This is a genomic window from Amycolatopsis sp. NPDC104587 (assembly GCF_055583645.1).
Genome location: NZ_JBVJNO010000006.1, coordinates 302,145 through 357,322, shown reverse-complemented (window position 1 = coordinate 357,322; position 55,178 = coordinate 302,145). Strand labels below are relative to the sequence as shown.

General features: G+C 72.1%; 56 protein-coding genes (1 of these 56 only partly in view). 27 read left to right on the top strand and 29 right to left on the bottom strand.

Features of this window, described 5'->3' with window-relative positions; genetic code table 11:
* A protein-coding gene (locus ACZ61C_RS20555; protein WP_465308928.1) for a chitinase crosses the window boundary here: on the top strand, nt 1–577 show its 3' portion. 143 nt of this gene lie to the left of the window's left edge; the window shows 577 of its 720 coding nt (coding positions 144–720); its start codon lies beyond the left edge, outside the window; it ends in the stop codon at nt 575–577.
* 54 nt (nt 578–631) lie between these two features.
* Here ACZ61C_RS20555 and ACZ61C_RS20550 read toward each other — a convergent pair whose 3' ends face one another.
* Entirely contained in the window at nt 632–1,129 is a 498-nt protein-coding gene (locus tag ACZ61C_RS20550) for a MarR family winged helix-turn-helix transcriptional regulator (protein ID WP_465308926.1), read from the bottom strand.
* 65 nt (nt 1,130–1,194) lie between these two features.
* On the opposite strand from ACZ61C_RS20550, the gene ACZ61C_RS20545 reads away from it, so the two are divergent.
* Complete coding sequence (locus ACZ61C_RS20545; protein WP_465308924.1) at nt 1,195–1,668, top strand: cupin domain-containing protein; 474 nt, start codon at nt 1,195–1,197, stop codon at nt 1,666–1,668.
* On the opposite strand, the gene ACZ61C_RS20540 is transcribed toward ACZ61C_RS20545, so the two are convergent.
* Nucleotides 1,665–2,507: an exodeoxyribonuclease III gene (locus ACZ61C_RS20540; RefSeq protein WP_465308922.1), complete on the bottom strand. Its 843-nt coding sequence runs from the start codon at nt 2,505–2,507 to the stop codon at nt 1,665–1,667. The genes ACZ61C_RS20545 and ACZ61C_RS20540 overlap by 4 nt on opposite strands.
* On the opposite strand from ACZ61C_RS20540, the gene ACZ61C_RS20535 reads away from it, so the two are divergent.
* Both ACZ61C_RS20535 and ACZ61C_RS20530 read left to right on the top strand, forming a co-directional pair.
* Complete coding sequence (locus ACZ61C_RS20535) at nt 2,506–3,246, top strand: MBL fold metallo-hydrolase (protein ID WP_465308920.1); 741 nt, start codon at nt 2,506–2,508, stop codon at nt 3,244–3,246. The two genes, ACZ61C_RS20540 and ACZ61C_RS20535, sit on opposite strands and share 2 nt — an antisense overlap.
* Before the next feature lie 570 nt (nt 3,247–3,816).
* Nucleotides 3,817–4,014, top strand: coding sequence for a hypothetical protein (locus ACZ61C_RS20530; RefSeq protein WP_465308918.1), 198 nt, complete (start codon nt 3,817–3,819; stop codon nt 4,012–4,014).
* A 4-nt stretch (nt 4,015–4,018) separates the two neighbouring features.
* Here ACZ61C_RS20530 and ACZ61C_RS20525 read toward each other — a convergent pair whose 3' ends face one another.
* Together ACZ61C_RS20525 and ACZ61C_RS20520 are read right to left on the bottom strand one after the other, a co-directional pair.
* Complete coding sequence (locus ACZ61C_RS20525) at nt 4,019–4,315, bottom strand: SH3 domain-containing protein (protein WP_465308916.1); 297 nt, start codon at nt 4,313–4,315, stop codon at nt 4,019–4,021.
* A 171-nt stretch (nt 4,316–4,486) separates the two neighbouring features.
* Nucleotides 4,487–5,710: an NADP-dependent isocitrate dehydrogenase gene (locus ACZ61C_RS20520; protein ID WP_465308914.1), complete on the bottom strand. Its 1,224-nt coding sequence runs from the start codon at nt 5,708–5,710 to the stop codon at nt 4,487–4,489.
* A 257-nt stretch (nt 5,711–5,967) separates the two neighbouring features.
* Here ACZ61C_RS20520 and ACZ61C_RS20515 point away from each other — a divergent pair, with 257 nt between their 5' ends.
* From ACZ61C_RS20515 to ACZ61C_RS20500, 4 genes are read left to right on the top strand one after another with little or no spacing between them, the layout of a single operon-like run.
* The gene (locus ACZ61C_RS20515; RefSeq protein ID WP_465308912.1) at nt 5,968–6,480 is read left to right on the top strand and encodes a hypothetical protein; all 513 of its coding nucleotides are present in this window, start codon (nt 5,968–5,970) and stop codon (nt 6,478–6,480) included.
* A gap of 25 nt (nt 6,481–6,505) precedes the next feature.
* Nucleotides 6,506–6,886 carry a DUF2203 domain-containing protein gene (locus tag ACZ61C_RS20510; RefSeq protein ID WP_465308910.1) on the top strand — a complete coding sequence of 127 codons (381 nt, stop codon included), beginning with the start codon at nt 6,506–6,508 and terminating at the stop codon, nt 6,884–6,886.
* A 10-nt stretch (nt 6,887–6,896) separates the two neighbouring features.
* The gene (locus ACZ61C_RS20505; protein ID WP_465308908.1) at nt 6,897–7,514 is read left to right on the top strand and encodes a class I SAM-dependent methyltransferase; all 618 of its coding nucleotides are present in this window, start codon (nt 6,897–6,899) and stop codon (nt 7,512–7,514) included.
* A complete protein-coding gene (locus ACZ61C_RS20500; RefSeq protein ID WP_465308906.1) occupies nt 7,511–8,200 on the top strand; it encodes a hypothetical protein in 690 nt (229 codons plus the stop codon). Before ACZ61C_RS20505 ends, ACZ61C_RS20500 begins: the two co-directional genes overlap by 4 nt.
* Here ACZ61C_RS20500 and ACZ61C_RS20495 read toward each other — a convergent pair.
* The gene (locus ACZ61C_RS20495; RefSeq protein WP_465308904.1) at nt 8,190–8,678 is read right to left on the bottom strand and encodes a hypothetical protein; all 489 of its coding nucleotides are present in this window, start codon (nt 8,676–8,678) and stop codon (nt 8,190–8,192) included. The genes ACZ61C_RS20500 and ACZ61C_RS20495 overlap by 11 nt on opposite strands.
* A 129-nt stretch (nt 8,679–8,807) precedes the next feature.
* Entirely contained in the window at nt 8,808–9,221 is a 414-nt protein-coding gene (locus ACZ61C_RS20490) for a DUF2000 family protein (RefSeq protein WP_465308902.1), read from the bottom strand.
* Nucleotides 9,222–9,271: 50 nt separating this feature from the next.
* Between ACZ61C_RS20490 and ACZ61C_RS20485 the strand changes: the two genes are divergently transcribed.
* The 3 genes from ACZ61C_RS20485 (at nt 9,272) to ACZ61C_RS20475 (ending at nt 11,990) form a co-directional block, all read left to right on the top strand.
* Nucleotides 9,272–10,048, top strand: coding sequence for a helix-turn-helix transcriptional regulator (locus ACZ61C_RS20485; protein ID WP_465308900.1), 777 nt, complete (start codon nt 9,272–9,274; stop codon nt 10,046–10,048).
* A gap of 122 nt (nt 10,049–10,170) precedes the next feature.
* Nucleotides 10,171–11,403: a serine hydrolase domain-containing protein gene (locus ACZ61C_RS20480; protein WP_465308898.1), complete on the top strand. Its 1,233-nt coding sequence runs from the start codon at nt 10,171–10,173 to the stop codon at nt 11,401–11,403.
* Nucleotides 11,404–11,408: 5 nt separating this feature from the next.
* Nucleotides 11,409–11,990, top strand: a complete 582-nt coding sequence (locus ACZ61C_RS20475) for an HhH-GPD-type base excision DNA repair protein (RefSeq protein WP_465309427.1) — start codon at nt 11,409–11,411, stop codon at nt 11,988–11,990.
* Here the strand turns inward: ACZ61C_RS20475 and ACZ61C_RS20470 are convergent.
* From ACZ61C_RS20470 to ACZ61C_RS20460, 3 genes are all read right to left on the bottom strand, one after another.
* On the bottom strand, nt 11,987–12,541 hold the full coding sequence (locus ACZ61C_RS20470) for a hypothetical protein (protein ID WP_465308896.1): 555 nt from the start codon (nt 12,539–12,541) through the stop codon (nt 11,987–11,989). The genes ACZ61C_RS20475 and ACZ61C_RS20470 overlap by 4 nt on opposite strands.
* Nucleotides 12,542–12,552: 11 nt before the next feature.
* Complete coding sequence (locus ACZ61C_RS20465; protein ID WP_465308894.1) at nt 12,553–12,987, bottom strand: TrmH family RNA methyltransferase; 435 nt, start codon at nt 12,985–12,987, stop codon at nt 12,553–12,555.
* A 248-nt stretch (nt 12,988–13,235) separates the two neighbouring features.
* Complete coding sequence (locus tag ACZ61C_RS20460) at nt 13,236–14,402, bottom strand: MFS transporter (RefSeq protein ID WP_465308892.1); 1,167 nt, start codon at nt 14,400–14,402, stop codon at nt 13,236–13,238.
* Between the two features lie 108 nt (nt 14,403–14,510).
* On the opposite strand from ACZ61C_RS20460, the gene ACZ61C_RS20455 reads away from it, so the two are divergent.
* Both ACZ61C_RS20455 and ACZ61C_RS20450 read left to right on the top strand, forming a co-directional pair.
* Nucleotides 14,511–14,834, top strand: coding sequence for an ArsR/SmtB family transcription factor (locus ACZ61C_RS20455; protein ID WP_465308890.1), 324 nt, complete (start codon nt 14,511–14,513; stop codon nt 14,832–14,834).
* 194 nt (nt 14,835–15,028) lie between these two features.
* Nucleotides 15,029–16,210: an MFS transporter gene (locus ACZ61C_RS20450; protein WP_465308888.1), complete on the top strand. Its 1,182-nt coding sequence runs from the start codon at nt 15,029–15,031 to the stop codon at nt 16,208–16,210.
* 57 nt (nt 16,211–16,267) lie between these two features.
* Here the strand turns inward: ACZ61C_RS20450 and ACZ61C_RS20445 are convergent, their stop codons facing one another.
* Together ACZ61C_RS20445 and ACZ61C_RS20440 are read right to left on the bottom strand one after the other, a co-directional pair.
* Entirely contained in the window at nt 16,268–16,591 is a 324-nt protein-coding gene (locus tag ACZ61C_RS20445; protein WP_465308886.1) for a DUF3017 domain-containing protein, read from the bottom strand.
* Nucleotides 16,588–17,454 carry a bifunctional methylenetetrahydrofolate dehydrogenase/methenyltetrahydrofolate cyclohydrolase gene (locus tag ACZ61C_RS20440; protein WP_465308884.1) on the bottom strand — a complete coding sequence of 289 codons (867 nt, stop codon included), beginning with the start codon at nt 17,452–17,454 and terminating at the stop codon, nt 16,588–16,590. The genes ACZ61C_RS20445 and ACZ61C_RS20440 overlap by 4 nt, the downstream gene beginning before the upstream one ends.
* 188 nt (nt 17,455–17,642) lie before the next feature.
* On the opposite strand from ACZ61C_RS20440, the gene ACZ61C_RS20435 reads away from it, so the two are divergent.
* Nucleotides 17,643–20,327: a TNT domain-containing protein gene (locus ACZ61C_RS20435; RefSeq protein ID WP_465308882.1), complete on the top strand. Its 2,685-nt coding sequence runs from the start codon at nt 17,643–17,645 to the stop codon at nt 20,325–20,327.
* Nucleotides 20,328–20,369: 42 nt separating this feature from the next.
* Here ACZ61C_RS20435 and ACZ61C_RS20430 read toward each other — a convergent pair whose 3' ends face one another.
* On the bottom strand, nt 20,370–20,957 hold the full coding sequence (locus ACZ61C_RS20430) for a pentapeptide repeat-containing protein (RefSeq protein ID WP_465308880.1): 588 nt from the start codon (nt 20,955–20,957) through the stop codon (nt 20,370–20,372).
* Between the two features lie 25 nt (nt 20,958–20,982).
* On the bottom strand, nt 20,983–21,441 hold the full coding sequence (locus ACZ61C_RS20425; protein WP_465308878.1) for a VOC family protein: 459 nt from the start codon (nt 21,439–21,441) through the stop codon (nt 20,983–20,985).
* A 76-nt stretch (nt 21,442–21,517) separates the two neighbouring features.
* Here ACZ61C_RS20425 and ACZ61C_RS20420 point away from each other — a divergent pair, with 76 nt between their 5' ends.
* From ACZ61C_RS20420 to ACZ61C_RS20410, 3 genes are read left to right on the top strand one after another with little or no spacing between them, the layout of a single operon-like run.
* Nucleotides 21,518–22,330: a helix-turn-helix domain-containing protein gene (locus ACZ61C_RS20420; RefSeq protein WP_465308876.1), complete on the top strand. Its 813-nt coding sequence runs from the start codon at nt 21,518–21,520 to the stop codon at nt 22,328–22,330.
* Nucleotides 22,299–22,727, top strand: a complete 429-nt coding sequence (locus tag ACZ61C_RS20415; RefSeq protein ID WP_465308874.1) for an acyl-CoA thioesterase — start codon at nt 22,299–22,301, stop codon at nt 22,725–22,727. Before ACZ61C_RS20420 ends, ACZ61C_RS20415 begins: the two co-directional genes overlap by 32 nt.
* A gap of 32 nt (nt 22,728–22,759) precedes the next feature.
* Nucleotides 22,760–23,509: a class I SAM-dependent methyltransferase gene (locus ACZ61C_RS20410; RefSeq protein WP_465308872.1), complete on the top strand. Its 750-nt coding sequence runs from the start codon at nt 22,760–22,762 to the stop codon at nt 23,507–23,509.
* Here the strand turns inward: ACZ61C_RS20410 and ACZ61C_RS20405 are convergent.
* From ACZ61C_RS20405 to ACZ61C_RS20385, 5 genes are all read right to left on the bottom strand, one after another.
* On the bottom strand, nt 23,481–26,786 hold the full coding sequence (locus tag ACZ61C_RS20405; RefSeq protein ID WP_465308870.1) for an error-prone DNA polymerase: 3,306 nt from the start codon (nt 26,784–26,786) through the stop codon (nt 23,481–23,483). The genes ACZ61C_RS20410 and ACZ61C_RS20405 overlap by 29 nt on opposite strands.
* Complete coding sequence (locus ACZ61C_RS20400; RefSeq protein WP_465308868.1) at nt 26,787–27,098, bottom strand: hypothetical protein; 312 nt, start codon at nt 27,096–27,098, stop codon at nt 26,787–26,789.
* 2 nt (nt 27,099–27,100) lie between these two features.
* Entirely contained in the window at nt 27,101–28,660 is a 1,560-nt protein-coding gene (locus tag ACZ61C_RS20395; RefSeq protein ID WP_465309425.1) for a DNA polymerase Y family protein, read from the bottom strand.
* Between the two features lie 421 nt (nt 28,661–29,081).
* Nucleotides 29,082–29,795 carry a hypothetical protein gene (locus ACZ61C_RS20390; RefSeq protein WP_465308866.1) on the bottom strand — a complete coding sequence of 238 codons (714 nt, stop codon included), beginning with the start codon at nt 29,793–29,795 and terminating at the stop codon, nt 29,082–29,084.
* Nucleotides 29,796–29,947: 152 nt separating this feature from the next.
* Nucleotides 29,948–30,508, bottom strand: a complete 561-nt coding sequence (locus ACZ61C_RS20385) for an HD domain-containing protein (protein ID WP_465308864.1) — start codon at nt 30,506–30,508, stop codon at nt 29,948–29,950.
* Nucleotides 30,509–30,563: 55 nt separating this feature from the next.
* Between ACZ61C_RS20385 and ACZ61C_RS20380 the strand changes: the two genes are divergently transcribed.
* Both ACZ61C_RS20380 and ACZ61C_RS20375 read left to right on the top strand, forming a co-directional pair.
* A complete protein-coding gene (locus tag ACZ61C_RS20380; RefSeq protein ID WP_465308862.1) occupies nt 30,564–31,052 on the top strand; it encodes a GNAT family N-acetyltransferase in 489 nt (162 codons plus the stop codon).
* A 41-nt stretch (nt 31,053–31,093) separates the two neighbouring features.
* Nucleotides 31,094–31,855: a hypothetical protein gene (locus ACZ61C_RS20375; protein ID WP_465308860.1), complete on the top strand. Its 762-nt coding sequence runs from the start codon at nt 31,094–31,096 to the stop codon at nt 31,853–31,855.
* A 9-nt stretch (nt 31,856–31,864) separates the two neighbouring features.
* On the opposite strand, the gene ACZ61C_RS20370 is transcribed toward ACZ61C_RS20375, so the two are convergent.
* The 9 genes from ACZ61C_RS20370 to ACZ61C_RS20330 form a co-directional block, all read right to left on the bottom strand.
* Complete coding sequence (locus ACZ61C_RS20370; protein WP_465308858.1) at nt 31,865–32,644, bottom strand: hypothetical protein; 780 nt, start codon at nt 32,642–32,644, stop codon at nt 31,865–31,867.
* A 26-nt stretch (nt 32,645–32,670) separates the two neighbouring features.
* On the bottom strand, nt 32,671–34,239 hold the full coding sequence (purH, locus tag ACZ61C_RS20365; protein WP_465308856.1) for a bifunctional phosphoribosylaminoimidazolecarboxamide formyltransferase/IMP cyclohydrolase: 1,569 nt from the start codon (nt 34,237–34,239) through the stop codon (nt 32,671–32,673).
* Nucleotides 34,229–34,846, bottom strand: coding sequence for a phosphoribosylglycinamide formyltransferase (gene purN / locus ACZ61C_RS20360; protein ID WP_465309423.1), 618 nt, complete (start codon nt 34,844–34,846; stop codon nt 34,229–34,231). Before purN ends, purH begins: the two co-directional genes overlap by 11 nt.
* Nucleotides 34,847–34,924: 78 nt before the next feature.
* Nucleotides 34,925–36,397, bottom strand: coding sequence for a cell division protein PerM (locus ACZ61C_RS20355; protein WP_465308854.1), 1,473 nt, complete (start codon nt 36,395–36,397; stop codon nt 34,925–34,927).
* A gap of 143 nt (nt 36,398–36,540) precedes the next feature.
* Nucleotides 36,541–37,323: a DUF5336 domain-containing protein gene (locus ACZ61C_RS20350; RefSeq protein WP_465308852.1), complete on the bottom strand. Its 783-nt coding sequence runs from the start codon at nt 37,321–37,323 to the stop codon at nt 36,541–36,543.
* A 206-nt stretch (nt 37,324–37,529) separates the two neighbouring features.
* Complete coding sequence (gene sucD / locus ACZ61C_RS20345; protein WP_103353387.1) at nt 37,530–38,420, bottom strand: succinate--CoA ligase subunit alpha; 891 nt, start codon at nt 38,418–38,420, stop codon at nt 37,530–37,532.
* A gap of 2 nt (nt 38,421–38,422) precedes the next feature.
* Complete coding sequence (gene sucC, locus ACZ61C_RS20340; RefSeq protein ID WP_465308849.1) at nt 38,423–39,592, bottom strand: ADP-forming succinate--CoA ligase subunit beta; 1,170 nt, start codon at nt 39,590–39,592, stop codon at nt 38,423–38,425.
* A gap of 118 nt (nt 39,593–39,710) precedes the next feature.
* Nucleotides 39,711–40,043 carry a hypothetical protein gene (locus ACZ61C_RS20335; RefSeq protein ID WP_465308847.1) on the bottom strand — a complete coding sequence of 111 codons (333 nt, stop codon included), beginning with the start codon at nt 40,041–40,043 and terminating at the stop codon, nt 39,711–39,713.
* 168 nt (nt 40,044–40,211) lie between these two features.
* Nucleotides 40,212–42,140 (bottom strand): hypothetical protein, encoded by a 1,929-nt coding sequence (locus ACZ61C_RS20330; protein WP_465308845.1) that lies wholly within the window; start codon nt 42,138–42,140, stop codon nt 40,212–40,214.
* A gap of 1,171 nt (nt 42,141–43,311) precedes the next feature.
* On the opposite strand from ACZ61C_RS20330, the gene ACZ61C_RS20325 reads away from it, so the two are divergent.
* The gene (locus ACZ61C_RS20325) at nt 43,312–43,992 is read left to right on the top strand and encodes a M23 family metallopeptidase (protein WP_465308843.1); all 681 of its coding nucleotides are present in this window, start codon (nt 43,312–43,314) and stop codon (nt 43,990–43,992) included.
* Nucleotides 43,993–44,763: 771 nt separating this feature from the next.
* On the opposite strand, the gene pcrA is transcribed toward ACZ61C_RS20325, so the two are convergent.
* A complete protein-coding gene (pcrA, locus tag ACZ61C_RS20320; protein ID WP_465308841.1) occupies nt 44,764–47,178 on the bottom strand; it encodes a DNA helicase PcrA in 2,415 nt (804 codons plus the stop codon).
* A 108-nt stretch (nt 47,179–47,286) separates the two neighbouring features.
* Between pcrA and ACZ61C_RS20315 the strand changes: the two genes are divergently transcribed.
* From ACZ61C_RS20315 to ACZ61C_RS20285, 7 genes are all read left to right on the top strand, one after another.
* Complete coding sequence (locus ACZ61C_RS20315; RefSeq protein WP_465308839.1) at nt 47,287–47,712, top strand: DUF1707 SHOCT-like domain-containing protein; 426 nt, start codon at nt 47,287–47,289, stop codon at nt 47,710–47,712.
* A 161-nt stretch (nt 47,713–47,873) separates the two neighbouring features.
* Complete coding sequence (locus ACZ61C_RS20310; protein ID WP_328445366.1) at nt 47,874–48,170, top strand: chorismate mutase; 297 nt, start codon at nt 47,874–47,876, stop codon at nt 48,168–48,170.
* Between the two features lie 64 nt (nt 48,171–48,234).
* Nucleotides 48,235–48,549, top strand: coding sequence for a hypothetical protein (locus ACZ61C_RS20305; protein WP_465308837.1), 315 nt, complete (start codon nt 48,235–48,237; stop codon nt 48,547–48,549).
* 339 nt (nt 48,550–48,888) lie between these two features.
* Nucleotides 48,889–50,103, top strand: coding sequence for a hypothetical protein (locus ACZ61C_RS20300; RefSeq protein ID WP_465308835.1), 1,215 nt, complete (start codon nt 48,889–48,891; stop codon nt 50,101–50,103).
* A gap of 261 nt (nt 50,104–50,364) precedes the next feature.
* Nucleotides 50,365–51,228: a hypothetical protein gene (locus ACZ61C_RS20295; RefSeq protein ID WP_465308833.1), complete on the top strand. Its 864-nt coding sequence runs from the start codon at nt 50,365–50,367 to the stop codon at nt 51,226–51,228.
* 215 nt (nt 51,229–51,443) lie between these two features.
* Nucleotides 51,444–53,069 carry a serine/threonine-protein kinase gene (locus tag ACZ61C_RS20290; protein WP_465308831.1) on the top strand — a complete coding sequence of 542 codons (1,626 nt, stop codon included), beginning with the start codon at nt 51,444–51,446 and terminating at the stop codon, nt 53,067–53,069.
* Between the two features lie 16 nt (nt 53,070–53,085).
* Nucleotides 53,086–54,189, top strand: a complete 1,104-nt coding sequence (locus ACZ61C_RS20285) for a serine/threonine-protein kinase (protein ID WP_465308829.1) — start codon at nt 53,086–53,088, stop codon at nt 54,187–54,189.
* On the opposite strand, the gene ACZ61C_RS20280 is transcribed toward ACZ61C_RS20285, so the two are convergent.
* Nucleotides 54,186–55,088: a LysR family transcriptional regulator gene (locus ACZ61C_RS20280; protein WP_465308827.1), complete on the bottom strand. Its 903-nt coding sequence runs from the start codon at nt 55,086–55,088 to the stop codon at nt 54,186–54,188. The genes ACZ61C_RS20285 and ACZ61C_RS20280 overlap by 4 nt on opposite strands.
* Nucleotides 55,089–55,178 lie beyond the last annotated feature (90 nt).

The following is a 55,178-nucleotide window of genomic DNA, read 5'->3' as shown; positions in this document are numbered from 1 at the left end:
GAGCCGCAACAGCTTCTACAGCTACAGCGGGCTGACGGCGGCCCTCGACGCGTACCCCGGCTTCGCCAACACCGGCGACGACACCGTGAAGAAGCAGGAAGCGGCGGCGTTCCTGGCCAACGTCAACCACGAGACCGGCGGTCTCGTCTACATCGTCGAGCAGAACACCGCGAACTACCCGCACTACTGCGACGCGAGCCAGTCCTACGGCTGCCCGGCCGGCCAGGCCGCGTACTACGGGCGCGGGCCGATCCAGCTCAGCTGGAACTTCAACTACAAGGCCGCCGGCGACAACCTCGGCATCGACCTGCTCAACAACCCGTACCTGGTCGAGCAGGACTCGGCCGTCGCGTGGAAGACCGGGCTCTGGTACTGGAACACCCAGACCGGCCCGGGCACGATGACGCCGCACGACGCGATGGTGAACCAGCGCGGCTTCGGCGAGACCATCCGCAGCATCAACGGCTCCATCGAGTGCAACGGCGGCAACCCCGCCCAGGTGCAGAGCCGGATCGACAAGTACACGCAGATCACCGGGATCCTCGGGGTGCCGACGGGCGCCAACCTGTCCTGCTGAGCCAGACGCGGCGAGAAGGGCCTTCCCGGCTTCCGGGGAGGCCCTTCTTGCACCTCATGGCGTGTCGTACTCGCGGAGCAGCTTGCGCAGGACGTCGTCGAGCAGGCCGAGCTCCTTGGCGCGCAAGGAAGACAGCAGCTCGGTGACGTTCGCCGTGTGCTCGGTCATCGCCGCGTCGACCACCTCGAAACCCTGGTCCGTCAAGCGGATGTGGAAGCTGCGGCGGTCGTTCGGGTCGAGCGTGCGCTCGACGAACCCGGCGTTCTCCAGCCGGTCGAGACGGCTGGTCATGCCGGCGCGGGACATCATCAGCGTCGCCGACAGCTCGGACGGGATCAGCGTGTACGGCGGCCCCGAGCGGCGCAGCGCGGCCAGGACGTCGAACTCCCCGCGTTGCAGGCCGAACTTGCCGAAGACGCGCTCCTGGGCGGGCCCGAGCACCAGGCTCAGCCGCCCGAGCCGGCCGGCCACGCCGATGGCGGTCAGATCGAGGTCGGGGCGTTCACGGGCCCAGGCCGACACCACGGCGTCGACGGCGTCTTCGTCAGTCACCCCGGCAGTCTATTCGATGCCGGATAGTTTGACAGCGAACTATAAGCCGTGGAACCATCTCGGGCATGACCACTTTGCTGGTGCGCAACGACGAAGCCGAGCAGCTCGGCTCGACCCCCGACACGATGACCCTGCTCGCCGACGTCTCCCAGACCGGCGGCCACCTGAGCACGAACCGCGCCTGCCTGGGCCGCGGGCACGACGGTGCGACACCGCATTTCCACACGTCGTCGGCGGAGATGTTCTTCATGCTCGACGGCGAGCTGGACGTGCTGAACGGCGAGGAGATCGTGACGGTGAGAACCGGCGACATGCTGTTCGTGCCGCCGCACACGACCCACGCCTTCGGCGCGACGTCGCGGTCGGGCGCGGACGTGCTGATCGTGTTCACACCCGGCGTCGAGCGCTTCGAGTACTTCCGGATGATCGACCGGATCCGGCGCGGCGAGGCGTCGCCGGCGGAGATCCTGGCGACGCAGGACCGGTTCGACAACCACTTCGTGGACAGCGCGGCCTGGCGCGCCGCCCGCGCGGCCTAGATATCGTAGGTGGCGGTGACCGGCGCGTGGTCGGACCAGCGCTGGTCGTAGGCGGCGGCGCGCTCGACCACGACGTCGACGACCTTCTCGGCGAGGCCGGGGGTCGCGAGCTGGCAGTCGATGCGCCAGCCGGAGTCGTTGTCGAAGGCCTGACCGCGGTAGGACCACCAGGTGTAGGGGCCGGGGCCTTCGGGGTCGAGGCGGCGCTGGACGTCCGTGAAGCCCGCTTCGGTGTAGACGCGGCCGAGCCACTCGCGCTCTTCGGGCAGGAAGCCGGAGTTCTTGCGGTTGCCGCGCCAGTTCTTGAGGTCGGCGTTGTCGTAGGCGATGTTCCAGTCCCCGACCACGACGACCTCACGGCCGGCCGCGGCGGCCTTCGCCCGCAGCTCGACGAGGTAAGGCAGGAACGCGGCCATGAAGCGTTCCTTTTCGTCCTGCCGTTCGGTGCCGACGTCACCGCTGGGCAGGTAGAGGCTTGCCACGACGACGTTCGGCAGGTGGACTTCGAGGTAGCGCCCGCTGTCTTCGAACTCGGGCTCGCCGAAGCCGATCCGGACCTCTTCGGGCTCGACTCGGCTGTAGACGGCGACCCCGTTGCGGCCCTTGACGGCGCTCGGGGCGTGCACCGCGAACCAGCCTTCGGGAGCGACGACGTCGTCGGGAAGCTGCTCCGCCGTGGCGCGCACTTCCTGACAGCAGACGACGTCCGCCTTCGTGGCGGTGAGCCACTCGACGAAGCCCTTCTTGGCGGCGGCGCGGAGGCCGTTGACGTTCACGGTGGAGACGGTCAGCACGCGGGCCACGCTACCCGGTGGCCGCTCTGCCAGACTGCCGGGCATGGGTGAGCTGACGGTCCTCGGCAGTTGCGGCGCGTTCCCGGAGCCCGGGCGCGCGTGCGCCGGGTTCCTGTTGTCGCACAACGGGTTCCGCGTCGTCCTCGACCTCGGGTACGGCGCGGCGTCGCGCCTGTTCGCGCACGGGCTGCCCGACGCCGTGGTGGTGACGCACGAGCACCCCGACCACTGCGCGGACGTGAGCGCGCTCGGGCGCGCCTGGTACTACACGGTCCAGGAGCCCTCGCGCGACCGGCCGCGACTGCCGTTGCACTGCACGCCCGGCACCGTCCGGCGGCTGGCCGCGATGGAGCCGCGGCCGCACCCGACGGAGGTGTTCGAGGTGCACGACCTCGGCTCACCGGCCGACGTCGGGCCGTTCCGGCTCACGGCGTACTCGCTGCCGCACTTCGTGCCGAACTTCGGCGTGCGCCTGAGCGCGCCTGGGCTCACGGTGGCGTACACGGGCGACACCGGGCCATCCCCGGCACTGGCCGAGCTGGGCCGCGACGCCGACCTGGTCATCTGCGACGCCACCCTCCGCACCCCACCGGCGGAGGGCGAGCCGCGGTTCCTGATGACTGCCGCAGAGGCGGGCGAGTGGGCGGAGCGTGCCGGCGCGCGCCGGCTCGTGCTGACCCACTTCTGGCCGGGAACCGACCGGGCCGCGGCTGCCGCCGAGGCGCGTGCCGAGTTCGGCGGTGAGGTGCTGGTCGCGGAAGAGGACCTCACGGTCGCGCTCTGACGGCCGGGTGGTGCGGGTTGCAGCTGCCCTGGCACGGCATGCTCCCGCTCGGGCACCGCTGGGAAGCTCGCTCCCGCAGCCGACCTCGACCTGTCGGCTGCCGTGCGCGGCGTACCCGGTGCTCGACCAGGCCGTCAGCTCCTCGGCGACCGGCGGAACTTCGCAGCGCTGATGCCGAGCCCGCGCGCCGACGAGTCCCCTCGGCCGCGATGGTGCCGCCCGTACCCTGGCCAAGCGCCGAGAATCCCTCGGCTCGCCCGCCCGCTCTCCGGCAGACCGAAGGAATCTCGCCGCCGCGCTCCGACCCCCGTCCGAGCGCGGTCCCCGGGCTCCACTCCTCCGGCCGCCGCCAAGCCGCACACCCTCAGGCCCTCGCGCCCGCGGAACTCCCCCTGGAGACCCCGCGGACACTTCGCCTCAGCCCGTGCCGCATTCAGTTGTCGCCCACCCCAGGACGTCCACACACCTCCGCTCACCTGCGTTTTCCGACGCACCAAGTTCTATCAGCGACCACCGACAAAAAAGCCGCCTCGACGCCTCACCCTCGCCAAGGTCGCCGCACGCGCCGGAGTGGCCGCGCCGTCGCGGGCCACTGGCTCGGCCGAGAAGCTGCTCGGCCTCGTCGTGCACCGCGCCGACCTGCCGATCCTGCCCGGCAACGCGGGCGACCTGCCGACGTTCGGCTTCGGGCTCTGGCGGCTGCCCGACTGGCGCAAGGCCGCGGCGTTCGGCGTGGTCACGCTCGCGGCCGACCTCCTCGGCGTGTGACGGCTCAGCAGGTGGAGCCCGCGACGGGCTGGGTGAACGCGGCCGCCACCCACTTGTCGTCGGCGACCTTGCGGAAGCCGTTCTGGACACCCGGGAGCGCGTCGAACGAAGCGTCGCGCAGGTACTTGCCGACGACCTTCGCGTTGCCGTCGGCCGTCTCGCGGGCGTTGAGGACGTCCGCGGTCACGGTCACCTTGCAGCCGGTCGCCGAAGCTCCCGAAGCCTGCTTGTCCGTGTTCATCACGTAGACGATGACGACCAGGACGATGGCGCCCAAGATGAGCAGAGTCTTCTTCGACATGCCTTCCTCCAACCGCGTGGCCCCGTCCCGCTCCCAAGGGTAGGCAATCCTTTACCCGGTCGGACAGCGCCGGACGCCGCAACCACCCGGAGGCGCCAGTGCCATTACTCCCCGTGAGTACGCAAAAGCCCCCTCCCCGGCCATCCGGGAAGGGGGCTTTCGCGAGCCGGCTCAGCCCTGGGCGATCTTCTTCGCCAGGTTGTCGTCCAGCGTCGCGAGGAACTCCTCGGTCGTCTGGAACGGCTGGTCCTTGCTGATGAGCAGCGCGAGGTCCTTGGTCATCTGACCGGCCTCGACCGTCTCGACGACGACCTGCTCCAGCTTGTTCGCGAAGCCGATCAGCTCCTGGTTGCCGTCCAGCTTGCCGCGGTGCTCGAGGCCGCGGGTCCAGGCGTAGATCGACGCGATCGGGTTCGTCGACGTCGGCTTGCCCTGCTGGTGCTGGCGGTAGTGCCGGGTGACCGTGCCGTGCGCGGCCTCGGCCTCGACGGTCTTGCCGTCCGGCGTGCGCAGAACCGACGTCATCAGGCCGAGCGAGCCGAAGCCCTGCGCGACCGTGTCGGACTGGACGTCACCGTCGTAGTTCTTGCACGCCCAGACGTAGCCGCCCTCCCACTTCATCGCCGCGGCGACCATGTCGTCGATCAGGCGGTGCTCGTAGGAGATGCCCTTGGCGTCGAAGTCGGACTTGAACTCGTTCTGGAAGATCTCCTCGAAGACGTCCTTGAACTGGCCGTCGTAGGCCTTGAGGATCGTGTTCTTCGTGGAGAGGTAGACCGGCAGGCCGCGGTCGAGGCCGTACTGCAGCGAGGCGCGCGCGAAGTCCTCGATCGACTTCTTGAAGTTGTACATCCCCATCGCGACGCCGCCGCCCTCGGGGAACTTCGCGACCTCGAACTCCATCGGCTCGGAGCCGTCGTCCGGGGTGTAGCTGACGGTCAGCGTGCCCGGGCCGGGGACCTTGAAGTTGGTCGCCTTGTACTGGTCGCCGTGGGCGTGGCGGCCGATGATGATCGGCTTCGTCCACGTCGGCACCAGCCGCGGGATGTTCTGGATGACGATCGGCTCGCGGAAGATCACGCCGCCGAGGATGTTGCGGATCGTCCCGTTCGGGGACAGCCACATCTTCTTGAGGCCGAACTCTTCGACGCGCGCCTCGTCCGGGGTGATCGTGGCGCACTTGACGCCCACGCCGTGCCGCTTGATCGCGTTCGCGGAGTCGACCGTGACCTGGTCGTCGGTGCGGTCCCGCTCCTCGATACCCAGGTCGTAGTAGTCCAGGTTCACGTCCAGGTACGGGTGGATCAGCTTGTCCTTGATGAACTGCCAGATGATGCGGGTCATCTCATCGCCGTCGAGTTCGACGACGGTGCCCTGGACCTTGATCTTGGCCATGAGCAGCGGTGCTCCTTCCGCGGATCTTCGCGTTCTTCTTTTAAGTCTCGCCGGTAGCGGTACAAGCGTACTGCTTGACCGAGCTGGATGGTTCCAGTAGTGGCCGGTATCAAGTCTCCACCCGCCCGCTGTGGCGCGAATCACGGGGCATGACCCGCCGGTCAGCCGATCCGACCGCTCGCCGAGCGATCGTCGCGCTCGGCGGTGAACCAAGGCACGATGCCACCCGTGAACTCATCATGCGGGAGGTGACGGCCATGTCGACCCATCGGTACACCGAGTACGAAGACGACTACGAGGACTACGACGACACTGCTGACGTGCTCGACGAGCGGCCGCGGAGACGGGGCGCCGCGCACGTGGTCAGCGCGCTGGGCGGGCTGGTGCTCACCCCCGTCGCGCTGGGCCTGCTGAGCTGGGGCGGCCTGCGCCAGCAGCAGCTGATCCAGGCCACCCTCAGCACCAACCGCGACGCGCTGGGCATCGCGCTGCTGGCCGGCGGCGCGATCCTGCTGCTGGTGGTCGCCGCGCTCGGGGCGCTGTCGGCGGTCGGCCCGATCCTGGGCGGGCTGATCTACGGCGTGCTGCCGGGCGTCGCCGCGATGGCCATGCCGGAATGGGGCTTCCGGCTGGTGAACCTGATGCCGAAGAGCGACATCGCCTACGGCGTCATGGACTTCCTCTTCATCGGCGGGCTGCTCGGCGTGGGCTTCCTGCTGGTCGGCAGCGGCCTGGCCAACGCGCTGGTCCGGCGGCGGCGCGAGGCCTGAACCCCGCCGATGGGATCATCGGCGGATGGGACTGTTCACCGTCGCGGAAGCTCGTGACGAACTGGCGCGGCTGCGGCCGGTCCTGGCCGAGCTGGTGCGCGTCCGAGCCGACGCGGCCGAGCTCGCGGCGTCGCTCCGGCCGGGCGGCCGGGCCACCGAGCTGGGCGGGCTGCCCGAGTGGAAGGCCGTCCAGGCCCGGCTCGACGACCTGATGACGACGGTCCAGCGCACCGACGCCGAGCTCAAGGGGTTCGCGCCGCTGCTCGTCGACTTCCCGGCCGAGCTCGACGGCGCCGACGTGCTGCTGTGCTGGCTGGAAGGCGACCGGGAGCTGGCCTGGTACCACCGCACGGACCTGGGCTTTGCGGGGCGCCGTCCGCTGAAAACCGCTGGTGGCCCCGGCTAGGTTGAGGTCCGTGGACCACGACTCGCGGGCCGCCGTCTTCGACGGCACGGCCGAGCACTACGACGAAGACACCTTCCACGCTTCGGTGGCGGAGGAGCTGGTGGCGCCGCTTCCGACCGGCCCTGGGCTCGTGCTGGACGTCGCCACCGGAACGGGCTTCGCGGCGTACGCGGCTTTGTGGCTGAAGCCGTCTCGTGTGCTTGCGGTCGATCTGTCGCCGGCCATGGTCGCTCGCGCGACGGCGAAGGCGGCCACGCTGGATCCGTCCGGCGTGATCACGTGGCACGTCGGGCCGGCGGTGCCGATGCCATCGCCGGACGGGTCGGCGGACGTCGTGCTGTGCGCGTCCTCGCTGCACTTCCTGGGAGCCGTCGCGTTCGAGGACTGGCTGCGCGTACTGCGGCCGGGCGGACGGCTGGCGTTCTCGGTGGTGTCGGGCGCGCGGTTCAAGCCGTCCGGGGCTTTCGCGGACTTCGTGCCGAAGGACATCACGTTCCCGACCGGCGAGCCGGAGGCGGCGGCGCTGGCGTCGTCGGCCGGGTTCGTGGACGTGACCGCGCGGACGTTCACGGTGACCGGCGAAGACCGCGTGCGGAGTGTGTTCCTGGTGCACGCCACGGCGCCGTGAACCTGGATCGCTTCGCCGACGGCCATCTGACGTCGGTCACTACGGACGGCAGCCGGGTCACCCTGCGGCTGGAGGCGTACGTGGAGTACCGGCTCGTGCCCGGCGAGATCTCCGTCGTCGAGGTCTTCGAGCTGAGCGCCGACCCGGCCGAGCTGGAGGCCGCGGGAGCGCCGGAGCCGGGTCACGCGCTCGAGGAGCCGTGGCACTGGGACCACGACGGAGTGGAGACGGTCGAGCTCTTCGCCCCGAACCTCGTCCGGGTGACCGCGGCCGCCTTCGAGCTGAAGTCGCTCGGAACCGAGCCGCGGCCCGTGCCGCCCTCGCCGTACGCCCGCCAGTGCAGCTTCGACTCGGTCGTCGCGCTCGAGCTCGCGACGCGGCTCGGGCCGGACGTCGTGTGGCGCGTCTACGGCGGCGGCGAGGGCACGCCCGCCGATCCCGACGGCTGGTTCCTCCAGCGCCGGGACCGGCTGGCGAGCTCGCTGACCGGGGTCTTCTGCCTGTGGGCTTCGAACCCGGCCGCGTTCGAACGGCACGACGCCGACGACGAGCTGTGGCGCGCCGTGCAGCTGCTCGGCGCGCACGCGAGCCGCGTCCGGTCCGGGAACTGCGCGTTCGAGCCCGCGGACTGGGTGGCCTGGGTGACCACCGGGACGCTGCCGCCGGTGGCGCGGCTCAGGCCGTGAAGTGGGCCTCGCCGCGGGTGGCCGGGCCGTCCGGGCTGCCGCAGCGCTGGACGAAGGTGACGTCCACGCCGGTCGCGTCGAGGCGGTCGATCGTGAAGTCCGCGTAGTCGTCGCCGCAGCCGAAGCCGGCCGTGATCGCCGAGAAGCCCGGTGTGCTCAGCGCCGGGTCGTCCTGGCCGCGGTAGCGAGCACCCGAGTACGTCCCGGTGTGCAGAGCTTCCCCCGCCGGGGCGCTCAGCTCGACGCGCAGGTAGTCGAAGCCCGCGTCGACGTCGATCGTCAGCCTGCCGTCCCGGTTCCAGACGGCGATCTCGGCACCCGGCGACGCGTAGTGGGCGCTGCCCCGCATCGGCCAAGCGCCGTCGTCCGAGGTGTAGTCCACGGTCCGGACCGGATCCGCCGAAGCGACCGGTACGACCGCGACGCCCAGAGCCGCCGTCGCCGCGGCGATCACGCAGGCTCGGTGCAGTGATTTCACGAGAACCTCCCCAGTCAGAGCCGCCCTCCGCGGCGCTGACTCGAAGGATGGCACCGGCGGCGGATCACGCACCCGGTTTGCGCGGTTCCCCACTTTTCGCCGGGCCGGACAACCGTTCCGGCGTCCCGCTCACCGGTGCAGCGACGCGCCCTTGAGGATCTTGTCCACGGCGTTCTTCGGGCCGTGCACCGCCAGCCCCGCCAGCGCCAGCTTCTCCCCCGGCACCGCGCGCACCGCCGCGCGGTTGTCGACGTCGTTGCCGGTGTGGAACAGCTCGTCGGTGAAGATCGAAAACCGCAGGCCGCGGCCCAGCGCGCGGCCGTGCGCCGCCGTCAGGACGTCCGCGGACCCCGAAAACACCATCACCGGCTGGCCGAACATCGGCAGGTACTCGGTGTCGTCGGCGTCCCGGTACGGCTCGCCCATCAGCTCCGGCGTCACGTGGGCGATCCCGCTCACCAGGAACGCGGTCACGTTGAGCCGCTGCCAGGACGCCAGGTCTTCCCGCAGCAGGACGGCGATCTTCGTGTCGAAGGAAGTCATGCCGCACAGACTCGCCCGCCGGTGACCGGCGCGTCTTGTACGTTCTTGACATGGCGGACGTCGAAGCTTGGCGGCCGGCGGTCCCGGGGATCGCCGAGGTCTTCCACGCGCGCTTCACCACGCACGCCTACCCGCTGCACACGCACGACACGTGGACGCTGCTGATCGTCGACGACGGCGTCATCCGCTACGACCTCGACCGCCACCACCACGGCGCGCTCGGGCCCGCCGTGACGCTGCTGCCGCCGAACGTCGCGCACGACGGGCGGGCCGCGACCAGCCACGGCTTCCGCAAACGCGTGCTCTACCTGGACACGTCGGTGCTGGGCGAGGACCTGGTCGGCGCGGCGGTCGACCAGCCGAGCGTCGCCGACGGGCTGCTGCGCACCCGCATCCACCAGCTCCACGAGTCCCTCGCCGACGCCGGCGACGCGCTCGAGGCCGAGAGCCGGCTCGTGCTGGTCGCCGACCGGCTTCGCACCCACCTCGGGCAGCCGGTGTCCCACGAACCCAAGCGCGGCCTCGCCGACGACCTGCGGGACCTGCTCGACGCGCGCCTGCCCGAGGCGCTGACGCTGGCCGAAGCCGCCGAGACGCTCGGCGCGCACCCCGCGTACCTCGTCCGCTGCTTCGGTTCGCGGTTCGGCCTGCCCCCGCACCGGTACCTGACCGGCCGCCGCGTCGACCGCGCACGCCGGCTGCTGCTCGACGGCGCGCCGGCCGCCGAAGTGGCGGTCGCCTCCGGGTTCAGCGACCAGGCGCACCTGACGCGGCACTTCAAGCGGTACCTGGGGACAACGCCGTCGCGGTACCCGAAGGCTCGCTGAGCAGCCGACGGAGTCCCCCGGGCGGGGACGGAACCGTCCCCCCGGCGGGGGACGATCACTGGGATCCGGAGACCGGGCATTTCCTGGATGGCACGGCGGCCGCGGGACGACAGGCTTTCGGCATGAAACGAACAGCCATCGCGGTCCTCGCCACCGCGGCCCTCGGACTCACCGCCCTCCCCGCCCACGCCGAGACGACCGGCGGCGTCGTGAGCGCCTGCGGCTACGCCGATCCCGCCGGGACGGAACCCGTACCCGAGCTGAGCCGGCCCAACGCGTCGGCACTGGCCGCCTCGATTTCCAGCGCACCCGACGACGACACGACCGGCGCGCTGGTCCGCGTCACGGGCTCGGCGGGCGACTGGACCGGGACCTCCGGCGAGTCCGACCGCCGCACCCACGCCCCGGTCGATCCCGGCGGTTACGTGCGGATCGGCAGCACCACCAAGACGTTCACCGCCGTGGTCGTGCTCCAGCTCGCGCAGGAACACCGGCTCGACCTCGAGCAGCCGGTGCAGCGGTACCTGCCGGGTGTCCTGCCGCGCGGCTACCCGCCGATCCCGGTCCGCACCCTGCTCGACCACACCTCGGGCCTGCCGAGCGTCGACATCCCCTGGCTCTCGGACCCGGACCTGGTGCTCGAACACCGTTACGAGCACTGGAGCCCGTCCCGCGTGCTCGGCACGGCGACCGCCCACCCGATCGACTACCCGCCGGGCACCGCGCAGAAGTACACCAACACCAGCTACGTCCTCGCCGGGATGCTCATCGAGAAAGTCACCGGGCGCTCGTACGGGCAGGCCGTGCACGACCGCATCACCCGGCCGCTCGGCATGACGCGGACCTTCGAACCCGGCGACGACCCGCGGCTGCCGGATCCCCACTCGAACGGCTACCTCAGGAACGGGGACGGCGACCTCGTCGACGTCACCGAGATGAACCAGTCGATCCCGTGGTCGGCGGGCAGCCTCGTGTCCACTGCGGCCGACCTCGACCGGTTCGTCACCGGCCTGTTCCGCGGCCGGCTCCTCGGTCCAGCCATGATGACCCGGCTGTTCACCGTGCCGAAGGTCCCCATGTTCGACGGCACCGGCGACGCGTACTACAGCCAGGGCCTGATGAAGATCCGGCTGGGCGACCTCACGGTCTGGGGCAAGACCGGCAGCCGCTACGGCTACTCGAGCGGGGTCTTCGCCACCTGCGACCTGCAGCGCAAGATCGCCTACTCGGTCAACGCGACGACCAAGAGCAGCGACGGCCAGCCGGCGATCGTCCAGCGGATCGCCGTGGCCGCGGCCACGCCGTCGTCCGTCCCGACATCGCCCCAAGGCCGGCCGGAAAATGTGTCAAGATGACCCGCATGCTGCGCGAACTGCACCTGACCGGCGACCCCGCCGCCGACAAGCTGCTCAACGACGACCCGTTCGCCCTGCTCGTCGGGATGCTCCTGGACCAGCAGTACCCGATGGAGCACGCGTTCGCCGGCCCGCGCAAGATCGCCGACCGGATGGACGGCTTCTCGCTGGCGAAGATCGCCGCCACCGACGTCGAGACCTTCGTCGAGATGTGCGTGGTGCCGCCGGCGATCCACCGCTACGGCGGTTCGATGGCGCGTCGTGTCCACGCGCTCGCGCAGCACATCATCGAGAACTACGACGGCCGCACCGAGGGCCTCTGGCTCGACGGCCGCCCGAAGCCCGACGGCCCGGAGGTCCTCAAGCGGCTGCGGGCGCTGCCCGGGTTCGGGGAGCAGAAGGCGAAGATCTTCCTGGCCCTGCTGGGCAAGCAGCGCGGAGTCCAGCCGAAGGGCTGGCGCGAAGCGGCGGGCGCGTACGGCGACCGCGGGTCGCGCCGGTCGATCGCCGACGTCACCAGCGGGGAGACGCTCGCCCAGGTCCGCGCGTTCAAGAAGGCTGCCAAGGCCGCGGCCGCTTCGAGCTAACGCACCCAGACGCGCAGCGGGCCGAGCGGCTCCGCGCCGTGGGCGAAGGCGTTCTCCAGCGCTTCGCCGTGTTCGTAACCGACCACGGGTGCGCCGGGGAACGCCGCCGCCACCGCGGCCACGGCGCTTGGCCAGCCTTCGTCCGGCCCCTCGAAGTTGGACAGACCCACCACGCCGTCGCCGCGGTGGGCCACGACCCGGTTCCCGCCGCGGGCCAGCACCGCGACCGAGTCACCCAGCGGTGACGCGGTGCGGTGCCAGCCCGGTTCGGGAACGCCTGGGCCGCAAGCGATCCACGTCGCGTCGAACAGCACCGAGAAGCCCAGCAGCTCCAGGCTCGCGAAGCTGTCTTTCACGGAGCAGCCGGGCGAGCCGTCGACGAACGGCAGGACGTCGGCCGCCGTGGCTCGCGGGTCGAGCGTCACGGCGTCCGGGTAGTACTGCGGCGTGCGGCGTGGGCTGGTCCAGGCGCGCGGGCCGAAGCGGCCGCCGCCGGCAACCAGGGCGCACCACGCGGCGTTCTCCACGACCGCGGCCCGTCCGAGGTCCACAGTGGACTCCTTCACAGCAGACCGGCGAGTTTGTAGAGCACCAGACTGCCCGCCACCGCGACGTTGAGGCTGGCACCGGTGCCCACCATCGGGATCTCGACGACCGTGTCGAGCAGGTCGAGGGCTTCCGGTGGGATCCCGGTCTGCTCGTGACCGAGCACGGCGATCGTGCGGCCACGCGCCGCCGGCAGGTCACCGAGCCGCACCGCTTCCTCCGCCAGCTCGACGCCGACGACCTTCGTGCCCGCCGCTCGTTCGCGTTCGAGCCAGCCCGGCGGGTCGTGCACCCAGTGCACACATGCCGGGCGCCGCAACGTGTTTCCTCGCCGCAGCGCCTCCGGCACCCACGGGAAACGCGGTACCGCGAGGCACGCGCCCACCGCGTCGCAGGTGCGCAGAAGCGTGCCGAGGTTGACGCCGTGCAACGGCCAGAGCGGGGCGGCCACCAGGTGGCCCCAACAGGGATGTGACTTGCTCCGCCGGGACTTCCGCAGCTCCTGTGGGGTGCGGACCCGGACCGACGGGCTCACCGGCGCCGAGGCGCGGCGCCTCCGATTTTGGTCGTCATACCCGGATTCTAACCCGTTCGCCGGGACCGCGGAACGACCCGCGCTCCGGTCGGGTCGGCCGAGCAGCGCGGCGGCGAGATCCTCGAAGTCCGCGGGCCCGACTGCGAAGTCCAGGCCCGCGCCGGCTAGACGGCGACCGGTTCGCGGACCCGGCCCCACGCGGTGCCCACGAGCACCAGCGCCACCAGGGTCAGCGCCGCCGCGACCTCGGGCAGCACCAGCGGCCCGCCGGACGTCAGCACCGCGCCCCCGACCACGCCGGACAGGCCGACGCCGAGGTAGATCGCCGACGCGTTGAGCGAGAGCACCAGGCCCGCGTGGCCCGGGGCCAGCTCGATCAGCCGGTGCTGCACCGGCGGGCTGAACGACCACGTCGCCATGCCCCACACGAACAGCGCGACACCGGCCGCGACCGGGGTCGTCGTCGCGACCGGCAGCAGCGCCATCACCACGGTGATCGCCGCCGTCACGACCAGCAGCGGCGCCCGCGAACCCCAGCGGTCGGCCGCCCGGCCGCCCGCGAAGTTGCCGACCGCGCCGCCGACGCCGTAGCAGAAGAGCAGCACCGTGACGGCCGTGCCGTGGAGGCCCGCGGTCGCGGCCAGCAGCGGGGACACGAACGTGTAGACCATGAACGCGGCGAGGCAGCCGAGGACCGTCACGGCCAGCATGACGAGCACCCGCGGGTCGCGGCCGGCGGCGAACCGCTCGGCCAGGGTGACCCGCGGCGGCGCGGCGACCGGCGGCAGCGCCCCCCTCACGGCGAGCGCGCTCGCCAGGGAGAACGCGGCGACCAGCGCGAACGCCGCCCGGTAGCCGAGGTGCTGCGAGATGAGACTGCCGAGCGGCACACCGAAGATGAGCGCGACGGTCAGGCCGCCGAACACGAGCGCGATCGCGCGGCCCCGGCGTTCGGGGGCGGTCAGCTGGGCCGCCACGGCACTCGCCGCGGGGGTGAACACCGCGGCGCCGATCGCGGTCACCACCCGGGCCAGCAGGAGGCTGCCGTAGCCGGGCGCGAGCGCGGCGAACAGGTTGCCGGCCGCGGTGACGGCGAGCGCGGCCACCAGCAGCGTCCGGCGTTCCCAGGTGCCGGTGACGGCGGCGAAGATCGGCGAGCCGACCGCGTACGCGATGGCGAAGGCGGTCACGAGCTGCGCCGCAGCCGTCGCCGAGACGTGCAGCTCACCGGTCAGCGCGGGCAGCAGCCCGGCGACGATGTAACCGCTGGTCCCGACGCCGAACGCGCCGAAGGCGAGCACCGAGATCCTCGAAGGCGAGGGTGTGGACATGGGTGGGTCCCCCAAGGGAGCGGGCGATTGGTTCGACGAACGTCGTAGTTCGACCATCACCGTACTACGTGGCTCCGACAATTTCGACCGGCGTCGTACAATGGAGCCATGCCGAAGACCGCGGCGCTGCCGCCGATCGTCCACCCGTCGCGGGACGAGATCACCGTCGAAGGGGTGCTGCGCGCCCTGGCCGACCCCGTTCGCCTGGGCATCGTGCGGCAGCTGGCGGCGGAGGGTCGCGAGCTGGCGTGCGGCGCGCTGACCGTGCCGGTGACGAAGTCCACAATCACCCACCACCTGAGCATCCTGCGCCAGGCCGGTGTCGTTGCCGGGCGCCAAGAGGGCACGACCCGGTTCAACTCGTTGCGCCGCAAGGATCTCGACGCGCTGTTCCCCGGCCTGCTGGACGGCGTCCTGGCCGCTCCGCGCTGATCATCGCGTTACGGTGTGGATCGTCACCCGATATCGGGATGACAACGACCCCCCTCGTCGGTTGGACTGTGCGTAGGACAGCTCACGGCGCTGGGGCCGCATGGCTGTCTTCCTTTTTGCCCCCGTACTGAACCGATCCAGCACCTGAGATCGGAACAGCCGAGTAATCGTTTACCCACCCTGGAAGGAGTGCCGTGCCCGTCGCGCTGCTCGCGCTCGCCATCGGAGCCTTCGGCATCGGGACCACCGAGTTCGTCATGATGGGCGTGCTGCCCCAGGCGGCCGCCGACTTCGGCGTCGACATCCCGACCGCCGGCTACCTCATCTCCGCCTACGCCCTCGGCGTCGTCGTCGGCGCGCCGCTGCTCACCGCGGTCGCCGTCCGGCTGCCGCGCAAGACCATGCTGCTGGCCATGATGGGCCTGTTCACGCTGGGCAACGCCCTCTTCGCGCTCTCGCCGAACCAGGAGTTCGGCGTCGCGTTCCGGTTCCTCGCCGGGCTGCCCCACGGCGCGTTCTTCGGCGCGGGCGCGGTCGTCGCGTCCAGCCTCGTCGGACCCGGCCAGCGCGCCAAGGCCGTGTCGCTGATGTTCCTCGGCCTGACCCTGGCGAACGTCATCGGCGTGCCGCTGGGCACGCTGCTGGGCCAGCAGGTCGGCTGGCGCGCCACGTTCGGTGTGGTCGCCGTGATCGGCGTGGTCGCCGCGGGGGCCATCTGGAAGCTGGTGCCGCACCAGGGCCGGCCCGCCGACGCGTCGCTGCGGGGTGAGCTGGGCGCGTTCAAACGGCCGCAGGTGCACCTCGCGCTGGCGATCGTCACGTTCGGGCTCGGCGGCGTGTTCGCCTGCCTGAGCTACATCACGCCGATGCTCACCGACGTCGCCGGCTACTCGCCGTCGAACGTCACGCTGCTGCTGTCCCTGGCCGGCGTCGGCATGACGATCGGCAACCTGCTCGGCGGCCGCTTGGCCGACCGCGCGCTGATGCCGGGCCTGTACGCGGCGCTGCTGGCGCTGGCGTGCGTGCTGGGGATCTTCACGATCACCGCGCAGGGCAAGGTCGGCGCGGCGATCACGATCTTCTTCGTCGGCGTCGCCGGGTTCATGATCGGCCCGATGATGCAGGCGCGGATCATGGAGAAGGCGGGCGGCACACCGTCCCTGGTGTCGGCCGCCGTCCAGTCCGCGTTCAACATCGCCAACTCGATCGGGGCGTACCTCGGCGGGTTGGTGATCGCGGGCGGGCTCGGCCTGGTCGCCCCGAACTGGGTCGGCGCCCTGCTCGCGGTGTTCGGACTGTCGCTGGCAATCGTGTCGGGCACCCTCGACCGCCGCGAAGCGAAAGCCGAACGGCGCGAGCTCGCGATGGCGTCCTGACCACCTGACTACAGTTCCGAAAGCGTCGCTTTCACGTGAAAGCGACGCTTTCGGCGTTCAGGAGGACGCGAACGGGCCGCCGATGATCGTCAGGGCCACGTAGAGCACCGCCGCGGCGAGGCCGGCGTACGTCACGATGTCGACGGCCTTGCCGCGGATCACCAGCAGTCCCGCCCGTTCCGTCGGGAGCACCGCCCGCAGCACCGCCGCCAGCACGAGCGCGGCGCCGATCAGCGCCGCGCCCTCGCGCCAGTGGTACTGGACGATCCGCAGCACCGCAACGGCCACCACCAGCAGCACCACCGCGAACGGCAGCTGGGTGAACCGGGCCGGCCCGCTCCGGCGGTCGTGGACGTCCCGCCGGTCCTCCGTCATGGTCATCGGCCCTGGAGACCTTGGACCGCGCGCTCCGCCGCTTCCACGACGTTGCTCACCAGCATGGCTCGGGTCATCGGGCCGACCCCGCCCGGGTTCGGTGAGATCCAGGCGGCCACCTCGGCCACGTCCGGGTGAACATCGCCGGTGAGCTTGCCGTCCACGTGGGACACGCCGACGTCGAGCACCGCGGCGCCCGGCGCGACCATGTCCGGCGTGATGATCCCGGGCACCCCCGCCGCGGCGACCACGATGTCCGCGCGGCGGACCTCGGCGGCGAGGTCGCGGGTGCCCGTGTGGCACAAGGTGACGGTGGCGTTCTCGCTGCGACGGGTCAGCAGCAGCCCCAGCGTGCGGCCGACGGTGATGCCGCGGCCGACCACGGTGACGCGCGCGCCGTTCAGCTCGACGCCGTGGCGCTTGAGCAGCTCGATGATCCCGTACGGCGTGCACGGCAGCGCGCCCTGCTGACCCAGCACCAGCCGGCCGAGGCTGACCGGCGCGAGGCCGTCGGCGTCCTTCTCCGGGTGGATGCGCTCCAGGACGCGGTTCGCGTCGAGGTGCTTCGGCAGCGGCAGCTGCACGATGTAGCCGTGGCAGGCCGGGTCGGCGTTCAGCTCGTCGACGACGGCTTCGAGCTTCTCCTGCGTGATGTCGGCCGGCAGGTCGCGGCGGATCGAGTTGATCCCGATCTTGCCGCTGTCGGCGTGCTTCATCCGCACGTAGGAGTGCGACCCCGGGTCGTCTCCCACCAGGACAGTGCCCAGGCCCGGCGTCACCCCCTTCGCGGCCAGCGCCGCGACGCGCGGCTCGAGCTCCGCGAAAATGGCGTTCTTGGTGGCCTTGCCGTCGAGAATCTTCGCCGTCACGGGGCCCATTCTGGCAAAGCGACCCCCGCGCGTCGCTTCCAGGCGCGGGTGGTCGCAGCCCGTAGAGTGATCGTCACCCCCGCACGGTCCATTCGCGACGCCGTCCGCGATCAAGCTGTGATCTACCGCACGTCGCATCACGCGAGGTCAGACCGTGTGCCATCGGGTCGCCGAGCGGCAAAACCCACATGCGGGGTGCACTCGCGCGCGCGAGCAGTCAAAATGTCCCCGTGGCACAACCGACGACGCAGCTGAACGCGACCGAGCAGGACACCCTGGTCAAGCAGATCGGGCTGGCACTGCTGCGCGCCGCCCCCCGCGACTGGCGCAAGGTCAGCGCGGAGTACCGAGCCGTCGGGAGGTACCACGAGCTGACCGGCGAGATCGTCACCGAAGACGGCACGGTCCACGAGTGGCTGGCGACGCACGACATCGCCACCCTCTTCGGCCGGCTGCGCGGTGGCATGTACCGCGACGGCCGGGGCACCTGGTTCAACGCGCGGTACCAGCTCGACCACCCCTCCAGCTACAACCTCGAATACAACCGCGACGAGCCGGTGTGGAACCTCGCGCCGCCGCCGCAGGCCTACTCCGACGAGCTGCGGATGTTCCCGCGCACCGAGGAGAACGTGCCCGAATGGCTGATCCGGCGGATGTCCGGGCTCGGCCCGGAGCAGCCGGGGCCGCACTTCCGGATCGCGCGGATCTTCGACACCGTCGGGCCCGCCGGCCGTCCGGTGATCAACCGTCCCGACCTCGAGGTCGACGAGCAGGACCGCCTGCTGGAGTACCTCGAGCAGGCGCCGCTGGTGGTGCCCGAGCGCGGGTACGACATCGACCGGCTGGCCGCGACACCGGAGGCCACCGTCCCGGTCGCCTTCCACAGCGACGGCCAGTGGGTGTGGCCCGCCGCCGTCAACTTCTACCTGCACAAGTACGGCGTTTCGCCCGAACCGGACCTCGTTGAGCACGTCCGCGCGGTCGGCTTCAAGCTGCCGCCGGTCGACGAGCCGACCCTGCAGGCCGCCGCCGCGTACCTGACCCGGGGCAACCCGCCGCCACCACCGCAGCAGCAGCGGCCGGCCGGGCCGCCGCCGCAGGGCCCGCCGCCCCAGCAGCAGGTGCCGCCGCAGCAGCAGCCTCCGGTCGGCCCGCCGCCGGGCGCGGCCGCCGTGGCCCCGCCCGTCGTGCCGCCGCAGCACCAGGAGCCGCCCGCGCCCGTCGAGGCGCCGCTCGCGGCGCACGCACCTGCCGAGCCGGAGGCGCCCGCGGAGGAGCACGAGTACGTCGAAGAGGCCGAGTACCACGAAGACGGCTACGACGACCAGGAGTTCGACGACCGCTTCGCCGAAGAGGACCAGTACGGCGAGGAGGAGTACGACCCGCAGGCCGAGCACGCAGCGGGCTCGAACGGCTCGGCGCCGGAGCCGGGCCGGGTGCCCGACCTCGACGAGACCGCGGAGTACGTCCCCGACCAGCCGATCGGGCACAGCGAGGAACAGCCGCGCGACGGCGAGCCCTTCCCGGCCCACCGGGACGACGAGCCGGCGCAGAGCTTCCAGCCGCCCGAGCACACCGGGTTCGAGCCGCGGCACGACGACGAGCCGGCGCACGCCGCGTTCCAGCCGCGCCACGACGAGGAGGACGCCGAGCCCGCGCACGCGTTCGAGCCGCCGCAGCCCGCGTTCGACCCCGGCCCGCCGACGATGATCACCCAGCCCGAGGTGCCCGGGGTGCTGCCGGTGCCGGAGCCGCCGGCCCCGGCACCCGCGGCACAGCCCGAGCCGCCGCGGTCGGGCCGACGGGCGCTGCGCCGCGAGACGCCGGAGCACCCGGTTCTCGCCGGGCTGCAGGAGAAGCTGGACGAGCTCGAGATCCCGGAAAGCGGCTACAAGCTGGGCGAACCCGCCGAGCACGGCTGGAGCCTCGAGCAGGTCGACGACGGCTGGCGGGTCGGCTGGTACGACGGCAAGCTCAGCAACCCCGCGGTGTTCGGCGACGCCGAGGACGCGGCCGCGTTCATGCTCGGCAAGCTGCTGCTCAACCCGGAGGGCCACGTGCCCGCCGAGGAGCCGCCCGCGCCGGAGCCCGAACCGGAACCCGAGCCCGAGCCGGAACCGGCGCCGCAGCGGGTCGTCGCGACGCTGTCGCCGGAGGTCGCGACCGGCTCGTACCCGGTCCGCAAGCCGGAGCCGGTGCCCGCCCAGGAGCAGACGGCGTTCACCAGCGCCGAGGAGCTGTTCGGCGACCTCGAGGACGACGAGCCGCCGGCTCCGCCCGCCCCGCCGGTCTCCGCGCCGGTCCCGGCCGGGCCGCCGCCCGTGGCGCAGCAGCAGGCCGGGCCGCCGCCGGTCGCTCCGGCGCCGCCCCGGCGTGAGCCGCCGTCCGCGCCGACCGTCCTGGCTCCCCCGGTGCAGGCCGCCCCGCCGGTCCCGCCGCCCGCTCCGCCAGCACCTCCGGCACCGCAGCGTCGTGAGGAGCCGGCCCGCCCGGCCGTCAACGGCGGGGGTGGCCAGCAGCAGTGGCCGATCGGGCCGATGGCCGGTGAGCCGCCGCTGACGCTGTTCCGCGGCAAGGAGCTGCGGGAGCTGCCCGCGGGCAGCGAGCTGGACCGCTTCGGCGGCCCGAACGGCAACCTGACGTACGCGGCGGGCACGCCGTTCGCCGAGCGCTCGCTGGTGCCGGAGTGGGTGAACCGCCCGTACCACGTCTACCGGGTGCAGCGGCCGCTCGAGGCGCTGGCCGGCGTCGCGATCCCGTGGTTCAACCAGCCGGGCGGCGGGTCGGCGTACCTGCTGCCGACGTCGATCGAGGAGCTGCTCGCCGAGGGCGACCTGATCGAGCTCGACCCGGGTGAGCCCCCGATCGACTGATGTTTCGCGAAGGCCCCGGCGCTGCCGGGGCCTTCGTCGTTTTCAGCGGATGACGAGCCCGTGCGCGGCCGCGAAGGCGATGGCCGTCTCGACGTCGACCTCGGCGCCGCGCAGGTCGGCCTGGACCAGGGCGTTCGCGTCGATCCGCGCGCCACGCAGGTCCGCGCCCTCGAGCTTCGCGCCCTGCAGACGCGCGCCGGTCAGGTCGCTGTCGCGCAGGTCGGCGCCGGTGAGGTCGGCGTCCATCAGGTTGGCTTCGCGCAGCCGGAGCCCGGACAGCCCGAGGCGGCGCAGCCGCGCCTTCGCCAGCGACGTCAGCGAAAGGTCGCAGTCGGTGATGGCGATGCCGCTGAACCCGCTCTCGGCGAACGACGTGCCGAGCAGCGAACACGCCGTCCAGCGGCTCTCGGCGAGCACGGTCCGGTCGAAGGTGCAGGAGCGGAACGCCGACGCGTCGTGCCGCGAACGGGAGAGGTCGGCTTTGCTGAACACGCAGTCGTCGAAGGTGCAGCCGCGGGTCCGCAGCCCGCTCAGGTCCGCCCCGGTGAAGTCGCACCCGGTGAACCGGCGCTTTTCCCACCACTGCCCGGACAACACCGCTTCGCGGTAGTCCTCCCCCGTCTCCAGCACGGCCCCCAGGGTGCCACACCCGCCCCTAGAGCCTCACACCCTGGACGTAGTTCATCGCCTCGACGTACTCGGGCAGCTGCGCGCGGCGCGCCATTTCGGCTTCGTCGAGGTTTTCCAGGCGGGTCTGGATCCACCACAGGTTGCCGAAGGGGTCGCGCACGCGGCCGACGCGGTCGCCGAAGAACAAGACCGTCTGGCGGGTCACCTCGGTGGCGCCCGCTTCGATGGCGCGTCGCTGCGTTTCTTCGCTGTCCGGCACGTAAAGCCGGAGGAAGGCGGGAGTGGCGTCCCAGCCGTCCGGTGAGTCGAACGCCATCACGACCGCGTCGCCGATGCGGGCTTCCGCGTGGCCGATCTTCCCGTCTTCGCCGACGACCCTGGCGATCTCCTCGGCGCCGAACGCGCGCGTCAGGAAGCCGAGCAGGCCATCGGTGTCGCGGCCGATGATCCACGGCGTGACGGTCGTGTAGCCCTCGGGAACCATGGTTTCCTCCTCAGTCGGTGTGGCTCCGACCGTAGAAAGGAAATAGGACAGTTCTTGACCGCTGCATACTGGTTTGATGGGAATCCCGCTGCGGCCGGTGGCGGCGCGGTCGGTGTACCGCGAAGTCGCGCCGCCGCCCGCGCTCGCCGGTGTGCTGGCCTGCGGCTGGCACGGGCGCACCGGCTGGGCGCGGCCGCTGCGCGTGCTCCCGGACGGCTGCGCGGACCTCGTCTGGGACGGCGACGCGCTCACGGTGGTCGTCACCGTCGGCGCGCCCCTGCGGCTGTGGGTACCCGCGTCGGCGTCGCGCGTGGGCGTGCGGCTGCGGTGCGGGGCCGCGGCCGCCGTGCTCGGGACGTCCCTGCCGGAGCTGTCCCCCGTGACCGAGCTGACCGCCCTCTGGGGTGCCGACGCCCGCCGCGCCGAAGAAGCCCTCGCGCTGGCCACCGATCCCGTCGCACAGCGCGGAATCCTCGAAACCCTCGTCGCGCGCCGGGGAGTGACGCCGGACCGGCGGGTACTGGCCGCCGTTGAAGCGCTCGGCGCGGCCACGCGGACGTCCGAAGTCGACGTGGGGATCAGCGAACGCGCGCTGCGGCGGCACTTCGTCCACGCGGTCGGCGCCGGGCCGAAGCAGCTGCACCGTATCCGGCGTTTCCAGCGGTTCCTGCGTCTCCTGGAACCGCTGGTCGCCGGGCGGACTTCGCTGGCTCGCGCGGCCGCCGACCTCGGTTACGCCGACCAGTCCCACCTCGGCCGCGAATGCCGTCGCCTGTCGGGCTCCTCCCCCGCGGCGCTCGTGCGCGTGGCCGAAAAGTTCCAGACGGCCGCCCTGCCCGCGCGCCACGCTCTTGTCCATGTTCCGAGTCACGATCGCGGTGCGCGCTGACGACCTCGACGTCAACGGCCACGTCCGCGGCCCGGCGTACCTCGCCTACGCCGACCACGCGCGCTGGATGTGCGTCCAGGCGGCGGGAATCGACCCGGCCGCGCTGGCCGCGCGCCGCATCGGGCCGGTGAACCTGGAGACGACGGTGCGGTTCCACCGCGAGCTCGTCCCGGGCGGCGAGGTCTCCGTCAGCTGCGGCTTCGAGTGGGGCGCGGGCAAGACTTCCCGGGTGGCGCAGGAGTTCCACGCACCGGACGGCACGCTGGTCGCGGAGGTGTCCTCGGTGTCGGGCCTGCTGGACCTGGACCGGCGCAGGCTGCTGCCGGACCCCGGCGCGTACTGGCGCGAGCTGGCCGCGCGTCCGGAACTGCTGGGCCTGGCCCCGAAAACCGGATGAGCCGGACCGCGGCGCTCACTACCGTGACGGCCATGCCCGACGAGCACTTCGCCGATCACGACCTTGCCGCGCTGTACGACGCCTTCAACCCACGGGAGAGCAGCGGCGACTTCGAGTTCTACCTGCCGATGATCATGGCCGCCGAGTCGGTGCTCGACGTCGGCTGCGGCACCGGGTCCCTGCTGCACTGGGCGCGCGAATCCGGCCACACAGGACGGCTCGTCGGACTCGACCCGGCCGAGGGCATGCTCGTCCAGGCCCGCCGCCGCGACGACGTCGAGTGGGTGCACGGCGATTTGTCGACCGCCACTTGGGACGGCGAGTTCGACTTCGCGGTGATGACCGGGCACGCGTTCCAGGTGCTGCTGACCGACGACGAGCTGAGGACGGCGTTCTCGGCCCTCCACCGCGCCCTGCGTCCCGGCGGCCGGTTCGGCTTCGACACCCGCAACCCCGCCGCCCGCGGCTGGGAACGCTGGACACCGGAGAACGTGGGCGAAGCCGGCAAAGTCCGGTCGTGGAACAACGCCGGGCCGTTCGAGAACGGGTACGTCACCTTCAGGACCACGTACGAAAGCCCGGACTGGGCCGCGCCCCGGTTCAGCGAGAGCACCCTGCGGTTCCTCGATGTCCTTTCCCTGAACGGGTTCATCGCGGAAGCCGGCCTGGTCGTCGACGAGCAGTACGGCTACTGGGACCGCACCCCCGTGACGGACACGAGCCCCGAGATCGTCACGATCGTGCGCCGGCCGCTCACTGGAAGTCCCGCGACTTCGTCCTGATCCGCATCGGCAGGGCCTCGACGCGGTCGGCGAGCACGCTCACCACGCCGTCGTACTTCTCCACCACCCCGCGGATCAGCAGCGCGGGGCTCGCGCGCGCGACGCGGTGGTAGCGCTGCCACAGGCCGAGCGTGCAGATCACGTTGACCATCCCCGTCTCGTCTTCGATGTTGAGGAAGGTGATCCCGCCGGCGGTCGCCGGGCGCTGCCGGTGTGTGACGGCGCCGCCGATCAGCACCCGCACGCCGTCTTCGAGGTCGACCAGCCCGCTCGCCGGGACGACACCGAGCACGTCGAGACGGTCGCGGATGAACTCGGTCGGGTAGCTGTCCGGCGACACCCCGGTCGCCCAGACATCCGCCGACGCGAGGTCGAGGCCGTCCATCCCCGGCAGCACCGGCGCCTCCGCGAGACTGAGGCCCGGCAGCTTCTCCGGCCGTTCCCCGGCGACCGCGCCCGCCGTCCACAGCGCCTGCCGGCGGTCACCGCCGAACCCGGCGAACGCGCCGGCCGTGGCCAGCGCCTCGATCTGCGGTGTCTTCAGCCGCACGCGGCGGGCGACGTCGGCCATGTCGGTGTAGCGGCCGTTCGCCTCCCGCTCGGCGACGATCCGCTTCGCGAGGTCTTCCCCGATCATCCGGACGGTGCTCAGCCCGGTGCGCACGTCCTGGAACTTCCCCGTACCGGCCTCCAGGGTGGCGTGCGGCAGGCTGCGGTTGATGTCCGGGCCGTGCACGGTGACGCCGTGGCGCCGCGCGTCCGCGACCAGCGACTGCGGTGAGTAGAAGCCCATCGGCTGCGCGCGCAGGAGGCCCGCCAGGAACGCGTCCGGGTGGTAGAACTTGAAGTAGGCGCTGGAAAACACCAGGTGGGCGAAGCTCAGCGCGTGGCTCTCCGGGAAGCCGAAGTTCGCGAACGCCTTGAGCTTCAGGAAGATCTTCTTCGCGAGCTCTTCCTCGACGCCGTTCGCGGCCGCGCCTTCGAGGAACCGCTGCCGCAGCCGGTCCATCTTCCGGTCCGAGCGCTTCGAGCCCATCGCGTGCCGCAGCTGGTCGGCCTCCGCCGCGGTGAAGTTCGCGACGTCCAGGGCGATCTGCATCATCTGCTCCTGGAACAGCGGCACGCCTTTGGTCTTGCGCAACGCGTTCTCCAGCAGCGGGTGGTCGTAGTCCCACTCCTCGATGCCCTGCTTGCGGCGGATGTAGGGGTGCACCGAACCGCCCTGGATCGGGCCGGGCCGGATCAGCGCGACCTCGACCGCGAGGTCGTAGAACTCGGTCGGGCGCAGCCGCGGCAGGGTGGCCAGCTGCGCGCGGCTCTCCACCTGGAACACGCCGATCGCGTCGGCGCGGCAGAGCATGCCGTAGACGTTCTGGTCGGTGAGGTCGAGCTCGGCGAGGTCGACCTTCTCGCCCTTGTGCTCCTCGACGAGGTCGAGCATGTAGTGCAGCGCCGAGAGCATGCCGAGGCCGAGCAGGTCGAACTTGACGAGCCCGGCGGCCGCGCAGTCCTCCTTCTCCCACTGGATGACACTGCGGTCGGCCATCCGCGCCCATTCGACCGGGACGACCTGGCTCACCGGCTCCTGGCACATGACCATGCCGCCGGAGTGGATGCCGAGGTGGCGCGGGAAGTCCTCGAGGGCGAACGCGAGCTGCACGACGTCGTCCGGGATGTCGTGGTCGTGGTCCTTTTCGGTGCTGCGCAAGGATCCCCAGCGGTCGATCTGCTTGCTCCAGGCGTCCTGCTGGCCCGGCGAGTAGCCGAGTGCGCGCGCGGCGTCGCGGACCGCGGACCGGGCGCGGTAGGTGATCACGTTCGCGACCTGCGCGGTTCTCAGGCGGCCGTGCTTCCTGAAGACGTACTGGATGGCTTCCTCACGGCGGTCGGACTCGATGTCGAGGTCGATGTCGGGGTACCCGTCGCGGTCCGGGGCGAGGAAGCGTTCGAAGAGCAGCTTGTTGGCGACCGAGTCGACCTTCGTGATACCGAGCGCGTAACAGACGGCGGAGTTCGCGGCCGAGCCGCGGCCCTGGCAGAGGATCTTGTTGTCGTTGCAGAACCTGACGATGTCCCAGACGATCAGGAAGTACCCGGGAAAACCGAGCTTCTCGATGATCGCCAGCTCGTGCTCGATCTGGGCCCTTGCCTTTTCTTCGTGCTCCTTGCCGCCGAAGCGTTCCTTCGCGCCTTCCTCGGTCAGCCGTCTGAGGTAGACCGCTTCGCTTTCCCCGCCGGGGACGTCGAAGGGCGGCAGTTTCGGGGCGATCAGCTTGAGCGGGAACGCGCATTCCATGCCGAGGAGGGCACTTCTCCGCACGGCGCCGGGGTAGCGCCGGAACAGGACGTCCATTTCGGCGCCGCTGCGCAGGAACGCCGTCCCGGCCGCCGGCAGCCAGCCTTCCAGGTCGTCGATGCCGCGGCGGGCGCGGATCGCGGCGAGCGCGTCGGCCAGCCGGGCGCGTTCGGGCCGGGCGTAGTGCGCGGCGGTGGTGGCCACGGTCGGGAGGTCCAGTTCGCGGGCGAGCTTCGTCAGGACGTCGTTGTGGGTGCTGTCGAGCGGCTGGCGGTGGTCGGTGAGCTCGACGTAGACGTGGTCACGGCCGAAGCGCTCGACCAGGATCTTCAGCTGTTCCCTGGCGGCCGCCGGGCCGTGCGTGACGAGCGCCGAGCGCACCGCGCCCTTGCGGCAGCCGGTCAGCACCACGCACTGCCCGAAGACCTCCTCGGCGACCGCGCCGAGGTCGTACCTCGGGCGGCCCTTCTCGGCGTCGTGGTGGATCTGCCCGGCGGTGATGGCGCGGCAGAGGGCGCGATAACCCTGGTCACCGCGGGCGAGCAGCAGGAGGTGCTCGCCCTCGGGGTCGGCGACGCCGTTCTGCGGGGCGCTCAGCCCGAAGCTCAGCTCGGTGCCGAACACGGTGTTGACGCCGAGCTCTCTGGCCGCCTCGGCGAAGCGGACGACGCCGTACATGCCGTCGTGGTCGGTGAGGGCGATGGCGTCCAGCTTGAGCCGCGCGGCCTCCTCGACCAGCTCCTCGGGGTGGCTGGCGCCGTCGAGGAAGCTGAAGTTGGAGTGGCAGTGCAGCTCGGCGTAGGGCACGCGGACGGCTTCACCGCCGTCGTCGGACCCACGCGCGGGGATGTCCTCGGGGCGCCGGTACTCCTCGCGGTGACGTCCCCAGGCGGGGCTGTCCCCGTGGTCGCCCGGGGGAAGGCCGCCCGCGAGGGTGCGGGCGAGGTCCTTCCACCGGACGGGCGGGTTGTTCCAGCCCATTCACCGGCCCCCGGGGTCGTCACCGCGCTGCTCGGCCTCCCGGCGCAGCCGATGCCAGTTCGACGGGTGGTTCCGGCGGCTGCGTTGCTCGGCCTCGCTCATGGGGCGCGGTTCCCCGCGGCTCATGCGGCAGCCGTTCTCCCGCGAGGAGCGGGGAACGGGAATGGCCTCGCCGGGGAAGATCAGCTCGCCCCGGTGAACCGTCCACTCTTCCTCCTCTACCGCTTCCGCCGTTTCGGCCCCGGGGTGGCGGGCGGGGTCGAAGCCGGCGCGCAGCCAGGCTCGCATCCGTCGTGCGTAGTGCTCGTCCATGCTCAGTCGTACACTCCCTCGACCGTCCACAGTGGATTTTCCGTGCCCGCGCAGTGCACCAGCACCGCGTCGGGTGGCTCGTCTCCTTCCCCGGCGAGCACGAGCTGCAGCCGCGCGCGCCGAGGACCGGACCGGCGGCGGTCACCGGCCAGCGGCCACGGGCCGGCCCAGCCGACGACCTCTCGGTGCCGGCCGCCGAAGCTCAGCCGTCGCGGGGCGCCCGTGACCTGCTCGCGGACCGTGATCCCGACCGCGCGGCCGTCGGCGTCGAAGACCTGGGCCGGCACCGGGCGATCGAGGACCGTCGCCGGCGACGGCGCGGGCAGCCGTCCCGGCCAGGTCGCGTCCGCCGGTGTCGTCCGCTCGCGCGGGTCGCCCCACGGCACCAGGCGGACGCGGCCGGCGGGGTCGCGGCCGCCGTCGAGCAGCGGGGTGAGGACGCCTTCCGGGCCGAGCAGGCCCTGGACCCGCACGAACGCCCGCGCCGCGCGCTCGTCGTCTTCCTCGGAACGGCCGTTCTGCAGGAGGTCGAGCTGCAGCGAGCGTCCTTCGACAACTTCGTCCGGCTCCAGCCGCAGCCGGACGACACCGGACGTCGGGCGCGCACCGGGCGCCGCGCGCAGCCAGCCTTCGAACTGCCAGCGCACCCGATCGGCGACGCCGGCCGGGGTCAGCGGCTCCGCGCAGCGCCAGACCCGGCCGAGGTGCTCGCCCTCTTCGGTGACGGCGTAGATGCCGAGGCGGGTGCAAGCCAGGCCGTGGCCGGCGAGGTCCGCGCAGAAGCGCGTCGCGAGGTTCTTGGCGAGGAAGGCGGCGACGTCGACGCGTTCGACAACGGGGTCGAACTCCTCGGTCAGCGTCAGTTCCGGCGGCGGTCGCCGACGCAGTGGAGGACGTTCGGACCGGCCCCGAGCGAGCCGGTGGGCCAGAACGCCATCGGCGCCGAAGCGGTTGACGACGTCCCGTTCGGGCAGCGCGGCGAAGGCGCCGAGCGTCTTCAGGCCGAGCCGTCGGAGCAGGTCGACGAGCTCCGCGCGGTCGGCCCCGGGCTGGTCGAGCTCGGTGGCGGGCAGCGGCGCGAGGAATTCGGCGACCCGCCCGGGTTCGACGAACTCCCCCAGCCGCGCGGCGAGCGTCGCGGCGAAGAGCCCTTCGGCCACCCCGACCTGACACTCGACCCCGGCGGCGGCCGACACTTCGTCGACAAGCCGTTCGACGAGGGCGTGTTCACCACCGAAGTAGGCAGCGGCCCCGGCGACGGGCACCGCGACCAGCCCGGGCCGCACGACTTCAACGCCGACAACCAGAGCCTCAACGGCCCGAGCAACGGCTTCGAACAGCCGAGCATCCCGGCCGTCATCGGCGGCGAAGACAGCCAGGTCCGGACAGCGCGACTGCGCCTCCCGCCGCCGCATGTTTCGCCGGACGCCATCCCGCCGAGCCCCGGCATTGCAGGCGACAACGCGATTGGCGCTGAAGACGGCGGCAGGTCGGGTAACGGCAACCCCGGCAACCGCCGAGGCGGCGACGGCGGGCCAGTCCGGGCACCAGAGGACGAGCATGCGGGTGGGGGTGGTAGAGGAGCCGCGTTGGGCGGGGACGGTCATGGCGCCTCCCGCGGCGGGGCGGAGTTGGGGTGTCGGCACGCGTGGTTGGAGGGTCGACTCGCGTGATTGAGAGGCCGACACGCGTGATTGAGAGGTCGGCACGCGTGATTGGAGGGTCGACACGCGCACCCGCGCGGTCCGCTCGCGGCCCCATCGGGCCGGCGCCCGTGCTCGGAGGGTCGACACGCGTGATTGAGCAGCCGACTCGCGTGATTGAACGGACGACACGCGTACTCCGACGGACGACACAGGTGCCCAGCCGGACGACACGCGTACTCCGACGGACGACACGCGTACCCAGCCGGACGACACGTGTGCGCTGACCGAGGGCGCGGGGAGTTGGGCCGGCGGGCGGGCGGGAAAGGGCGTGCCGGGGTCATGCGGTGGCCTCCTCGGCGAGGGCCAAGCCCGAAGTGACCACGGCCGGCGGGGCGGAGGTGACCTTTCCTCCGGAGCCGGGCAGGCACAGCTGTGCCGAGACCGGGCGGGCCGCCGCGCCGCGGCCGCGGGCCCGGACCTCGACCCGGCGCTCCTCCAGGTGCCCGTAACCGTCCGCGGGACCCGCCCAGGACGACGGGCTGCAAGACAGCTCGACGTCCGCGCCCGGCCAGGCGCCGAACGTCAGCAGGACCGCTCCGCGGTGACGGGCTCGGGCCGACAGCCGCCGCGCCACGGCTGCCTGGACCGTCTCCGAATGGACCGCCACCACGTCCACGCCGTCGAGCAGCGCCGCCACCACCGCGGGCAGCTCCGCTCCCGGACGCGGGACCAGCGCCAGCCGGGCGAGGTCCGCGCCGTACTCGGCCGCCGCCGCCAGCCCCAGCGACGGCATGCCGACCACCGCCGCCCACGCTCCCGCGGCCGTCGGTTCCGCGAGGAGGGCGAGCAGCAGCGACGTCGAACCGTGGACCGCCACGGTGCTTCCCCGGCGGAGCCCGGCCGCGGGCAGCAGCTCAGCCAGGGCGGGGGCGACCGGGAGCACTCTTCCCGTCACCCGCGCCTGGTCAGCCTGAGCCGCCACCCGGCTCGCCGTGCTCACCCCGGGCAGGGCCGCCAGCCGGGCCACCGGCGGCTCCACCACAGCGGTCACCGCACGCACCTCCCCACCACGGACCAGGCCGGCGGTCGGGCCTCTCCCAAAACACGACCGACGGCACTCGTTCGCCGCGGGGAAGGCGGCGGTTGACGTCGAACACCTGTTCGACGTAGTCCAGTCAACCGTGAACCGCCCGGGGTGTCAAGTCACCCGGTAGTGGGGTACGACGCCTGGAAAGCCAGCCGCGCGTCGGCGTCCGCGGTGAGGCGCTCGAGCTCGTCGTCCAGCGCCATGAAGGCCTCCCACGGCTCCCCGCCGAAGCACGCGGCCGCCCGTTCCTCCAGGTCAGGGACCCGCTTCGCCTTCCACACCTTGTCCGCCAAGCTGACGAGCAGATCTTCGAGCGTGACGTCGGGCGCGGCCCAGGACGCGTGCGTCCGTGCGAAGCGCGCCGAAGCCTCTTCGACGCCCTGTTCAACCAGCAACCGGTACCCCGCCACCTCGTGCAGCGAACCCGGACCGGACAGCTCCGCGGGATGAAGGATCTTCCCGATGTCGTGCGTGGCCGCGCCGAACAGCACCGCCGTGACGTCGAACTCCGTCCGGGGACGTGCCCAGCCGGTCAGCGTGACGGCGACGTCGTGCACCACGCGCAGGTGCGCGCCCAGCCTCGGCGGCGCGCCCAGCGTCTCCAGCAACGCCCGCGCCCGCGGTGGGAGCGGCGCGAAACCCGGAGCGTCGAGAGCGTGGCGCAGGAGATCGGTCACCCCACCAGGGTAATGAAGTTGCCCGCGGGCCCGAGCCGTCACTAGACAGTCCGGCGTGGAGCTCACCGAAGTCCGGCCCGAAGACTGCCCGGAACTGCTGATCCTGCAACGCTGCTGCTGGGTCCAGGAGGCCATCCTCAACGAAACCCTCGACATCCCCGCCCTGCACGAGACCCTCGACGACGTCCGCGACTGGACGAAGACCTGGTCGGTGTGGGTGCTGCGGCACGAGCACCGGCTGGTCGGCGCCGTGCGCGGCCGGCTCGAGCGGGACTGCTGGGAGGTCGGCAGGCTGATGGTCGCGCCGGACTTCGCCGGGCGCGGGCTGGGCCGCCGCCTGCTCGCGCACATCGAGGCGCAGGCGCCGGCCGACGTGCGCCGGTTCGCCCTGTTCACGGGGGCCCGCAGCACGCGCAACATCACGATGTACCAGCGGGCCGGCTACCGGCTCGTCGACGCCCCGGCCGCCACCGGCCACATCGCCGGCGCCGTTTACCTCGAGAAGGACGTCACGCAGCGCAAAAACCCCGGTCCACCCGCCTGACGCTGCGGGGTCGGCTAGATTGCCCGGTGGAGTTCAGGGGGATGACGATGACCGAAGGGCGGAAACGGCCGATCCTGTGGATCGCCGGGGCGCTGGTCGCGGCGGGCGCCGTGCTCGCCGTCGTGCTCACCACCGGCGGCGGGGTGCCCGGCGCCAAGGCCGAGGCGCCGGGGCCGACGACGATGGGCGCGGAGTGGCGCTCGTTCCGCGCCGAGGTCACCGGGATCCGGCCCGGCGGGGACACCGGCCTGTTCGTGCAGGTCGCACTGCCCGGCAAGGACCCGGGCTGCGTCCGGGAGCCGCGGATCGAGCAGGTCGTGGAGTCGAAGACCGACATCCGCGCCGACGTCGTCTACTCGACGCGGCCCGCGGCCGGCGGCTGCCAGGACAAGGTGTCCGCCGAGCTGCGGCTGACGACGAACGCGCCGATCGCGGACCGGACCGTGATCCTCAACGCCGACGCGGGCAACGCCTGGCACAAGCTCGGTGCCGGCTGGGGCCACTGCGACCCGCAGGGCACCTGCGCTCCGCCGGCCGACCACTGCGACCCGGCGTGGATCGGCGCGGCGGTGTCCGCGACGGGTGCCGAAAGCGCCGGCACCACCCGCGCGTGCGACCCGAACTGGCTGGTCCTCGACCTGCTGGTGCGCCAGACCGAACCGCCGTCGCGCAGCGCCTTCCGCTGGAGTGACGCGGGCTGGACGCCGTTCGCGCAGGCCAAGGCGGCCGGCTGCCCAGAGATCCGGGCGGCCGACCCGAAGTTCCCGGTCGCGCTCTGCAAGGAGCTGCCCGCTCCCGCGTGACCGAGGCTTCTAACGCAGCTTCTTGACGACCTCGGCGCCGACGGCCTTCACGGCGTCGTCCGTCTCCTGCTGGGGCATCGCCGAGTTCGAGAAGAACCCCTTGTCCCAGCCGGACACCTCGACGATGACCACCGTCGTGCCCTTCAGGACGTGCAGTTCGGAACCGCTGAACGCGCTGTTCGTGACCAGCCGGACCAGCGCCGCCTTGTCGCCGACGCCCTTGACGTCCGTCGGCGGGACCGCCGGGGCGATCGGCTCGTAGGAGCGGCTGGCCGATTCGCGCGCGCCCTCGCCCGAGTACGTCGTGATGCGCACGCTCAGCGTGGCGTCGCGGACGTTCTCGTCGGTCCCGGGCTTCCAGCTGCAGTTGACCTGCTTCAGGCCCGGCACGTTCGCGGAGCCCGGGCCGCTCAGGGCGAAGCTCGGGAAGCCCGCTTTCTCGAGCGTGGGACCCGGGACCTGGCACTCCGCGGGCACCGGCGACGACGACGGCGCCGCGCCGGTGCTCGCGAAGTAGTCGCTCGCGAAGATCCCCAGCGGGATGCCCGCGCCGAGCAGCACCACCACACCGAGGACGATGCCGAGGATCAGGCCCGTCCGCTTCTTCTTCGGCGGCGGCATCGGCCCGCCGTACCCCGGCGGCGGGTACCCGGGCGGCGGATATCCCTGCTGCGGCGGATATCCCTGCTGCGGCGGATATCCGGGCGGCGGGTAGCCGGGCTGCGGGGGATACGGCCCCTGCTGCCCGTAACCCGGCTGACCCTGCCCGTACGGCGGTGGTTGCTGCATCGAGCCCTCCCTCTCGAAGCGCGGGGTCAGTGCGCGAAGTGGCGCGTCCCCGTCAGGTACATCGTGACGCCCGCCTTCTCCGCGGCCGCGATCACCTCGGGGTCGCGGACCGAGCCACCGGGCTGCACGACCGCGCGCACACCGGCCTCGACCAGCACTTCCAGGCCGTCGGGGAACGGGAAGAACGCGTCCGACGCGCCGACCGAGCCCTTGGCGCGGTCGCCCGCCCGCGACACCGCGAGCCGCGACGAGTCGACGCGGTTGACCTGGCCCATGCCGACGCCGACGGTCGCGCCGTCGGCGGCCAGCAGGATCGCGTTCGACTTCACCGCGCGCAGCGAGCGCCACGCGAACTCGAGGTCGCGCAGGGTCTGCTCGTCGGCCGGGGCGCCGGTCGCGAGCTGCCAGTTGGCCGGGTCGTCGCCCGGCGCGTTGATCGCGTCGACCGTCTGCACGAGGACGCCGCCGGAGATCTGGCGGAACTCGATCGGCGACGGCGCGATCTCGGGGAGCTTCAGCAGCCGGATGTTCTTCTTGCGCTGCAGGATCTCCAGCGCTTCGGAGTCGAAGTCCGGCGCCAGCACGACCTCGGTGAAGACCTCGGCGATCTGCTCCGCGGCCTCGCGGCTGACCGGCCGGTTCGTCGCGATGACGCCGCCGTAGGCCGAAACCGGGTCGCACGCGTGCGCCTTGCGGTGCGCCTCGGCGATGTCCGTGCCGACCGCGATGCCGCACGGGTTGGCGTGCTTGATGATCGCGACGGCGGGCTCGGCGAAGTCGAACGCGGCGCGGCGGGCGGCGTCGGTGTCGACGTAGTTGTTGTAGGACATGGCCTTGCCGTGCAGCTGCTCGGCGTGCGCCAGGCCGGCGCGGTGTCCCTTGTACAGCGCGGCCTTCTGGTGCGGGTTCTCGCCGTAACGCAGCACCTCGCCGCGCTCCCAGCTGACGCCGGAGAACTCGGGGAAGCCGGAGTCGGCAGCGTCCTCATCGGGGGCGTAGACGTTCGAGAACCACGAAGCGACTGCGATGTCGTAGGACGCCGTGTGCGCGTACGCCTGCGCGGCGAGGCGCTTGCGGTCGTCGAGGTCGAAGCCGCCGTCGGCGACGCGCTCCAGCACCCAGGCGTAGCGGGCCGGGTCGACGACGACCGCGACGCTGCCGTGGTTCTTCGCCGCGCCGCGCACCATCGCCGGGCCGCCGATGTCGATGTTCTCGACGCAGTCCTCGGGGCTCGCGCCGGACGCGACGGTCTGCTCGAACGGGTACAGGTTGACCACCAGCAGGTCGAACGCCGCGATGTCCAGCTTCCGCAGCTGCTCGACGTGGTCGGCGTTGCCCTGGTCGGCCAGCAGCCCGGCGTGGACGCGCGGGTGCAGCGTCTTGACGCGGCCGTCCAGCGACTCCGGGAAGCCCGTGACCTCTTCGACCGGCGTGACCGGGACCCCCGCGTCGGCGATGACCTTCGCGGTGCCGCCGGTGGAGACGATCTCGACGCCGGCCGCGTGCAGGCCGGTCGCGAGGTCCAGGAGGCCCGCCTTGTCCGAGACGCCGATCAGCGCCCGGCGGACCGGGCGCCGTCCCAGGTCAGTGCTCACGAAATGTCACCTTTCGTCCGTCCACGGTGCAGCCACCGCGGCCGAGTCGCTCGATCGTTTCCACCAAAAGCCTGCGCTCGACGGCCTTGATCCGTTCGTGCAGGACGTCTTCGGTGTCGTCGTGCTCCACGACGACGGCTTCCTGGGCGATGATCGGCCCGGTGTCGACCCCGGCGTCCGCGAAGTGCACGGTCGAGCCGGTGACCTTGACGCCGGCCTCGAGCGCGTCGCGGACCGCGTGCATCCCGGGGAACGACGGGAGCAGCGCCGGGTGCGTGTTGACCACCGTGAACCGGCTGAGGAACTGCTCGCCCAGGATCTTCATGAACCCGGCGGACACGACGAGGTCGGGCTGGTACACCGCGACGGCCTCGGTCAGCGCCTTGTCCCAGGCGGCGCGGTCGGGGTGGTCGGCGACGCGGACGGTGAACGCCGGGACGTTCACGCGTTCGGCGCGGGTGAGGGCCTCGATGCCGGTGCGGTCGGCGCCGACCGCGAGGACCTTGGCCGGGAAGCCGGACCGGCCGGTGGCGTCCAGCACCGCCTGCAGGAGGGTGCCGGAGCCCGACGCGAGCACGACGAGCTTCACCGGAGTGGGCAGCTCCAACCGTTGAGACAGAGCGGGCTCCTTGCCGCGGGCGGTGCGCAGCCGGTGCGCACGGCGCTTCACCAGGTCACGACAACCCTAACGGTCGGCCTCGTCCGGCTCGACGTCGCCGCAGGTCTCGGTGCCTCCGGTCACAGCTTCGTCCTCGGCCGGGACGTCCTCGAGCCCCGCACTTTCACGTGAAAGTGCGGGGTCCTGGTCGGACCTTTCACGTGAAAGTGCGGGCTCCTCGGACTCTTCGGGCTCTTCTTCGTCCTCTTCGGACGCTTCCGCTGCTTCGAGCTCCTCGACGGCTTCGGCTGCTTCTTCGGCGTCGATGTCGTCGGCGTCTTCGAAGGCTTCGTTGTCCTCAAGCGCTTCGGGCGGCGGCGCGGGCGGCTCGTGCTCACCCGCGAAGAACGCGACGAACGAGCCCGGGATGACGATCCAGCAGAACGCGACGACCGACGCGACCCCGACCGGCACGCTCACCGGGTCGAACGGGCCGTCGCCGAGCCGGCCGCCGGCCAGCGTGCCCAGCACGACGCAGCCCAGCGCGACCACCACCCCGGCGACCGCGACCGTCCGGATGCGCTGTGCCGGGTCGGCGTCGGCCCGGCGCAGCGACCAGCCGACCAGCACGCCGGTCGCCGCGGGCAGCAGGAGCAGCGCCGGCCACCAGGCGCTGTGGTGCTCGGGCAGGCCGCCGAGCAGCGGGACACCCGGCACGGCGCCGCCGCGGTACCCGAACATCCCGACGTTCAGGTCGCCGATCGAGAAGCCGGGCCCGGTGACGAACGACAGCCCGGCCGTCACGGCGTTGGGCAGGTAGAGCAGCGAGAGCAGGAAGAGCCCGAAGCTGCTGCCGAACGCGGGCTCGTACATGTCGGCCACCGTCGACCACGACAGCGCCGTCGCGACCGTGAACACCGCGGCGCCGCAGGCCACCAGCACCGCGAGGCCCGCCGCGCCCGCGCGGACCCCGCGCAGCGCCAGCGGGTCGAGCCGGTCGGCGACGACGTCGGGCAGCCCGCAGCTCCGGAAGACGCCCACGGCCGAGGCCGCTCCGGCGAGCAGTCCCGGCACGGCGAAGGCCGTCACCGGGTTCGCCGCCACCGGGGACCCTTGGGCGCAGAACGCGATGACCAGCCCGAACAGCGCGTGCGCGCCGGTGATCGTGACGACCACCGGCAGCGCTTCGCGGGGCGACCGGCAGCCGAGGCGCTGGGCGGCGCCGGACGCCGTCCGCGCGGCCAGCGCGAGCGCCCCCAGCGTCGGCAGCAGCGGCAGGACGCCGAGCGGGTGGCCGCCGAGGCCGAGGCGCACCTGGTGCGCGGCGAGCCAGCCGGGCCCGGCCGCGAGCAGCACCCCGGTGCCGGTGAAGGCGCCGCGGCCGGCGGTCAAGGTGACCAGCGTCAGCAGCGTCGCGACGGCGGCGTAACCCGTGACCAGAGGGCCGAGCGCGGCGGCGAGCAACACCCGCACCCGCGCCGCCCGGGAAAGTTCGACGTCGGGTTCGAGGTCGCCCACCGGCTCTTCGCGGGAGTCGGTGAGCACGTCCATGATCCGCACCCTGACATCCGCGCTGCTCCGACCGGGTGAGCCACGCCGCCGTCGGCCGGCGTGGGGAAGCTAACCCACCCGGTCGAGTAACGCCCGGAGCGCAAAACACCCGCCGTGACACAGAGCGTCACAGCGGGTGTTTTGGACCGGCGTCAGTTCGACTTGCCGAAGCCACCGGGCGGCGTGCCCGGGTTGTCCGACGGCGGCTGCTGGAAGAACGAGCCCTGCTGCGGGGCGTACGTCGTGGCCTGCTGCCCCGGCGGCGGCGTGGTCGACGGCGGGTTCGGCGAGCCGTACTGGCCCTGCGAGAACGGCGCCGACGGCTCGCCCGTCTGGGCCACCGGGCCCGGCGGCTGCTGGCCGTACTGCTGACCCGGCTGGCCGTACTGCTGCTGGCCGGGCTGCCCGCCCTGGCCCGGCTGGCCGTACTGGGCGCCGTACTGCGGGGCAGCGGCCGGCTTCGACGCCGGCGGCTTGATGACGTCGTGCTCGATCAGCAGCGCGGCGACCGCGGCGGCCATCTGCAGGAAACCCAGGATCAGGATGACGGTGACGATGCCGGGCGTCGTCTGCAGGCTGATCAGCGTGTCGAGGACGTCGAGCGCCCCGAGGACGCTGAACAGCGCCGCGAACGGCAGCGTCTTCGGGCCCCTCGGCAGCACGTGGAGCCCGGCGAGCAGACCGCCACCGAGCAGGAAGACCCCGCCGAGGCCGACTTCACCGGCGTCGGCGAAACCGAGGAAGTACTGCACGAGGCTGAGGGCGGCGACGACCAGGGCGAGCAGCATCGGCAGGTTCTGCGGCAGACCCGCCGGACCCGACGGCGCCTGGTGCGAGTGGTGCTGCTGCGGGAGGCCACCGGTGGGCAGCGGTCCGGGGGGCTGCTGGCCGCCACCCTGCTGGGGGTAGCCGGGCCCGCCGCTGGGGAAGGTCATCGGATGCACTCCTGTCGGTTCGACCGGCACTCCGGGGTGCGAGGACACCCGGGGAAGACGAGGCGGCTTGCGTGCGCAGAACGCTAGCGCACTCGGTGGCCACCGACCCATCAGACGCGTGAATACCTCAGGAGGTTTCGTCCCGAAACGCAGGAGAGCCGGGCACCTGTGCGGCGCCCGGCTCCACCTGCGGTTACTCGCTGTGCTCAGCCGAGGTTGTTGTACAGCTCACGCGCGAGGACGGCGGTCTCGCTCGGGGTCTTCCCGACCTTGACGCCGGCGGCCTCGAGGGCCTCCTTCTTCGCGGCGGCCGTGCCGGAGGAGCCCGACACGATGGCGCCCGCGTGGCCCATGGTCTTGCCCTCGGGCGCGGTGAAGCCCGCGACGTAACCGACGACCGGCTTCGTCACGTTCTCCTTGATGTAGGCCGCGGCACGCTCTTCGGCGTCGCCACCGATCTCGCCGATCATCACGATGACCTTGGTCTCGGGGTCCGCCTCGAACGCCTCGAGGGCGTCGATGTGCGTGGTGCCGATGATGGGGTCACCGCCGATGCCGACCGCGGTGGAGAAGCCGATGTCCCGCAGCTCGTACATCATCTGGTAGGTCAGCGTGCCGGACTTCGACACGAGGCCGATCTGGCCCGGGCCGGAGATGTCGGCCGGGATGATGCCGGCGTTCGACTTGCCCGGGCTGATCACGCCGGGGCAGTTCGGCCCGATGATCCGGGTCGTGCCGCCCTTCGCGACCGCGTGCGCCCAGAAGTAGGCCGAGTCGTGCACCGGGATGCCCTCGGTGATGACGACCGCGAGGGGGATCTCGGCGTCGATCGCCTCGACGACCGCGTCCTTCGCGAACTTCGGCGGCACGAAGATGACCGACACGTCCGCGCCGGTCTCCTTGATCGCCTCTTCGACCGTGCCGAAGACCTTGAGGTCCTTGCCCTCGATGGTGACGGTCTGGCCGGCCTTGCGGGCGTTGACGCCACCCACGATGTTCGTGCCGGACTTCAGCATCTTGGTCGCGTGCTTCATGCCCTCGGAGCCGGTGAGCCCCTGCACGATGACCTTGCTGTTCTCGTTCAGGAAGATCGACATCTTCACGCACCTGCCGCGGCGAGCTCGGCAGCCTTGTCGGCCGCGTTGTCCATTGTGTCCACCACGGTGACCAGCGGGTGGTTCGCGTCGGCCAGGATCTGGCGACCCTCGACGACGTTGTTGCCGTCCAGGCGGACGACCAGCGGCTTGGTGGCCTCGTCGCCCAGGATCTTCAGGGCCTCGACGATGCCGGTGGCCACCGCGTCGCACGCGGTGATGCCGCCGAAGACGTTGACGAAGACGCTCTTCACGTCGGTGTCGTTGAGGATGACGTCCAGCCCGGCCGCCATGACCTCGGCCGACGCGCCGCCGCCGATGTCGAGGAAGTTCGCCGGCTTCACGCCGCCGTGCTTCTCGCCCGCGTACGCCACGACGTCCAAAGTGGACATGACGAGGCCCGCGCCGTTGCCGATGATGCCGACCTGGCCGTCGAGCTTGACGTAGTTGAGGTTCTTGGCCTTGGCCTTCGCCTCGAGCGGGTTCTCCGCGTCCTTGTCCACCAGGGCCTCGTGGCCCGGCTGGCGGAAGTCCGCGTTCTCGTCGAGGGTGACCTTGCCGTCGAGGGCGATGATCTTGTCCTGCGGGTCGCGGACCAGCGGGTTGACCTCGACCAGCGTGGCGTCCTCGGAGACGAAGGTCTCCCAGAGCTTCACGACGACGTCGGCGGCCTCGTCGATGATGTCGGCCGGGAAGTTGCCGGCCTTCAGGATCTCGAGCGCCTTCGCCTTGTCGACACCGGTGATCGAGTCGACCGGGATCTTGGCGAGCGCCTCGGGGCGCTCGACGGCGAGCTGCTCGATCTCCATGCCGCCCTCGGAGGACGCCATCGCCAGGAAGGTCCGGTTGGACCGGTCCAGCAGGAAGGAGAAGTAGTACTCGGACGCGATGTCCGAGGCTTCGGCCACGAGCACGCGACGCGTGATGTGGCCCTTGATGTCGAGGCCGAGAATGGCTTCCGCCTTCTCCTTCGCCTCGTCCGGCGTCTGGGCCAGCTTGACGCCGCCCGCCTTCCCGCGGCCGCCGACCTTCACCTGCGCCTTGACGACGACCTGGTTGCCGATCTGCTCCGCGGCGGTCTTGGCTTCTTCGGGGGTGCTAGCCACCGAGCCCGGCAGAACCGGTACTCCGTGGGCGGCGAAGAGATCCCTCGCCTGGTACTCGTAGAGGTCCACTACTCCAGTCTCCTGACGACACGCCACTGCAGGTGGTCCGCGACCGGACCGCGCTGTCGGACCAGTCGAGGTTAGCGACCTGCGCGAACGGCGGGGACTCCGCATCCGGTGAAGTCGGTCACCGTGTGCGGTCAGACGGTGTTCCCGAGGTGTGAGACCGCCCACCGGACAACCATTTCGCGGCTTCGGAGGGGGTCTCGAAGTCTCCGGCCGTGAAGAGGCGGAGGTCGTGGAGGGTGTCCTCGAGGTGGCCGGGCGGAGGCTCGCCGAGCACGCCGACGGCGTCGGGGTCCTCCTGTTCGGCCGTGCGGACGATCTGTTCGACGGTGTCGAGGGGCCCGGCGTGGATGACCTCCATGCCTTCGTCGCGGAGGGTGCGGGCGAGGGAGACGGCCGTGGGGTCGGGGCGGGTGAACTCGACCAGGAGCACTCGGAGGCGGTTGCGGGTCATGGGGTGGGGTCGTTCCGGGTGAGGTTCGGGTGGGCGGCGCTCGTTGGTCGGGGTGCGCTCGGCAGCGCGCAGGCCGGCGGCGCGGCAGCTAGGACGGGGGCGTCACTCGGCGGCTGCGCGTCACTCCATGCCGCGTCGGCCGGTGGTGGGGTGCTCATCGGCCGGGCTTCATGGGGCACGGCGGGTGCCCGCCGCCGACATTCCCGCCGCGATGAGCAGGGCGGCCGCTGCGGCGAGCGTGACCCAGAAGCCGGTTGCCGGGCTTGCGTTGCCGAGGGTGCCGCCGACCAGGGGCAGCTCCGCCGCGTGGAGCGCCGCCAGCAGTGCCGCGCCGGTCAGCAGCGCCGCTGCGGGCTTCGGGCGTGAGCGCAGGGCCAGCCCCGCCGCGCCCACCACCACCGCCGCCGCCGTGAACAGGCCCCACGACGGGGTGTCGAGGTTCGACCAGAGCCCGGGCGCCACGTAACCCGGCACGCTGAAGACCGGCAGCCCGAACCCGGCCACCGCCAGCACCCCGCCGGCCACCACCGGGGTGAGTACGCCGGCGGCTGCCGTTGTGCCGTCGCCCGCGTCCTCGCGTTCGACTACTCCGGTCCCGGCGGCGGCGAGTGCGGCCAGGACCGCGAGGACGAGGGCGGCGAACGTCCAGGCGGCTCCGGCGCCGAGGTCATACGTGAACGCGGGCGCCGCGCCGGTCGGGCCGGCGCCGCCGAAACCGGCGAGGTTGCCGGCCTGGGTCGCGGTGAGTGCGGTGTTGAGGACGGCCGTGCCGGCCAGGACGACCCCGGCCCAGGCGACCCCGAGAACCGGCCGCGCGACGGCGGCCGTCTTCGGCACGAGCGTCCCGAGTGCGACGACGGCGAGCACCACCGCGGCGACGAGCAGGAACCACCGGGCCGGACTCTCGGCGGCCGCGCTGACCGGCGCGGTGGCGCCGGGGTTCAGTGCGCTGACCGCGACCTGCGGCGCGAACGTGCCGATCACGGCGGCGAGCGCGGTGGCGAGGCCGAGCAGTCCGGTGGTGAGCCGCCACCAGAAGAGGCCGGGGAGCTTCAGGTCGGCTTCGGTGTCGGCGGCTTTCTCGGTGAGCCGGGTGAAGGCGAGGCCGCCGATGATCGCCGTCGTGACGAGGACGAGGACCGGGCCCCAGGCGACGTGCAGGTCGTCGCGGTAGAGGCCGGCCAGCACGGGCGGCGCGGCGACCCCGAAAGCGGCGGCGGTCAGGCCGGCGAGCGCGCCCCGGGCGACACGTTCGTTCGGCGCGGCGAGGGCGAGCGAGGCGGCCAGCGGCAGCGCAGCGGCGAGCAGCAGGTAGCCGCCGAGCGCGGGCCAGGGCCCTTCGAAAGCCGAGCGCGCGAGGAGGAAGCCGTTGTCCGAGCCCACGGGAGCGGTCAGCAGCCCGACCGACGCCGTGACGGCGAGCAGCGGGACGAGCAGGCGCCACCGGCGGCGTTCGGGCTCGTCGTCCCTCCGGTTCGCCCGCCAGGCGGCGACGCCCGCGGTCACGGAGAGCACGTCCGCGACGAGGAGCAGCCAGAACCCGGCGCCGACGGCCGAGCCGCCGACGAACCGGACGGGCAGGTAGAGCTCGGGCCGGATGGTGAGGGGGCCGTTGACGGCGAACTGCAGGTCGAGCACCAGCCGGCCGGGCGCGAGGGCGGCGAGGCCCAGAACGATCCCGCCGGCCAGCCCGGTCTTCCCCGCGCCGGCGGCCCAGATCGCGGCGACGGCGGGGCCGAGAGCGAGGACGGCCAGCGGGGGCCAGCCGGCGAACCCGGGCCCGGCGGCCGGCGAGACGGGAACAAAGGCGGCGACGGCAAGAGCGACAGCGGCCAAGGCGGCGAGCACAAGGGCGACGCGGAGGGGGCCGCGGTCGGTGTCGTCGGCCCAGAGTTCACGCGGGTCGTAGGCGGGTTCCGGCTTTTCGTCGGCTTTCAGCGCGGACTTGGCGGGTTGCGCCGCGGGCTTCCGCTTGCCGGTGGGACGGGAGGTCGCGGAGCGCGAGGCGGGCCCGGAGGAACGGGGGTCCGGGTCGGGCTCGGGATCGCGGGGAGAGCCGGGGGCGCTCCCGGTGGGGTGCTCTGAGCGTGGGGGCATTGCCCGCGACGCTAGCAAGCCCGGCCGTTCGGAGCCCGCCACCGTGGCCCGAGTCGCCGAGCGGCGGGTGGCGGTCGGCGGGTGCGGCGACGGGCATGGGTGGCGATGCGGGTTGAGGTCGACCCGCGGCGGTTGGTGCGGGTTGCCGATTGGCGCGGTAGTCCGAGGCGGGGGAGCTGGTTCGCGGCGATTCGGGCGGGCCGCTGGGTGGTGAGGCGAGTGCGCGGCTATCGCCCGGACGGCAAGCGGTGGAGGCGCCCCTCGGCAGCTGCGTGCGCGCCGGGCGGTGAGGCGAATGCGCGGCTGTCGCCCGGTCGATAAGCGGCGGGGACGCCATCGGCAACTGCGTGGACGCCGGGCGGTGAGGCGCGCGCGATCGTCGGCGGGGCGTGGGGCGGCCGCCCAGGGGTGGCGGCCGCGGTACCCCTGGGGCGGTCGGCGCAGTTGCGGCGCCGGAGGCTGGGGGCCGCAGTGGGTGCGGAAAAGGGGCTGGTGCTGGGCGGGGAGGCTGCGTTGAGTCCCCGAGGTGCCGGATTCGATGACCGCCGCCGCCCTGGGGCGAGTCGGTGAGTGGCGGGTTCTTGTCGGCGAACGGATCGGCTCTTGCGCGTCGGCGGGGTCCGAAATGGGCGTTGTGGGCCTTTTTCGGGGCCGCCGCGGGGCGATCAAGGCGTCGAAGAAGCCTCAACATCGGCTCGCAAACCCTTATTCCGCGACTTTTGGCCTCAAACATGCCCCGGAGGACCTCTGGTGGTCCTTCACCGGCTTCGGACCCTGTAAGCCAAGTCACACCGAACGCGGTAAACCCCCTCTAACTTTGGGTAATTGGCACAGGTGAGCGCCGGATCGGAGCGACCCGTTCGGCCGACGCGGGGGCCAGATCTTGCTTACAGCGGTGCCCCTTCGTTACTGTCCCCCGGTCCCCATTACAGTCAGGTCACGAAGTAGGACGACGAGCGAACCACCCCCGAGGTTGGCTCACCGGGTTCCCCCGCCCGCAGTCCTCAGACCCGGCTCCCCGACGATGGAAGGCCCTGTCTTGGCTTCACACCGCTCCCCCGGCGGCCAAGCTCCTTCCCCGGCACTGAAGGACGCACTGGAAGGTGCGGTCGTTCGTGTCCGGGGTGCGCACCGCATCGCCCCGCCCTCCTCGGCCCTTCGCGGCCGTGTTGTGGTTGCCGCTGTTGCGGCCGGTGCGTTCGCTGCCGCTGCTGCGGGCTCGACCCTCAAGACAGTCACCGACTCCGACGTCGCCGTGACGCCGCTGGCCAACAGCCAGGACGCCAGCGCTTCCCTGACCGCGGGGGGTGCGGGCACCGGGGGCGCCCCGGAGCTCCTGCCGACCGGCCACGCCGTCGACGCCTCCGCCGAGGCCGCGAAGCTTTCCGACAGCGCTTCGATCACCCAGGCCCGCGAGCAGCGCGAAGCCGACGCCGCCAAGAAGGCCGCCGAAGAAGCCGCTCGCCCGAAGACCTGCCTGCCGGCGCACGGCACCTTCACCTCGGGCTTCGGCGCCCGGTGGGGCACGAGCCACCTCGGCATCGACATCGCCAACGCGATCGGCACCCCGATCTACGCCGCCTCCGACGGCACCGTGATCGACGCCGGCCCCGCCAGCGGCTTCGGCCTCTGGGTCCGCGTGCAGCTCGACGACGGCACGATCCAGGTCTACGGCCACATGAACAGCTTCTCCGTCAAGGAGGGCCAGAAGGTCAAGTGCGGCCAGCAGATCGCCGAGATCGGCAACCGTGGTCAGAGCACCGGCCCGCACCTGCACTTCGAGGTCTGGCAGAACGGCACGAAGAAGATCGACCCCCGGCCTTGGCTGGCCGCGCGCGGCATCGTCATCTGAGCCGGCCGACCACACCACCAGGTCGTCCAGACCACCCGAGCCGGAACCGCGGCCGCACGCCGACGCGGGAAACCCGGCCGTAGCACCATGATCCGCCGCCGAGGACCGATGACGCTCCTCGGCGATGAGAACACCCGGCACCCGCGCCGCGCGATCACCTGACGCCGAAAGCTCCTCAGGCCGCCGCCACCAAGCGCGGACACCCAAGACCACGCCGAACCTCGCCAAAGCCGCCTGAAAGCCTCTCAGCGCCCGGAAACGGCTAACGCTGCCCATCGGGCAACCGCCGGATGAAGTACGCCACGGCGACCTGCCACACCGTGCAGAACTCCGCGGAGCGGCGCGCAGGCAGCCAGCCCCACGGGACGCGGGCCCCGGCGCCCCCCGCGGAGCGGACACGCGCGGCACTCCGGGCTCTGGTCGTCCAGCGGCGTCCCCGGCCGCAGGTGACACAACGCCCGTCCGCGCCGAGCTCGTGCTGCCTGAGCAGCGCTCGCCAGGCGGCGGCCAGCCGGCACGCCTCCGCTCCCGCACGCGAAGAAATTCCTGAGGCCCCCGAAGGCTCCGGACCCCGATCCGCAACCGTCGTCCCCAGGACTCCTCGCAAGTATTTTTGTACCCCGTCGGCCACCAGGTGAAACAGCACCGCGTCCACACCAGACTACCCCCTTCGTCGAACCTGTGTTCGATTGCAGGGTCAGTTCTACCGGTGGGGTACGACGATTCCGGCGGCGATCGGGATGATCGACGCTGGGTTCACTCGGACGGGTGTTAGAGCTTCACCATCGGCACGCTGCCGATCAGCATCAGGCGGACCTTGCCGGCGGCGCCGAAGTCGATCGTCGCGGTCGCGCGCGGGCCGACGCCGTCGCACGAAACCACCGTGCCCAGGCCGTACTTGTCGTGGCTGACGCGGTCGCCGACGTCCAGCTTCAGCGCCACCGTGTCCTTCCAGCCCTTGCCGAACGAGCTGACGCCCGGGGACGAAGACGACGACGAAGACCGGCCGCCCCAGGTGGTCGCCGCCCGCGGGGTGCCCCGCGAACCGCTGCCGAACGAACCGAAGCCGCGGCTCGACGGCTCCAGCCGCCGCCAGTCGACGAGGTCCGGCGGCAGCTCGTCCAGGAACCGCGAAGCCGGGTTCATCGACGGCTGTCCCCACGCCGACCGCGTGATCGCGCGCGAGACGTACAACCGCTTGCGGGCCCGCGTGATCGCGACGTACGCGAGCCGCCGTTCCTCCGCCAGTTCCGTCGGGTCGCCCAAAGCCCGCATGTGCGGGAAGACGCCGTCCTCCCAGCCGGTGCAGAACACCACCGGGTACTCCAGGCCCTTCGCGGTGTGCACGGTCATCAGCGTGACCACGCCCGCGCCGCCGTCGCCGTCCTCGCCGCCGTCCGGCGAAGGCACCGAGTCGGCGTCTGCGACCAAGGACACACGCTCGAGGAACGCGGGCAGCGAACCCGGCGCCGGGACGCCTTCGTCCACGACCAGCTCGGCGTTCTCGTCCGCGACGATCTCGGCGGTGATCTCGGTGAACTCCCGCGCCACCGTGACGAGCTCGTCCAGGTTCTCCACGCGCGTGTGGTCCTGCGGGTCTTCCGACTCCTCGAGCTCGATGCGGTAGCCGGTCTTCTCCAGCACGGCTTCGAGGACGTCGTGCACCTCGGCGCCGGCCGTGATCAGGTCGCCCAGCTCGTCGAGCAGCCCGACGAACCCGCTGATCGCCTTGACCGAGCGCGGGTTCAGCAGCGCCACCTTGCCCTCGACGGCGTCCCGCAGCGCCGCCGCGAACGAGATCCGCTCACGCTCGGCGTGCGTCGCCACGACGGCTTCCGCGCGGTCGCCGATGCCGCGCTTGGGCACGTTCAGCACGCGCCGCAGGCTGACCGTGTCCTCCGGGTTCGCCAGCACGCGCAGGTACGCGATCATGTCGCGGACTTCGCGCCGCTCGTAGAACCGCACGCCGCCGACGACCTTGTACGGCAGGCCGAGCCGGATGAAGATCTCTTCGAAGACGCGGGACTGGTTGTTGGTGCGGTAGAAGACGGCGACGTCGGAGTAGTCGGCCTCGCCCTTCTCCGCCAGCGCGTCGATCTCGTTCGCGACGAACGCGGCTTCGTCGTGGTCGTTGTCCGAGACGTAGCCGACGATCTTCTCGCCGTCGCCCGAATCCGTCCACAGCCGCTTCGCGCGCCGGTTCGGGTTGCGCTCGATGACGGCGTTCGCCGCGGACAGGATCGTCTGCGTGGAGCGGTAGTTCTGCTCCAGCAGGATGGTGTGCGCGTTCGGGAAGTCCCGCTCGAACTCCTCGATGTTGCGGATCGTCGCGCCGCGGAAGGCGTAGATCGACTGGTCCGCGTCACCGACGACGACGAGCTCGGCCGGGTCGACGCCGGCCTCGTTCGGCGCGGTCCCGGCCAGCTCGCGCACCAGCGTGTACTGCGCGTGGTTCGTGTCCTGGTACTCGTCGACCAGCACGTGGCGGAACCGCCGCCGGTAGTACTCGGCGACGGCCGGGAAGGCCTGCAGCAGCGAGACCGTGCGCATGATGAGGTCGTCGAAGTCGAAGGCGTTGGCCTGGTTCAGCCGCCGCTGGTACTCGACGTAGACCTCGGCGACGCGGCGCTCGAGGTCATTGCTCGCGTTCGCCGCCGCCTCTTCGGCGTCGACGAGCTCGTTCTTCAGGTTCGAGATGTGGATGGCCAGCGTGCGCGCGGCGTAGCGCTTCGGGTCGATGTCGAGGTCCCGCGCCACCAACGTGATCAGCCGCTTGGTGTCGTCGGAGTCGTAGATGGAGAAGCTCGACGACATGTCCAGCGTCTTGGCCTCGCGGCGCAGGATCCGCACGCACATCGAGTGGAACGTCGACACCCACATCGCGTTCGCGCGGCGCCCGACGAGCGCGGCGACGCGTTCGCGCATCTCGGCGGCGGCCTTGTTGGTGAACGTGATGGCCATGATCTCGCCCGGGTGCACACGCCGTTGCCCGAGCAGGTAGGCGATCCGGCGGGTCAGCACCCGGGTCTTGCCCGATCCCGCGCCCGCGACGACCAGCAGCGGGCCACCGGCGTGGGTGACGGCTTCGCGCTGGGCGGGGTTCAGGTCGTCGAGCAGATCGGCCTGCCCGCCGGAAGCGGGCTTGCGCGCGGGGGTCTCGGCGGGGAGATCGAAGAGGGTGTCCATCGTCTGTCCACGCTACCCCGGGCGGGTGGGCTACCGCGGCAGGCGTAGCGGGAGATGTCGCCTGGCGCCCGACGCGCGGGGACCGCGGCGCGCGGAGCATCGACGGACATGGAAGACACCAGCCCCGCCCGCATCCGGGCCGCCGACGCCGATCGCGAACGCGTCGCCACCACCGTCCAGTCCGCCGGCGCCGAAGGCCGGCTCACCCTCGAAGAGGTCGAAGAGCGCCTCACCCGCGTCTACGCCGCGCGGTTCACCGACGAGCTCGCCGCGCTCACCACCGACCTGCCGCGCCCGGCGCCGCCGCGGCCCGGCTTCCCGCTGACACGCACGGCTTTGCGGCGTCATCCAGCGCTGCGCGTCCACCTCGCCGTGGTGGTCGCGGTCGCGGTGCTGCTGGTCGTCCGGTGGGCGGTGCTGGGCGCCGGGTTCTTCTGGCCGGCGTTCCCGGTGTTCTGGCTCGCGGTCAGCCTGGTGCTGCACGCGCGGGCGCGCTCGTTCCGTGAGAACGCGCGGACCGCTGTGCCATACTGATTCCATGCGGCACCACGCAGAGCGATTTTTCTACGGGACCCGGACTCCGGCTCCCGTGATCGCGTAGTGCCCAGACCGCCATCACGCCAGCCCCGGAGTCCACGGACCCGGGGCTGTCGCCGTCCCTGGGGCCGGGTCCGGGCCTCGAGGAAGAGGTCCCGATGAACGCACAAGCGACGAACGCCGACGGCCAGCCCGCCGAGCACACCCCCGCGGGCGACGACATCGCGTCGCTGCGCCAGGAGATCGACTGGCTGGACAAGGAGATCCTGCGGCTGGTGAAACGCCGGGTCGAGGTGTCCAAGACGATCGGGGCCGCGCGGATGGCCGCCGGCGGCACGCGGATCGTCTACAACCGCGAGATGGACGTGCTCGCGCGCTACCGCGAGCTTGGCCCCGAGGGCCGCCAGCTGGCCATGGCGCTGCTGAACCTGGGCCGCGGGCGGCTCGGCCGGTAACGGTTGGCCGAATTCGGGGTCTTCCCCGAGGCACCGGCGCCCCCGGTGCGGGCAGACTGGGGGCATGGAGTGGCTCGTGAACCTCATCGCCGTCATCGTCGCGCTCGTGAGCGTGCTGGCCGCGCTGGGCCATGTGGGGTATCTGGCGCTGTTGAACAATGCAGCGGGTAAGCGGGCCGGCGGCGCTCCCGTGGCGCAGTACGTCCGGAGCCGCTGGGCTGTTGCCGGCGGTACCACCGCGGCGTCGCTGTTCGCCTGGTTGCTCACGTCCGGGGGAACGACGCTGGACATCCTGGCGATCATCCTTGCGGCGGGTAGCGGAGCGGTGGCGACGAAGGCGCTGCAGTCCACGCGTGACCGTTATCGCACCGGCGGCTGAACCCCGTCTGAACTGGGCTGATGGCGCTGCGTGAAATCGCGCGGCGCCACTTTCGCCCGATCGGTCGCGCCCGACCGAGTGAAACCTCTGCAACTTGCAGCTTCGAGGGCGACTTTCTACGCCGGATGCTCCTAGGGTTGAGGCCGTGAGGACCCTTGCGTCTGGGTCGGGCAGAGCCCGGGAGACGCGCGGGGGCACCGGCCCTGCGCGTCCAGTCTCGCATGCGCGTGCATCTGCGCAGGATTCCGAACAGGATTTCGCTCGTGAGGATGGTGCTCCGATCGGGTTGCTCCGGCGCCGGACGGCGTCAGGACCGGACAGCGTGGTGGTCGATCCCACATGAGCAACGGCACGGAGTTCCACGGACGCGGCGGCGCCCCCGCGCACCCCGGACGGCACCGGCCGGGGAGCGCGGAGAGCTGGACGCCGCCCCTGCCGCAGCACCGCCCGCCGCGGCATCACGCCGCCGGGCCGCCGGTCGACCCGCCGGTGTCCGGCTCGCTCCCGCTCCCCCAGCCCGCTTCGCCGTGGCAGGACGGCCATCCGTTGCTGCCCCAGCCTCGCGACCGGCGGCCCGCGCCGCCGCTGTTCCCCGCCGCCCACGGCAGCCTCCCCCTCGACGACACCCCCGAGACCGGCCCGGACACCGCCGAGTCCCGTGAAGAGCAGGCCGCCCGGCGCACCCGGGTCACGCTGGTGACCCCGCGGCCGCGGGACGCCGACCAGGAGGACGACGACGTCCGCGTCTACGCGGTGCCCCCGATCGACGGGCTCGGCGGCTTCACGATCGGCTCGGTCCCGGCGTCGGTGACCCCGCCGAAGACCTGGCGCAAGGCGGCCTGGTTCGCCACCGGCGCGTCCGGCGCCGTGGTCGTCGGCCTGCTGTGCGCGGGCTCGTTCCTGGTCGGGAAGCCGGCGATGGACCAGTCCGTGCAGGGCTCGTGGCCGGGCTACCAGGGCGTCCCGACCGTCGTCGACCCGACCGGCGAGCCGCTGCCACCGTCGGAAGGCGGGGGCGCCGCGGGGCCGGACACCGGCACGTCCCGCCCGGCCGACGACGCCTCGGGGACGACCACCAACGGCGGGGGCGCCGGGCCGGTCGACGGGGTCGTCCCGCCGCCCACCGGCCGCACGAGCAGCGACACCACCGGCTCCTCGACCGCCGGCACGACCACGCCGGACGGCGCGCCGCGGAAACCACCGGTCATGCCCGCCCAGCGGGAGACCCCGGCCCCGGCGCCGTGGTGGTACTCCTTCCCGCCGGACGCCCAGACCATGGGGGACAACTCCGAGAAGTTCTTCAACACCGTCACCACCGACCCCGGCACGGCGTCTTCGGTGACCACCGGCAACCTTCACGACCAGGGCCCGCAGGCCCTCTCCGAGCGGTACGCGGGCATCGCGTACTTCGAGGTCAAGAAGGTCAGCATCGACCAGCAGCGCGGCGTCACGGTCAACACCGTCGAGGTCACCCACACCGACGGGACCAAGACGACGGAGGAGCGCACGCTGACGTTCGGGGACGGCGACAAGATCACCTCTGACGGCCGGTAACCAAGCCTGCACGTGCGGTTCGCCCGTTCCGATGCACGTGCGGTGCGCCGAGCGGTTATGCCTGGTCCGGGTGGGTGACATAAGCTGCCGCTCGTCGTATCGCGACGGCATTCCGGCGACGGAGCCTGGTGATGGCCGCCCGCACAGGGTTACCTGACGACAGCGGATCCGGAACCGGCCACGAGTCGGCCGTCCGGACCAACCGGAAGCTCGGCCGAACGGCCGAGTGACCGTCCCCGGAACCCCAGAGCGAGGACTTTCGTGCTTGATCGGCAGCGCACACGGCGTGAGGCACAGCACGCCGTCCGCGTCGAGGACGTGATCCCGGCCGAGATTCTCGACGGCGTCGGCGATGCCGACCGCGACTATCTCGAGCAGGTCTTTCGCGACCCGCAGAAGTTCCTGCCGCCGCGGCCGGAGCCGGTCCGCGAGCCGGAGCAGGCCGAGGACGACGGTGAGCCCGAGAGCCGCTTCGTCCGCCGCGCCAAGCTTGCCGGGCTCCTCGGCGCGGGCGCGCTCGTCGCCGGCGCCGTGGTCTTCGCCCCGATGCTGACCCAGGCGCACCGCGCCGCCTCCGCCGACGGCCAGTCCACGCCCGCGGGCTTCAGCGGGGCCGCGGAGCTCGGCGGCCTCGCCGTTCCGCAGCACCAGGCCGGCGGTGGCGCCCCGGAGCAGCACGGGACCACCACCCCGGAGACGCACTCCGGCGGCACGCCGTCCTCGAGCGAGGAGCGCTCGGCCGGCAGCCCGCAGCCGCAGGCGGCGCCCAGCACGGCGCACGCGGTCCCGGACCAGGCCGCCGACGCGCGCAGCGCGGCCCGCAAGATCCAGGCCGTCAAGGAGTTCTACGCCGCCATCGCCGAGAACCCGTCCGGCGCGCTGGCCCAGCTGGCCCCGTCGCTGGCCGACGGCGCCGCCGGTGAGCTGGTCCGCACCTGGAGCTCGATGGACGCCATCGACGTCCAGGAGGGCGACACGCAGATCAACCCGGACGGCTCGATCCTCGCGGTAGCGACGCTGCGCCGGCCGGACGGCGGCCTGCTGCGCGTCACCCAGCTGTTCCGGGTCGCGGACAGCGGCGGGTTGATCACCGAAGCCGAGCTTGTCTCGGCCCAGTACATGTAGCCCATTGCGATCACGCCTTCACCCGTGGTTCAAGTGCCCGTACCGGATTCGTGTGCGCAGAGTGAGCGCCTAGCCTTGTCACGCGTCGGTCCCGGAAAAGCCGGCACACAGCCCACGACATGTGCATACGCTCCAGCCAAGCGGCGCGCGTGTGGCCGCCGCACCAGGCACCGATCCTCACGCCCTGGTGAAGTCGGAGCCCAAAGGGAGGTCGCGTGAGCGACGAGGGTCGTCTGGTCGCCGGTCGATATCGCATCGACGGCCGGATCGGCACGGGCGCGATGGGGGCCGTCTGGCAGGCGCACGACGAGGTCCTGGGCCGCACCGTGGCCATCAAGCAGCTCCTGCTCCAGCCGCACCTGGACGAGCACGACAAGGAAGACGCCCGGCAGCGGACGATGCGCGAAGGGCGGATCGCGGCCCGGCTGCACCACCCGAACGCGATCTCCGTCTTCGACGTCGTCACCGACGACAACGGCCAGCCGTGCCTGATCATGGAGTACCTGAACTCCACCAGCCTGGCCGCCGTGCTGCAGGAACGCCGCACGCTGCCGCCGACCGAGGTCGCCCGCATCGGCGCCCAGGTCGCCGCGGCGCTGCGCGAGGCGCACGCGGTCGGGATCGTGCACCGGGACATCAAGCCGGGCAACATCCTGCTCGCCGGCAACGGCACGGTGAAGATCACCGACTTCGGCATCTCCCGCGCCAAGGACGACGTCACGGTCACCAAGACCGGGATGATCGCCGGCACCCCCGCCTACCTGGCCCCCGAGGTCGCCATCGGCGGCGACCCGGGCCCGGAGTCGGACGTTTTCTCGCTCGGCTCGACGCTCTACGCGGCGTGCGAGGGCCAGCCGCCGTTCGGGCTGTCCGAGAACACGCTGAGCCTGCTGCACGCGGTCGCGGCCGGGCAGATCATCCCGCCGCGCCAGTCCGGGCCGCTGGCGAGCGTCCTGGCCGTGCTGCTGCACCCGGACACGCAGCACCGGCCGACCGCCGAAGAGTGCGAAGAGCTGCTTGCCGCCGTCGCGCGGGGTGAGACGCCGCTCGGCGCGCCCGCGGAGGAGACGATGCTGGCGCCGTCCGCCGGTGTCCTCGGCGCGGCCGCCATCGCCGACCCGAACGCGACCCAGATGTTCGACGAGGTCCCCGTCGGCCACTCGGGCACGCTGCTGGGCGAGGCCGCGCCGACGCAGGCCGTGCCGTACTACGACGAGGACGACTACCCGGAAGGCACCGGCTACCCGGAAGACGACTACGACGGCGGCTACCGCCGTTATCCGGACGACGACGAGCACTACCCCGACGGCGTGCCGCCGGGCTTGGCCGCGACCCGCGCTGTCCCGGTGCCGGGGCACGACCAGACCCGGTACGCCGACGACGATTACGACGACTACGACGACGAGCCGGTCCCGCCGCCTCCGCCGCGGCGTCCGCAGACCAGCCCGGTCGACAAGGACGACGACGGGAAGCCCGGCGCCTGGAAGCGCCCCGCGATCATCGGCGGCGTTGTCGTCGTGGGCCTGGTCGCGCTGGCCGTCTGGCTGCTGAGCCCGAACAACCCGGAGGCGCCGGCGTCCCCGGTGTCGAGCTCCCGGCCGACGCCCGCCGCGACGTCGGAGTCGCTGCCGTCGACGACGGAGGAGCCGACCAGCACCGCGGAGGTGCCGCCGCCGGTCGAAGAGACGACCTCGTCGTCGAAGCGGACGACGTCGCGGCAGACCGAGCCGCAGACGACTCCGAAGACCACGCCGAAGACGACGACGTCCCAGCCGACCAGCGAGGAACCTCCTCCGTCGACGACTCCCCCGACCACGTCGAGCACAGCGCAGGCTGGCTGATGATCGAGGACCCGATTTGAGCTCCGAAGGAACCATCGTCGGCGGCCGGTTCCGGCTGGATCAGCCGATCGGCCGTGGCCGCGCGGGCATCGTGTGGCTGGCGTTCGACACGCGGCTGTTCCGCACCGTCGCGATGAAGCGGATGTACCTGCCGGTCGGCGGCGGTGACCGCGCCGAGCAGGCGCGCGCGGCCGCCATGCAGGAGGGCAAGGACGCGGCACGGATCGAGCACCCGTCCGCGATCAAGGTGTTCGACGTGCTGCCCGACGGCCAGGACGTCTGGCTGGTGATGGAGTACATCCCGTCGCGCAGCATGGCGACGTTCCTCGCCGAGCACGGCCGGCTCACCCCCGACCAGGCGGCGGCGCTGGGCATCCAGCTCGGCAACGCGCTCGCCGCGATCCACGCGGCCGGGTTCGTGCACCGCACCCTCGAGCCGGGCACAGTGCTGCTGGCCGACGACGGCGGCGTGAAGCTCACCGACATCGGCATCAGCGGCGGCGGGCCGCACGCGGCGTACGTGGCGCCGGAGGTCTCGCGCGGGCTGCCGCCGACGCCGGCCGCGGACGTCTTCTCCCTCGGCGCGACGCTCTACACCGCGGTCGAAGGGGTGCCGCCGTTCGGGGACGACGGGCAGTCGTCCGAGCGGCCGCCGCAGAACGCGGGGGTCCTCACCGAGGCGCTGCGCAAGATGCTGCGGATGGACCCGACCACCCGGCCGACGATGTCCGACACGGTCCGTTCGCTGAACGCGATCACCGAAGGCCGCGAGACGGCGTTCATCCCGCCGACCGCGCCTGGGCTGCCGCCCCCGCCGACCCCGCCCTTCAACCCGGCGTACACGCCGGTGGCGCCACCGGCACCGCCGTCGGGGCCGCAGTTCCAGCAGCAGATGCCGCTCCCGCCGTCCGGGGTTTCCCCGGCGGAGGAGACCCAGCGGATGCAGCCGGTGGCGGCGCCGCAGGCGACGCAGTACGCGCCCCCGCCGGTCCCCCGGCCGCAGCAGGCGGGCGGGGACGAGTGGAACCTGCCGGTGTCGAAGAAGACGCTGATCACCGTGGCCGCGATCCTGGCGGCGGTGCTGGTCGGCATCCTCGTCTCGGAGCTGTTCTTCGTCTAAGCGACCTTCGCCGTCGCCTCGCGCATCGCTTCGAGCAGGGTGCGGACGGCCGGCTGCCCCCACGCGCGCGACGCGACGGCGGCGTGGATCGACCGGATCGGCTCCGGGTTGCGGATCCGGCGCACGACGATCCCGGAGTTCTGCGAGCCGAGACCGAGCTCGGGGATCAGGGCGACGCCGATGCCGGCGGCCACGAACCCCTGCGCCGTCTGGTAGTCCTCGGACTCGACGACGACGTTCGGCGCGAAGCCGGCCTGCGCGCACGCGCCGAGCAGGATGTCGCGGCAGATGCCGGGCAGGCCGTCGACGCCGACCCACGGCTCGTCGGCGAACTCGGTCAGGTCGAGCACCCGCTTGCGGGCCAGCGGGTGCGCCCGCGGTAGCACCGCGCGGTACGGGTCGTCGAGCAGGTGCACCAGTTCGACACCCTTGCTGGGCGGCGTCCGGCGCGGGAACACGGTGATCGCGACGTCCGCGTCCCCCGATTCGACGTCGGCCAGCGGGTCGAGCGGCTCGACGAGCTTGAGGTCGAGGTGGATGCCGGGGTGCTCACGGCGGACCGCGGCGATGGCGGGCGGGACCAGCGACGCGCCCGCCGTCGCGAAGTAGCGGACGGCGACGCGGCCGATGCGGCCCTCCTTGAGCTCGGTCAACGCGGCTTCGGCTTTGGCCAGCTCGGCGCTCAGCGTCTCGGCGTGCTCGGACAGCAGGGCGCCCGCCGGGGTCGGCCGGACGCCGCGGCCGACCCGTTCGAGCAGTTCGGTGCCGGCTTCGCGTTCCAGCGCGGAGAGCTGCTGGCTGATCGCGGACGGCGTGTACCCCAGGTTGCGGGCCGCGGCGGTGATCGACCCGCTGGTGATCACGGCGCGGAGGACCTGCATGCGGCGGACGTCGAGCATGCCCAGATCGTACAGCTGAGCTTAAGGGTTCCTGCAGTTATTTTCGCTTGTCCTTACGTCTTTCCGCGACGAAGCTCGGGTCGATCGTCG

What these genes read in the sequence shown, in the direction of transcription:
- ACZ61C_RS20425 (WP_465308878.1), bottom strand. Translation starts at nt 21,441, where the DNA reads ATGGTTCCCGAGGGCTACACGACCGTCACGCCGTGGATCATCGGCCGC.
- ACZ61C_RS20435 (WP_465308882.1), top strand. Translation starts at nt 17,643, where the DNA reads ATGCGGGGTGCACTCGCGCGCGCGAGCAGTCAAAATGTCCCCGTGGCA.
- ACZ61C_RS20485 (WP_465308900.1), top strand. Translation starts at nt 9,272, where the DNA reads ATGGCGGACGTCGAAGCTTGGCGGCCGGCGGTCCCGGGGATCGCCGAG.
- ACZ61C_RS20335 (WP_465308847.1), bottom strand. Translation starts at nt 40,043, where the DNA reads ATGACCCGCAACCGCCTCCGAGTGCTCCTGGTCGAGTTCACCCGCCCC.
- ACZ61C_RS20300 (WP_465308835.1), top strand. Translation starts at nt 48,889, where the DNA reads ATGAGCAACGGCACGGAGTTCCACGGACGCGGCGGCGCCCCCGCGCAC.
- ACZ61C_RS20525 (WP_465308916.1), bottom strand. Translation starts at nt 4,315, where the DNA reads ATGTCGAAGAAGACTCTGCTCATCTTGGGCGCCATCGTCCTGGTCGTC.
- ACZ61C_RS20455 (WP_465308890.1), top strand. Translation starts at nt 14,511, where the DNA reads ATGCCGAAGACCGCGGCGCTGCCGCCGATCGTCCACCCGTCGCGGGAC.
- ACZ61C_RS20535 (WP_465308920.1), top strand. Translation starts at nt 2,506, where the DNA reads ATGGGTGAGCTGACGGTCCTCGGCAGTTGCGGCGCGTTCCCGGAGCCC.
- ACZ61C_RS20515 (WP_465308912.1), top strand. Translation starts at nt 5,968, where the DNA reads ATGTCGACCCATCGGTACACCGAGTACGAAGACGACTACGAGGACTAC.
- ACZ61C_RS20540 (WP_465308922.1), bottom strand. Translation starts at nt 2,507, where the DNA reads ATGCCCGGCAGTCTGGCAGAGCGGCCACCGGGTAGCGTGGCCCGCGTG.
- ACZ61C_RS20480 (WP_465308898.1), top strand. Translation starts at nt 10,171, where the DNA reads ATGAAACGAACAGCCATCGCGGTCCTCGCCACCGCGGCCCTCGGACTC.
- ACZ61C_RS20545 (WP_465308924.1), top strand. Translation starts at nt 1,195, where the DNA reads ATGACCACTTTGCTGGTGCGCAACGACGAAGCCGAGCAGCTCGGCTCG.
- sucD (WP_103353387.1), bottom strand. Translation starts at nt 38,420, where the DNA reads ATGTCGATCTTCCTGAACGAGAACAGCAAGGTCATCGTGCAGGGGCTC.
- ACZ61C_RS20315 (WP_465308839.1), top strand. Translation starts at nt 47,287, where the DNA reads ATGGAAGACACCAGCCCCGCCCGCATCCGGGCCGCCGACGCCGATCGC.
- ACZ61C_RS20520 (WP_465308914.1), bottom strand. Translation starts at nt 5,710, where the DNA reads ATGGCCAAGATCAAGGTCCAGGGCACCGTCGTCGAACTCGACGGCGAT.
- ACZ61C_RS20415 (WP_465308874.1), top strand. Translation starts at nt 22,299, where the DNA reads ATGTTCCGAGTCACGATCGCGGTGCGCGCTGACGACCTCGACGTCAAC.
- ACZ61C_RS20310 (WP_328445366.1), top strand. Translation starts at nt 47,874, where the DNA reads ATGAACGCACAAGCGACGAACGCCGACGGCCAGCCCGCCGAGCACACC.
- ACZ61C_RS20395 (WP_465309425.1), bottom strand. Translation starts at nt 28,660, where the DNA reads ATGCTCGTCCTCTGGTGCCCGGACTGGCCCGCCGTCGCCGCCTCGGCG.
- ACZ61C_RS20405 (WP_465308870.1), bottom strand. Translation starts at nt 26,786, where the DNA reads ATGGGCTGGAACAACCCGCCCGTCCGGTGGAAGGACCTCGCCCGCACC.
- ACZ61C_RS20375 (WP_465308860.1), top strand. Translation starts at nt 31,094, where the DNA reads ATGACGATGACCGAAGGGCGGAAACGGCCGATCCTGTGGATCGCCGGG.
- ACZ61C_RS20370 (WP_465308858.1), bottom strand. Translation starts at nt 32,644, where the DNA reads ATGCAGCAACCACCGCCGTACGGGCAGGGTCAGCCGGGTTACGGGCAG.
- ACZ61C_RS20490 (WP_465308902.1), bottom strand. Translation starts at nt 9,221, where the DNA reads ATGACTTCCTTCGACACGAAGATCGCCGTCCTGCTGCGGGAAGACCTG.
- ACZ61C_RS20410 (WP_465308872.1), top strand. Translation starts at nt 22,760, where the DNA reads ATGCCCGACGAGCACTTCGCCGATCACGACCTTGCCGCGCTGTACGAC.
- ACZ61C_RS20475 (WP_465309427.1), top strand. Translation starts at nt 11,409, where the DNA reads ATGCTGCGCGAACTGCACCTGACCGGCGACCCCGCCGCCGACAAGCTG.
- ACZ61C_RS20305 (WP_465308837.1), top strand. Translation starts at nt 48,235, where the DNA reads ATGGAGTGGCTCGTGAACCTCATCGCCGTCATCGTCGCGCTCGTGAGC.
- pcrA (WP_465308841.1), bottom strand. Translation starts at nt 47,178, where the DNA reads ATGGACACCCTCTTCGATCTCCCCGCCGAGACCCCCGCGCGCAAGCCC.
- ACZ61C_RS20460 (WP_465308892.1), bottom strand. Translation starts at nt 14,402, where the DNA reads ATGTCCACACCCTCGCCTTCGAGGATCTCGGTGCTCGCCTTCGGCGCG.
- ACZ61C_RS20510 (WP_465308910.1), top strand. Translation starts at nt 6,506, where the DNA reads ATGGGACTGTTCACCGTCGCGGAAGCTCGTGACGAACTGGCGCGGCTG.
- ACZ61C_RS20400 (WP_465308868.1), bottom strand. Translation starts at nt 27,098, where the DNA reads ATGGACGAGCACTACGCACGACGGATGCGAGCCTGGCTGCGCGCCGGC.
- ACZ61C_RS20330 (WP_465308845.1), bottom strand. Translation starts at nt 42,140, where the DNA reads ATGCCCCCACGCTCAGAGCACCCCACCGGGAGCGCCCCCGGCTCTCCC.
- ACZ61C_RS20280 (WP_465308827.1), bottom strand. Translation starts at nt 55,088, where the DNA reads ATGCTCGACGTCCGCCGCATGCAGGTCCTCCGCGCCGTGATCACCAGC.
- ACZ61C_RS20445 (WP_465308886.1), bottom strand. Translation starts at nt 16,591, where the DNA reads ATGACCATGACGGAGGACCGGCGGGACGTCCACGACCGCCGGAGCGGG.
- ACZ61C_RS20420 (WP_465308876.1), top strand. Translation starts at nt 21,518, where the DNA reads ATGGGAATCCCGCTGCGGCCGGTGGCGGCGCGGTCGGTGTACCGCGAA.
- ACZ61C_RS20350 (WP_465308852.1), bottom strand. Translation starts at nt 37,323, where the DNA reads ATGACCTTCCCCAGCGGCGGGCCCGGCTACCCCCAGCAGGGTGGCGGC.